This is a genomic window from Rummeliibacillus sp. TYF-LIM-RU47, assembly GCF_008638315.1.
In the GTDB taxonomy this organism is placed as follows: Bacteria; Bacillota; Bacilli; order Bacillales_A; family Planococcaceae; genus Rummeliibacillus; species Rummeliibacillus stabekisii.
In genome coordinates this window covers 1-57,671 of record NZ_VVIR01000003.1, presented here as the reverse complement: position 1 = coordinate 57,671, position 57,671 = coordinate 1, and the positions used below count along the sequence as shown (strand labels likewise).

Annotated in this window: 56 protein-coding genes, 1 rRNA gene, 1 pseudogene and 1 riboswitch (1 of these 59 running past the window's edge); of the genes and pseudogenes, 38 read left to right on the top strand and 20 right to left on the bottom strand. The window is 38.5% G+C overall.

What is annotated here, in order from left to right:
* Positions 1-30 carry the 5' portion of a cysteine synthase A gene (gene cysK, locus F0527_RS12930; protein ID WP_150285172.1) on the bottom strand. It extends 894 nt beyond the left edge of the window, so only the first 30 of its 924 coding nucleotides appear in the window; it begins with the start codon at positions 28-30; the stop codon falls past the left edge of the window.
* Positions 31-542: 512 nt separating this feature from the next.
* The gene (locus F0527_RS12925) at positions 543-1,073 is read right to left on the bottom strand and encodes an AAA family ATPase (protein ID WP_150285171.1); all 531 of its coding nucleotides are present in this window, start codon (positions 1,071-1,073) and stop codon (positions 543-545) included.
* A 262-nt stretch (positions 1,074-1,335) separates the two neighbouring features.
* On the opposite strand from F0527_RS12925, the gene F0527_RS12920 reads away from it, so the two are divergent.
* From F0527_RS12920 to F0527_RS12875, 10 genes are all read left to right on the top strand, one after another.
* Positions 1,336-1,524 carry a hypothetical protein gene (locus tag F0527_RS12920; RefSeq protein WP_066789788.1) on the top strand — a complete coding sequence of 63 codons (189 nt, stop codon included), beginning with the start codon at positions 1,336-1,338 and terminating at the stop codon, positions 1,522-1,524.
* A 220-nt stretch (positions 1,525-1,744) separates the two neighbouring features.
* Positions 1,745-3,493 (top strand): protoglobin domain-containing protein, encoded by a 1,749-nt coding sequence (locus tag F0527_RS12915; protein WP_150285170.1) that lies wholly within the window; start codon positions 1,745-1,747, stop codon positions 3,491-3,493.
* A gap of 185 nt (positions 3,494-3,678) precedes the next feature.
* On the top strand, positions 3,679-4,233 hold the full coding sequence (locus tag F0527_RS12910; protein ID WP_223823605.1) for a VanZ family protein: 555 nt from the start codon (positions 3,679-3,681) through the stop codon (positions 4,231-4,233).
* A 56-nt stretch (positions 4,234-4,289) separates the two neighbouring features.
* Positions 4,290-4,442, top strand: coding sequence for a Fur-regulated basic protein FbpA (locus F0527_RS12905; RefSeq protein ID WP_084246948.1), 153 nt, complete (start codon positions 4,290-4,292; stop codon positions 4,440-4,442).
* Between the two features lie 149 nt (positions 4,443-4,591).
* Positions 4,592-6,418 (top strand): asparagine synthase (glutamine-hydrolyzing), encoded by a 1,827-nt coding sequence (gene asnB, locus F0527_RS12900; RefSeq protein WP_066789777.1) that lies wholly within the window; start codon positions 4,592-4,594, stop codon positions 6,416-6,418.
* A gap of 156 nt (positions 6,419-6,574) precedes the next feature.
* On the top strand, positions 6,575-7,570 hold the full coding sequence (locus F0527_RS12895; RefSeq protein ID WP_190323481.1) for a C39 family peptidase: 996 nt from the start codon (positions 6,575-6,577) through the stop codon (positions 7,568-7,570).
* Between the two features lie 129 nt (positions 7,571-7,699).
* The gene (locus F0527_RS12890) at positions 7,700-8,872 is read left to right on the top strand and encodes a carboxylate--amine ligase (RefSeq protein WP_066791933.1); all 1,173 of its coding nucleotides are present in this window, start codon (positions 7,700-7,702) and stop codon (positions 8,870-8,872) included.
* A 3-nt stretch (positions 8,873-8,875) separates the two neighbouring features.
* Entirely contained in the window at positions 8,876-9,577 is a 702-nt protein-coding gene (gene cuyB, locus F0527_RS12885; protein ID WP_150285169.1) for a cysteate racemase, read from the top strand.
* 86 nt (positions 9,578-9,663) lie between these two features.
* On the top strand, positions 9,664-10,896 hold the full coding sequence (locus tag F0527_RS12880) for a DEAD/DEAH box helicase (RefSeq protein ID WP_150285168.1): 1,233 nt from the start codon (positions 9,664-9,666) through the stop codon (positions 10,894-10,896).
* A 1-nt stretch (position 10,897) separates the two neighbouring features.
* Positions 10,898-12,127, top strand: a complete 1,230-nt coding sequence (locus F0527_RS12875) for an aminopeptidase (RefSeq protein ID WP_066789769.1) — start codon at positions 10,898-10,900, stop codon at positions 12,125-12,127.
* 271 nt (positions 12,128-12,398) lie between these two features.
* Here F0527_RS12875 and F0527_RS12870 read toward each other — a convergent pair whose 3' ends face one another.
* The gene (locus F0527_RS12870; RefSeq protein ID WP_066789768.1) at positions 12,399-12,776 is read right to left on the bottom strand and encodes a magnetosome magnetite crystal formation protein family; all 378 of its coding nucleotides are present in this window, start codon (positions 12,774-12,776) and stop codon (positions 12,399-12,401) included.
* 126 nt (positions 12,777-12,902) lie between these two features.
* A riboswitch (TPP riboswitch) is annotated at positions 12,903-13,009 on the top strand.
* Positions 13,010-13,133: 124 nt separating this feature from the next.
* Between F0527_RS12870 and thiT the strand changes: the two genes are divergently transcribed.
* Complete coding sequence (gene thiT, locus F0527_RS12865) at positions 13,134-13,697, top strand: energy-coupled thiamine transporter ThiT (protein ID WP_150285167.1); 564 nt, start codon at positions 13,134-13,136, stop codon at positions 13,695-13,697.
* A gap of 86 nt (positions 13,698-13,783) precedes the next feature.
* On the opposite strand, the gene F0527_RS12860 is transcribed toward thiT, so the two are convergent.
* Positions 13,784-14,494, bottom strand: a complete 711-nt coding sequence (locus tag F0527_RS12860) for a nucleotidyltransferase domain-containing protein (RefSeq protein WP_150285166.1) — start codon at positions 14,492-14,494, stop codon at positions 13,784-13,786.
* Positions 14,495-14,732: 238 nt separating this feature from the next.
* Between F0527_RS12860 and F0527_RS12855 the strand changes: the two genes are divergently transcribed.
* Together F0527_RS12855 and map are read left to right on the top strand one after the other, a co-directional pair.
* Positions 14,733-15,245: a DUF2179 domain-containing protein gene (locus F0527_RS12855; protein ID WP_147197348.1), complete on the top strand. Its 513-nt coding sequence runs from the start codon at positions 14,733-14,735 to the stop codon at positions 15,243-15,245.
* A gap of 183 nt (positions 15,246-15,428) precedes the next feature.
* Positions 15,429-16,181 (top strand): type I methionyl aminopeptidase, encoded by a 753-nt coding sequence (gene map / locus F0527_RS12850; RefSeq protein WP_066789765.1) that lies wholly within the window; start codon positions 15,429-15,431, stop codon positions 16,179-16,181.
* 22 nt (positions 16,182-16,203) lie between these two features.
* Here map and F0527_RS12845 read toward each other — a convergent pair whose 3' ends face one another.
* On the bottom strand, positions 16,204-16,929 hold the full coding sequence (locus F0527_RS12845) for a tryptophan-rich sensory protein (protein WP_223823604.1): 726 nt from the start codon (positions 16,927-16,929) through the stop codon (positions 16,204-16,206).
* Between the two features lie 314 nt (positions 16,930-17,243).
* Between F0527_RS12845 and F0527_RS12840 the strand changes: the two genes are divergently transcribed.
* Entirely contained in the window at positions 17,244-17,789 is a 546-nt protein-coding gene (locus F0527_RS12840) for a GNAT family N-acetyltransferase (RefSeq protein ID WP_147197218.1), read from the top strand.
* A 158-nt stretch (positions 17,790-17,947) separates the two neighbouring features.
* Here the strand turns inward: F0527_RS12840 and mreBH are convergent, their stop codons facing one another.
* The 3 genes from mreBH to F0527_RS12830 all read right to left on the bottom strand — a co-directional run bounded on the left by mreBH (position 17,948) and on the right by F0527_RS12830 (position 20,860).
* Complete coding sequence (gene mreBH, locus F0527_RS12835; protein ID WP_066789759.1) at positions 17,948-18,946, bottom strand: rod-share determining protein MreBH; 999 nt, start codon at positions 18,944-18,946, stop codon at positions 17,948-17,950.
* A 248-nt stretch (positions 18,947-19,194) separates the two neighbouring features.
* The gene (locus F0527_RS17120) at positions 19,195-19,335 is read right to left on the bottom strand and encodes a hypothetical protein (RefSeq protein WP_158512599.1); all 141 of its coding nucleotides are present in this window, start codon (positions 19,333-19,335) and stop codon (positions 19,195-19,197) included.
* 292 nt (positions 19,336-19,627) lie between these two features.
* Positions 19,628-20,860: an aminopeptidase gene (locus F0527_RS12830; protein ID WP_150285165.1), complete on the bottom strand. Its 1,233-nt coding sequence runs from the start codon at positions 20,858-20,860 to the stop codon at positions 19,628-19,630.
* A gap of 300 nt (positions 20,861-21,160) precedes the next feature.
* Here F0527_RS12830 and motA point away from each other — a divergent pair, with 300 nt between their 5' ends.
* Both motA and motB read left to right on the top strand, forming a co-directional pair.
* Entirely contained in the window at positions 21,161-21,964 is an 804-nt protein-coding gene (gene motA, locus F0527_RS12825; protein ID WP_066789754.1) for a flagellar motor stator protein MotA, read from the top strand.
* Positions 21,948-22,754 carry a flagellar motor protein MotB gene (motB, locus tag F0527_RS12820; protein WP_150285164.1) on the top strand — a complete coding sequence of 269 codons (807 nt, stop codon included), beginning with the start codon at positions 21,948-21,950 and terminating at the stop codon, positions 22,752-22,754. The genes motA and motB overlap by 17 nt, the downstream gene beginning before the upstream one ends.
* 106 nt (positions 22,755-22,860) lie before the next feature.
* On the opposite strand, the gene F0527_RS12815 is transcribed toward motB, so the two are convergent.
* Together F0527_RS12815 and F0527_RS12810 are read right to left on the bottom strand one after the other, a co-directional pair.
* The gene (locus F0527_RS12815; RefSeq protein ID WP_066789749.1) at positions 22,861-23,082 is read right to left on the bottom strand and encodes a DUF1128 domain-containing protein; all 222 of its coding nucleotides are present in this window, start codon (positions 23,080-23,082) and stop codon (positions 22,861-22,863) included.
* Positions 23,083-23,197: 115 nt separating this feature from the next.
* Entirely contained in the window at positions 23,198-24,595 is a 1,398-nt protein-coding gene (locus tag F0527_RS12810) for an alanine/glycine:cation symporter family protein (protein ID WP_147197210.1), read from the bottom strand.
* A 172-nt stretch (positions 24,596-24,767) separates the two neighbouring features.
* Here F0527_RS12810 and F0527_RS12805 point away from each other — a divergent pair, with 172 nt between their 5' ends.
* Both F0527_RS12805 and F0527_RS12800 read left to right on the top strand, forming a co-directional pair.
* Entirely contained in the window at positions 24,768-25,148 is a 381-nt protein-coding gene (locus tag F0527_RS12805; RefSeq protein WP_190323479.1) for a YtxH domain-containing protein, read from the top strand.
* Between the two features lie 26 nt (positions 25,149-25,174).
* Positions 25,175-26,188, top strand: a complete 1,014-nt coding sequence (locus tag F0527_RS12800) for a YihY/virulence factor BrkB family protein (RefSeq protein ID WP_150285163.1) — start codon at positions 25,175-25,177, stop codon at positions 26,186-26,188.
* A 202-nt stretch (positions 26,189-26,390) separates the two neighbouring features.
* Here F0527_RS12800 and F0527_RS12795 read toward each other — a convergent pair whose 3' ends face one another.
* The 3 genes from F0527_RS12795 to F0527_RS12785 form a co-directional block, all read right to left on the bottom strand.
* Positions 26,391-28,298 carry a heavy metal translocating P-type ATPase gene (locus F0527_RS12795; protein ID WP_150285162.1) on the bottom strand — a complete coding sequence of 636 codons (1,908 nt, stop codon included), beginning with the start codon at positions 28,296-28,298 and terminating at the stop codon, positions 26,391-26,393.
* A gap of 552 nt (positions 28,299-28,850) precedes the next feature.
* Positions 28,851-30,389, bottom strand: coding sequence for a fumarate hydratase (locus F0527_RS12790; RefSeq protein WP_150285161.1), 1,539 nt, complete (start codon positions 30,387-30,389; stop codon positions 28,851-28,853).
* Positions 30,390-30,507: 118 nt separating this feature from the next.
* Positions 30,508-30,696, bottom strand: coding sequence for an SE1561 family protein (locus F0527_RS12785; protein WP_150285160.1), 189 nt, complete (start codon positions 30,694-30,696; stop codon positions 30,508-30,510).
* Between the two features lie 167 nt (positions 30,697-30,863).
* Between F0527_RS12785 and F0527_RS17115 the strand changes: the two genes are divergently transcribed.
* Both F0527_RS17115 and F0527_RS12780 read left to right on the top strand, forming a co-directional pair.
* The gene (locus F0527_RS17115) at positions 30,864-31,016 is read left to right on the top strand and encodes a hypothetical protein (RefSeq protein WP_184117574.1); all 153 of its coding nucleotides are present in this window, start codon (positions 30,864-30,866) and stop codon (positions 31,014-31,016) included.
* 704 nt (positions 31,017-31,720) lie between these two features.
* Positions 31,721-32,878 carry an MFS transporter gene (locus F0527_RS12780; protein ID WP_150285282.1) on the top strand — a complete coding sequence of 386 codons (1,158 nt, stop codon included), beginning with the start codon at positions 31,721-31,723 and terminating at the stop codon, positions 32,876-32,878.
* 246 nt (positions 32,879-33,124) lie between these two features.
* Here F0527_RS12780 and F0527_RS12775 read toward each other — a convergent pair whose 3' ends face one another.
* Positions 33,125-33,883: an SDR family oxidoreductase gene (locus tag F0527_RS12775; protein WP_150285159.1), complete on the bottom strand. Its 759-nt coding sequence runs from the start codon at positions 33,881-33,883 to the stop codon at positions 33,125-33,127.
* A 146-nt stretch (positions 33,884-34,029) separates the two neighbouring features.
* Here F0527_RS12775 and F0527_RS12770 point away from each other — a divergent pair, with 146 nt between their 5' ends.
* Positions 34,030-34,593, top strand: coding sequence for a TetR-like C-terminal domain-containing protein (locus F0527_RS12770; protein ID WP_150285158.1), 564 nt, complete (start codon positions 34,030-34,032; stop codon positions 34,591-34,593).
* A gap of 238 nt (positions 34,594-34,831) precedes the next feature.
* On the opposite strand, the pseudogene F0527_RS12765 reads toward F0527_RS12770, so the two are convergent.
* From F0527_RS12765 to F0527_RS12755, 3 genes and pseudogenes are all read right to left on the bottom strand, one after another.
* A pseudogene (locus tag F0527_RS12765) lies at positions 34,832-36,256 on the bottom strand (MDR family MFS transporter).
* A gap of 444 nt (positions 36,257-36,700) precedes the next feature.
* Complete coding sequence (gene rlmD / locus F0527_RS12760; protein ID WP_370454688.1) at positions 36,701-38,056, bottom strand: 23S rRNA (uracil(1939)-C(5))-methyltransferase RlmD; 1,356 nt, start codon at positions 38,054-38,056, stop codon at positions 36,701-36,703.
* A gap of 85 nt (positions 38,057-38,141) precedes the next feature.
* A complete protein-coding gene (locus F0527_RS12755; RefSeq protein ID WP_147197193.1) occupies positions 38,142-38,960 on the bottom strand; it encodes a polysaccharide deacetylase family protein in 819 nt (272 codons plus the stop codon).
* A 116-nt stretch (positions 38,961-39,076) separates the two neighbouring features.
* Here F0527_RS12755 and recX point away from each other — a divergent pair, with 116 nt between their 5' ends.
* The 3 genes from recX to F0527_RS12740 are packed head-to-tail and all read left to right on the top strand — an operon-like array spanning position 39,077 to position 40,461.
* Entirely contained in the window at positions 39,077-39,895 is an 819-nt protein-coding gene (recX, locus tag F0527_RS12750) for a recombination regulator RecX (RefSeq protein WP_150285156.1), read from the top strand.
* Complete coding sequence (locus tag F0527_RS12745) at positions 39,879-40,202, top strand: YfhH family protein (RefSeq protein ID WP_223823603.1); 324 nt, start codon at positions 39,879-39,881, stop codon at positions 40,200-40,202. Before recX ends, F0527_RS12745 begins: the two co-directional genes overlap by 17 nt.
* Positions 40,203-40,206: 4 nt before the next feature.
* Entirely contained in the window at positions 40,207-40,461 is a 255-nt protein-coding gene (locus F0527_RS12740) for a YfhJ family protein (protein ID WP_150285155.1), read from the top strand.
* A gap of 101 nt (positions 40,462-40,562) precedes the next feature.
* On the opposite strand, the gene F0527_RS12735 is transcribed toward F0527_RS12740, so the two are convergent.
* Positions 40,563-41,555 carry a metal-dependent hydrolase gene (locus F0527_RS12735; RefSeq protein ID WP_150285154.1) on the bottom strand — a complete coding sequence of 331 codons (993 nt, stop codon included), beginning with the start codon at positions 41,553-41,555 and terminating at the stop codon, positions 40,563-40,565.
* A 124-nt stretch (positions 41,556-41,679) separates the two neighbouring features.
* On the opposite strand from F0527_RS12735, the gene mutY reads away from it, so the two are divergent.
* The 9 genes from mutY (at position 41,680) to F0527_RS12690 (ending at position 52,293) form a co-directional block, all read left to right on the top strand.
* Positions 41,680-42,756 carry an A/G-specific adenine glycosylase gene (mutY, locus tag F0527_RS12730; RefSeq protein ID WP_150285153.1) on the top strand — a complete coding sequence of 359 codons (1,077 nt, stop codon included), beginning with the start codon at positions 41,680-41,682 and terminating at the stop codon, positions 42,754-42,756.
* Positions 42,757-42,886: 130 nt separating this feature from the next.
* Complete coding sequence (locus F0527_RS12725; RefSeq protein WP_066789721.1) at positions 42,887-43,117, top strand: gamma-type small acid-soluble spore protein; 231 nt, start codon at positions 42,887-42,889, stop codon at positions 43,115-43,117.
* Between the two features lie 124 nt (positions 43,118-43,241).
* Positions 43,242-43,787 (top strand): nucleoside tri-diphosphate phosphatase, encoded by a 546-nt coding sequence (gene ntdP, locus F0527_RS12720; RefSeq protein ID WP_066789719.1) that lies wholly within the window; start codon positions 43,242-43,244, stop codon positions 43,785-43,787.
* A gap of 93 nt (positions 43,788-43,880) precedes the next feature.
* Positions 43,881-45,629, top strand: coding sequence for an ABC transporter ATP-binding protein (locus F0527_RS12715; protein WP_150285152.1), 1,749 nt, complete (start codon positions 43,881-43,883; stop codon positions 45,627-45,629).
* 1,027 nt (positions 45,630-46,656) lie between these two features.
* Positions 46,657-47,676: an ABC transporter ATP-binding protein gene (locus tag F0527_RS12710; RefSeq protein ID WP_150285151.1), complete on the top strand. Its 1,020-nt coding sequence runs from the start codon at positions 46,657-46,659 to the stop codon at positions 47,674-47,676.
* Positions 47,648-48,637 (top strand): ABC transporter ATP-binding protein, encoded by a 990-nt coding sequence (locus tag F0527_RS12705; RefSeq protein ID WP_150285150.1) that lies wholly within the window; start codon positions 47,648-47,650, stop codon positions 48,635-48,637. Before F0527_RS12710 ends, F0527_RS12705 begins: the two co-directional genes overlap by 29 nt.
* A 23-nt stretch (positions 48,638-48,660) precedes the next feature.
* Positions 48,661-50,274, top strand: a complete 1,614-nt coding sequence (locus tag F0527_RS12700; RefSeq protein WP_150285149.1) for an ABC transporter substrate-binding protein — start codon at positions 48,661-48,663, stop codon at positions 50,272-50,274.
* A gap of 101 nt (positions 50,275-50,375) precedes the next feature.
* The gene (locus tag F0527_RS12695) at positions 50,376-51,380 is read left to right on the top strand and encodes an ABC transporter permease (RefSeq protein ID WP_150285148.1); all 1,005 of its coding nucleotides are present in this window, start codon (positions 50,376-50,378) and stop codon (positions 51,378-51,380) included.
* Between the two features lie 16 nt (positions 51,381-51,396).
* Positions 51,397-52,293 carry an ABC transporter permease gene (locus tag F0527_RS12690; RefSeq protein WP_066789699.1) on the top strand — a complete coding sequence of 299 codons (897 nt, stop codon included), beginning with the start codon at positions 51,397-51,399 and terminating at the stop codon, positions 52,291-52,293.
* A 48-nt stretch (positions 52,294-52,341) separates the two neighbouring features.
* Here F0527_RS12690 and F0527_RS12685 read toward each other — a convergent pair whose 3' ends face one another.
* Positions 52,342-53,436, bottom strand: a complete 1,095-nt coding sequence (locus F0527_RS12685) for an FUSC family protein (protein ID WP_066789697.1) — start codon at positions 53,434-53,436, stop codon at positions 52,342-52,344.
* A gap of 307 nt (positions 53,437-53,743) precedes the next feature.
* Between F0527_RS12685 and bcp the strand changes: the two genes are divergently transcribed.
* The 3 genes from bcp to perR all read left to right on the top strand — a co-directional run bounded on the left by bcp (position 53,744) and on the right by perR (position 55,739).
* Positions 53,744-54,217 (top strand): thioredoxin-dependent thiol peroxidase, encoded by a 474-nt coding sequence (bcp, locus tag F0527_RS12680; RefSeq protein WP_150285147.1) that lies wholly within the window; start codon positions 53,744-53,746, stop codon positions 54,215-54,217.
* A gap of 3 nt (positions 54,218-54,220) precedes the next feature.
* Complete coding sequence (locus F0527_RS12675; RefSeq protein ID WP_150285146.1) at positions 54,221-55,162, top strand: D-2-hydroxyacid dehydrogenase; 942 nt, start codon at positions 54,221-54,223, stop codon at positions 55,160-55,162.
* A 133-nt stretch (positions 55,163-55,295) separates the two neighbouring features.
* Positions 55,296-55,739 (top strand): peroxide-responsive transcriptional repressor PerR, encoded by a 444-nt coding sequence (perR, locus tag F0527_RS12670; RefSeq protein ID WP_184117575.1) that lies wholly within the window; start codon positions 55,296-55,298, stop codon positions 55,737-55,739.
* Between the two features lie 159 nt (positions 55,740-55,898).
* On the opposite strand, the gene F0527_RS12665 is transcribed toward perR, so the two are convergent.
* On the bottom strand, positions 55,899-56,279 hold the full coding sequence (locus F0527_RS12665) for a YgzB family protein (RefSeq protein WP_066789689.1): 381 nt from the start codon (positions 56,277-56,279) through the stop codon (positions 55,899-55,901).
* A 127-nt stretch (positions 56,280-56,406) separates the two neighbouring features.
* On the opposite strand from F0527_RS12665, the gene F0527_RS12660 reads away from it, so the two are divergent.
* Together F0527_RS12660 and F0527_RS12655 are read left to right on the top strand one after the other, a co-directional pair.
* Positions 56,407-57,282 carry a nucleotidyltransferase-like protein gene (locus F0527_RS12660; protein WP_066789686.1) on the top strand — a complete coding sequence of 292 codons (876 nt, stop codon included), beginning with the start codon at positions 56,407-56,409 and terminating at the stop codon, positions 57,280-57,282.
* A 311-nt stretch (positions 57,283-57,593) separates the two neighbouring features.
* Positions 57,594-57,671: ribosomal RNA gene (locus tag F0527_RS12655) — 16S ribosomal RNA — on the top strand; the annotation flags it as partial.

Sequence of the window (57,671 nt, the reverse complement as noted above, 5' to 3'; positions counted from 1 at the left end):
TAAGTCGAGAATAGAATGATAGTAGTTCATTCTAAAGCCACCTTTCAATACTATTTTCAATCCTTCTGAATCCATTTCAAAAACCTTTACAATAGTGTATTAACGAAATGTGAAATTTTTAATCATTCATAATGTCAATTCATCTCACAGGACACAAGGCCATCCATTTATTGAAATTGATTCTGTATCTACACCTGTATTTTAATTATTCTTATAAGATTACTATGATATATAGTAATACAGAGAATTTTCATTTTCAATGATATTAAATTATTGAAGTATTCTCTAAACAAAAAGAAAAGGCTTGTTTTGAAAAAAGAATGTTCGAACAAACCTTTAATCTATTCAATTGGATTAAGATTGTTGAAGATCGTTTTTCGAATAAAGCCATTAAGTCTAGGAATGATAAATAGAATGTAGGTATACAGGTTAATAAATTGTCTGTATATACAGGATTATGAGGATTCTCACACTTTCATTTGGAACATTATTTGTATGTATAATGTATAAACATATTACTAGTAAATTAGAAATAATTTAGTTTAATAAAGGTTTAACTTTTCTTTTATTTCTTGAATGATTTCAATGATACTATTCTTTTCAGTATCTATATACTCTCCAAAATCATATTGTTTGTAGGCTTCTAAACATTTATCGGTTTGTTGAAAACACCAGTTTCCTTCTTCCTCTCCACGGAGCCTTAACCTTTCGTAAATTGTCTCTTTACTTGCACTCAAGCAAAAGTGATGGGTTTGATCATCAAAACTTTTAAATCCGTTGTAAATGAAATGAAAGTATTCTATTTTCCTAATCGTCATTGGCACGATTAGATTGATCTTATATTTTGTAATTAACCTTTTTGCCACATCAACAGTTAACTCTTTCCATAATTCTAAATCTTGAAAGTCTCCTGTAGTGGATTCTGTTCTTTTTATATCAATAGGAATAACATTTCTTAACATATAACCTATCTCTTCAGGGTCATATATCATACTATGTTCAATTTCATTTTGAAGCGTATTTGCAATAGTGGTCTTACCCACACCAAATGCTCCGTTTATCATAATAATCATTACACCTTCTCCTCACTTTTTATTGTTAATGAAATTATAATTACTTATAAAAATGAATGCTAACCTTAGTTAAGGCAGGCCTGCTTTTTTGCGTTTTAATTGCTGTTTTTGGGTACTTATTCTATAAATAAGTCCTGGGAAAAATAAATTTGTCCAATTTGTGAATGAATTGTTGACATTTTGTGTCCGACTGGCGTATTATATAGACATAAAGTTGTCACAATTGAACGTTTAAATTAAAAAATTAAAGGGGGATGCGAAAATGAATTTTAATGATCTTATCCTAATAGCCGTATATTGCATGAGCATTCCGTTGGTTTGCGCAGTATTCTTCGATGCGTTTTACGCAGAGAAAAAGAGACGTAGCTTTTCATTGAAAAGAGTCTCTGGCTGGTATGCTTTATTCTTTGTTTTATCTTTTGTTCCAACAGTTATGTTTTTTGCATCATAAATATGATTTTAAGTAGGGAGCCATTAAAAATGGCTCCCTTTTTTAATGATTGTTACCTAAAACACTATGAAAATAGTGTAAAAAAAATAGATATAAAGTTGTATTAAAGTGGATGGAACTCCATTATAATAAGGGAAATACGTTCCCTATAGACATAATTTCTTGTGGCTTTTGAATAAATATATAGGGTGTGTTGCTGAAAACGAAGGAGGATCATCTTATGTTTCCAAAGTTAAAAAAACACTATCAATATTTCTCTTCCACACCTGGTACCGATCTTGTCGCCAATGAAAGATTTCAGCGCAAACTTGATTTTTTGGGACTTTCCTCTATTAGGAGAGAAGCGGTAAAAGACTTATGCGACCTGTATATTGAACATCACGAAAAGATCTTGACGAGCTTCTATGAACATTTAATGGCTATTCCGGAATTTAAAGAAATAATCGATACGTATTCACATGTTGATCGTCTAAAAATAACCTTTGACCGGCACTTCCGTAGCCTTTTCCAGGACGACTTGGATTTACAATATGTTTTTGATCGCCGTAAAATCGCGCATACACATGCGAAAATTGGTGTATTGCCAGATTGGATGATTTCAGCATATACCTATATCAATCAAATGATTATTCCACTGATTATTAAAAAGTATAGCCGAGACATTGAAAAGGCAATGGATGTCCTTTTAGCTTATGAAACGTTGGTAAGTATAGACCAGCAAATCATTGTTGAGACCTATATAGAAATACAAGCAAACTCTATTGTAGATGGATTAGGCGAGATTATTTCCTATAATACTAGGCTTGATCAGATTAAGGATTTGAGGGATTTTCAAGAAATTCAAATGCAAGACGTCATGGTTGTAAATGAAGCGATGGAACAATTAGAAGCGGGTATAGAAGAAGCATCTTCATCTATCCAACACATCACCTATGACACGCAAACAGCATTGAAGGAATTGAATAAAGGTATTAGCTCGTTACAATCAGTACAAGAGTTGCTGGCAGTAACAGATGAAGATCAAGGAAGCGTTAATGAACATGTCTCAGATTTGGTTAGTACAGTCAATAATGTCTCTCAGCTGGTAAAATTTATTCAAGACCTAGCGGAACAGACAAACCTACTTGCATTAAATGCATCGATTGAAGCCGCAAGAGCAGGAGAGGCTGGTAAAGGTTTTGCCATTGTAGCAGAGGAAGTAAGAAAACTGGCAGATCATACAAAGACCTCTGTTAAGTCTGTGCATGAAGACATTCAAAAGCTCTTAATTACTACAAAAAAGATTAATGAATTAACAACTAAATCAGCAGAAGATTTACATATTGGCTCCCTTGAAGCAACAGGCATTACAAAGACATTAGCTGCTTTGAATGAAAACCTACAAGATCAAGGTGAAAATATCGAAGATGTCGCTTCAGCCTCTAAGCAGCAAGCTACCGCTGCTAATGAAATCGTAGACAGGATACGCAATATTGCTGAGCATGCTGTCAAAAGCAAAGAATTATCCCATACAACGGGAGAAATTATTTATACACTTAGCAAAATGATTATAGATTACCGTACAAATACCATTTCAAAGAATTTTATTATCAGTCAGGAAGATGTGATATCATTGGCTATTACTGATCATCTGCTCTGGCGTTGGCGCATCTACAATCTACTTAGCGGTTTTGAACAATTGAGCGCCGAGGATATTGGAACGCACAAAGAATCACGGCTTGGAGAATGGTATGATGGAATGGGCAGAGAATTGCTTGGAGATGAACCTGCATTTAAGGAATTAAAAGTACCACATGAACAGGTACATGAAATCGCAAAATTGGCCATAAATGCTTATAACGCTGATAAGAATCAACTTGCAGAAAAATATTTAGCTGAATTGGAAGCTTGCTCACAAACTGTGATTGAAAAATTAGAAACACTTAAAGAGGTAATTCTTTCAAGAAAAGCCCCATATCTAACAAAATAAAATAGTAGGAAGTTAGTGCTGTAACGTAGGGAAGTAGTTCTATCTTTCTTAAAAATCCAACTTTATTAGAGATATTTATGGTGAGCACGCAACCTAATGTTATATAATTTGTCCTGTTAGATAGAGAGAAATGAGTGAAGAAGTTGTCTTATATACTTCAATACACACTTGATATGCTAATTGTTATGATGATTGCTGTACCCTTTGTTATTTTCATTCGTTTACGGATGAAAAGAAAACAAAAGGCCTCTCAACGTAATCCGCTTCGTGAAGCAGGAGTAATTATTTTTGGGATTTATTTAGTGGGCTTGTTTTATGAAACCATAATCCCTAAAAATGGCGTTAGCTTTAGCTATGCGGAAAAGCGAATCACGGATACCGATTCTTTAGGAATCAACCTCCATTTGTTTCGTGTATTCACAGATGTATATAACGCCATACATTATTTAGGTTTATGGCAACCGTTTTTTATTAACTTTCTCGGGAATATCGCTATTTTTATGCCCATTGGATTTCTTCTTCCAATGTTATGGCGGAAAATGGAAAAATTCTTCTATTTATTGATCGTCGGATTTTGTTTATCCCTTTTTATTGAAACGATGCAACTTCCCCAGTACCGAAGCACAGATGTTGATGATTTATGGCTTAATACGTTAGGCGCTCTATTGGGTTTTCTGGTTTATCACCAACTAGTAAAAAGAATGCCTTGGCTGAAAGAAAAATTCAAAAGAAGAGTTTAAATAAACTTCAAGATGGGGAAAGTTTAAATGGCATTAATGTTAAGAGGAGATACAGCATGAACAAGCAATCAACAATCGAAGAAGAACAAAAAAAAGATGATCTAATAGATAACCTAATGAAGCTTGGTGTATTCAAGCTGCAAGATCTGCAACTTTACCAAGTTTCATTGGAAGTATTGAAGAAAGAATATAAAAAACGGACAAATTAACGGATTGCTACTCAGTGGCAATCTTTTTCGGTATGTAAGGGTACATATAAATGGAAAAATAGAGTATAATCAAGAGATGTCGAAAGTTGTCAATGACATTGGCTAAAACATGAATTAAAGTGAATTGATATAGATAGGAGATATTTAATATGTGTGGATTTACAGGATTTATCGGTGAGGTTTCAAACCCTGGCCTTGTACTAGAAAATATGATGAACCAAATTATACACCGCGGCCCGGACTCGGCGGGAGACTTTACAGATGGACTAGCAGCTCTTGGGTTCCGTCGTCTTAGTATTATCGATGTAGAGCACGGTAGCCAACCGCTTTATAATGAAGACCAATCATTAGTATTAATTTTTAATGGTGAAATCTATAACTTCCAAGAAATTAGAGAAGATCTTCTTGCTTGTGGCCATACGTTTAAAACGGATACAGATAGTGAAGTATTGATCCATGGATATGAAGAATACGGCCCTAAACTTGTCCAAAAGCTACGTGGTATGTTTGCTTTTGTGATCTGGGATCGCAATAAAAAGCGCTTATTCGCTGCACGTGATATGTTCGGTATTAAACCTTTCTATTATGCACATATGAATGGAACGCTATTATTTGGCTCTGAAATTAAGAGTTTCTTGCCACATCCGCATTTTGAGAAAACATTGAATGAAAAAGCATTAAAACCTTATTTAACATTCCAATTCCCTGTATTGAACGAAACTTTCTTTAAAGGTGTATTCAAATTGCCAGCAGCTCATTATTTGACTTTTGAAGATGGCAAATTAGAAGTGACACGTTATTGGGAGCCAAAATTCCATCCGGAAGAACGCCCTCTTGATGAGATTGTCGATGAGATCGATGACACTGTCCGCGACTCTATTAAAGCACATGAATTTTCAGATCCAAATGTTCAAGTGGGTTCATTCTTATCATCTGGTGTTGACTCAAGCTATGTAGCTTCTGTTTTAAAACCGGATAAAACTTTCTCAGTTGGTTTCAGCGCACAAAACTTCTCTGAAATTGACAATGCAAAAGAATTATCAACTGAATTAGGTATCGAAAATATTAATGAAGTACTTGATCCTGAAGTTTGCTTCAATAAATTAGATGAAATTCAATATATGATGGATGAACCACATTCTAATCCGTCTATCGTTCCACTTTATTTCTTAGCAGAATTAGCACGTAAACACGTGACAGTTGTATTGTCTGGGGAAGGTGCAGATGAATTATTCGGTGGTTATGCAGAGTATGATGAAACACCTTCTATGCGAAAATATAAAAAAATACCTCAATTAATTCGTCGTCCAATCGCAGAAGTAGCTAAAGTTTTGCCTGAACTTAGAGGCAAACACTTCTTAATGCGCGGTGGTCTACCAGTAGAACAAACATTTATTGGACAAGCGCATATCTTTGAAGAAAAAGAAGCGACTGAGATATTGGCAGATCGTTACAATCATGCACCTACTGTAGAAGACTTAGTAATGCCTGTTTACAAAAAAGCTGCAGGTGAAGATGATTTAACGAAAAAACAATTGCTAGATTTGAATTTATGGTTAGTAGACGACATTTTATTGAAAGCAGATAAAATGAGTATGGCGCATTCTATTGAATTGCGTGTACCATTCCTTGACCGTGAAGTTATGAAAGTAGCATCTAAGGTGCCATCACGCTACCGTGTCAATGAACAAGATACAAAATTTGCTTTCCGTAAAGCTTCAGAACGTGCATTACCATCAGAATGGGCAAACCGCAAAAAAATCGGGTTCCCTGTTCCTATCAGACTTTGGCTGCAAGAAGACAAATACTTCAACAAAATTAAAGAGGCTTTTGAATCGCCAGTTGCAGCACAATTCTTTGATCAACAAGCAATCGTTCAATTATTAACAGACCATTACGAAGGAAAAGCGAAAAACCAACGTAAAGTATGGACAATCTATATGTTCCTAGTATGGTACAACAAATATTTTGGCTAATATTCCCTTTCCCTATAAATTGCAATCTAATCAGTGTACCTGATTGAGTGTTCCAGTTGGGCATACAGGCAACAATTCACCGACCCTTATCATTAGCTTAAATGGTAGGGGTCGGTCCCTGATGCCTGTTATCCGGGATATAAAAGGATGTTATGCATGTTAAAGAGAAGTATAATGCCTCGGCATGTGCTCCTCTTTTGCTTTATATTGCTTTTTTCCGTTTATCTGAGCGGTTGCAGCAGTGTATTTCCAGCAAAAGAGGGAGAGCAGGATGAGGGCATAAAAGTGTTAACCGTCGCCTTTGGGAGCAGAGAACCCATACCCAATACAAAGGTAATCGTTCGTGACTTAGATACAGACAAATTAATTACCACTGCAATTGGGAACAGTGAAGGCGAATTGACGTTACATTTGGAGAGGAATCGCAGGTATTTGTTCATCCCCTCACATGAAGATTTTAAGAACGAAGAAACAGCGAATGTCTCGAAAGTGATTAAGATTAAAGATGATACAACTTATGTGGTACTGGAAACCTACAATCAAGAAGATAAAGCAATGGACGTGCCTGTTGTTCTACAAAAACCTGAGCTTCCCCACGGATGTGAAATAACTGCAATGACCGCAGCATTCAATTATTATGGTTTAAACTTGTCTAAAATTAAGATGGCTCGCAAGTACTTGCCTACACAGCCATTAATTAATCGTGACGGCAAACGAATAGGCCCAGACCCGGCAAAAGCATATGCTGGTGATCCAGCTAATGTGAATACAGGTACCTATGCGTTTGCTAAAGTAATTGAAAAAGCAGCGAAGAAAGTATCGAAGGATTATCATGCAGATATTCAGGTACAAAACCTCACAGGCGCAAGCAAGCAGAAGATTATTAGTACTGTCAAACAGGGTATCCCTGTCATGATGTGGGTAACACTCGATTTAACAAAGCCACAAACAAAGGAAGGCTGGTATATCGAGGGGACCATGAAAAAAATGTCCATGTATCGTAATCTGCATGTTGTGGTGCTTACAGGTTATGATGATGGAAAAGTCATTGTAATGGACCCATTGCACGGTTATGTATCACATTCCGCGTCCAAGTTTTTTGCAAGTTATAAAGACTTAGGCAAGCAAGCAATAGCTCTTAAGAAACACTAAAGCAAATCTATTCGTATATTCGTGATATAAATGAAAATATGGTACACTAATGGCATTAAAATAAGAAATTAAGTGAGATGATCAGCGTTGGCAAAACAACCATTTTTACCTATATTAATCGGCTCAGATATGAACGCCTATGGCATGGCTCGCTCATTCTATGAAGCGTACGGCATTAAGCCCATTGTGGTCGGCCGAGCACATTTAACAGCAACACAAAATAGCCGTATACTCCATTTCAGACAAGTTCCAAATCTAAAAGAGAACTTCCTAGAAGAGATGAAGAAAATTGCAAAAGAATATAGAGACCAAAAATTGCTTCTTATGGGATGCGGCGATGACTATGTCAAACTTATTATTAAAAATAAACCGGCCCTAGAGGAGCATTTTACCGTTCCATATATTGATGAAGCGTTGATGGATCGTATTTTATTAAAAGAAAACTTTTATAAAATATGCGATCAATATCAATTTAGTTATCCAAAAACAGATACATGCACATATGAAACGCATGAAAACTTTGAAGTGAAATTCAACTACCCCATTATTATCAAGGCTTCAAACTCAGTCGCATATTGGGCTTGCGAATTCCCGGGTAAGAAGAAAGTATTCTTAGCACAGGATGAAGCGGAAAAAGATGCGATTTTAAAAGCGATATACAGTTCGTCGTATAAAGATCATTTAATCATCCAAGAATACATTCCAGGTGATGATTCCTATATGCGTGTATTAAATGCTTATGTTGCAACAGACGGCAAAGTAAAATTAATGTGTTTAGGAAATCCAATTTTAGAAGAGCATACACCAGAAGGAATCGGAAGCTATGCAGCAATCATTTCGACATATGATAAAGAGCTTCTTGACCAAGTGCGTTATTTCTTAGAGGATATCGGCTTTACTGGTATTGCCAACTTTGATATGAAGTATGATGAGCGTGACGGCAAATATAAATTATTTGAAATCAATTTACGTAACGGACGAAGCAGCTACTATGTGACTGCTGCTGGCTACAACTTAATGCAATATGTAGCAGATGACCGAATGCTGCATCTTGAACAAGAGTGCACATATGCGCAAAATGAGCATCTTTGGACCATTATTCCGAATGGCGTACTGTTCAAATATGCAGAAAATAAAGAGCTTAAAGCAAAAGCGCGTAAGCTAATCCAAGAGGGCAAATCAACCAACTCGCTGTTCTACAAAGAGGACATGAACTGGAAACGTTGGATCAAACTAACGCTGAACAGTCTGAATTACTATCGCAAGTACAAAAAATACTTTAACAAAAAAGGTTTGTCATAAGAAATGGACAAGTTAGTACTGGGGATTATTGGCGGGGTTGGGCCGCTTGCAACGATGCTACTCGGAGAAACCATTGTAAGAAGAACAAAGGCGTTTAGCGACCAAGAGCATATGCACTTTATTATCGATAATGATACGCGTATTCCAGACCGGACAGCATTTATCCTTGATCAGACACAGGCTAGCCCGCTTCCTTTTATGGCGGAAGATGCACAAAAACTAGTGAATGCCGGAGCGGAACGAATTGTTATTCCTTGCAACACAGCACACTACTTTTACGATGAATTGCAAAAGGAAACAAAGGTACCGATTTTGCATATGATCCGGGAGACAGCTAAAAAGGCAAAGCAGCTTCAAGCAAAACGTGTGGGGATTCTTGCTACAACAGGAACACTTTCATCAAACTTATATCAAGAAGCTTTAGTTCAAGAAGGTCTTGAACCGGTTGTTCCAGATGGAAAATTGCAAAAGCGCTTGATGTCTATTATCTACGATCATGTGAAGGCAGGCAAAATGATATCAAAATCAGTTTGGCAGCCAATCGAGGATGAGATGAAGAAAGCAGCTTGTGATTATATCATTCTAGGATGTACAGAGCTGTCAGTTGTAAACCGTTCTTTAGCGCTTGATAATCGATATATCGATGCGCTTGTCGTGCTTGCAGAGCGTGCAATCGAAAGCTGCGGCTATGAGTTAGCCGATTAGTATAAAACTTTTCTTAGGAATTTAAAGGGCCCGTCTACAGAGGCGGGCGTTACATACATTAGAAAAAGAAAGAAGGTGCAGGCATTATGGCATTTTTAGATTTATTAAATGAAGATTTACAGCAAAAATGGAAGTTTCCATCTACAATGCCCATTCAAGAGCAGATGGTAGAAGCATTTTTGGAGGGAAAAGATGTAGTAGCTGAGTCTCCTACAGGAACAGGTAAAACGTTAGCGTATCTGTTGCCGATTTTACAAAAGGTAGATGGTGCTAAAAAGGCAACTCAAGCCCTTATTGTAGCTCCATCGCAAGAGTTGTGCATGCAAATCGTAGAGGTGATCCGTACATGGATTACTGGCACAAATATTACTGTAGTCCCTTTGATTGGCGGTGCAAATCCACAACGCCAAATTGAAAAGTTAAAGAAAAAGCCAACGATAGTTGTAGGAACGCCAGGACGTTTAAATGAACTTATTACAAGTAAAAAACTAAAACTGCATGAAATTAACATGATTGTTTTAGATGAAGGGGACCAACTATTAAGTCGGGATTATCGTGTTATCGTAAAAGGCTTTATAGATGGAGCAGCTCATGGCCGACAAGTAGCTGTGGTGTCTGCAACGGTAACAGAAGAAATTGAGCTTGTGGCGAATAGAATGCTTCATGATCCGGTACGAATCAAAATAGCAGCAGCAGAGGTTCCAGCAAGCGGTAAGGTCGAACATTCCTTCATAAAAATAGAGGAACGAGATAAGACAGAACTATTGCGAAAGCTGTCAAACCTTTCAGGGTTGCGTGGACTAGCTTTTATCAATAACTTAGACCAAGTGATGATGAAAGAATCAAAGCTAGGTTTTCGCAATGCGCCGATTGTAGCCTTGCATTCTGAGATGAAAAAAGAGGAAAGAAAATCAGCGATTGAACGTTTCCGCAAGGGTGATGCGCGCGTCCTTCTCGCTACAGATATTGCGGCAAGGGGCTTAGATATAGAGGGGCTAACACATGTTATTCATGTCAACGTGCCATTCACAAAAGAGCAATATATCCACCGTTCAGGCAGAACAGGAAGAGCTGGCAATAGCGGGGAAGTACTTACATTACTTGCACATCATGAAGAACAAGCATATCTAAAACGCATGAGAGAATTAGAAATTGAGCCAGTTGAGAAAAATTGGTCAAATGGCCAATTAAAAGAGGGAAAGGCAGAAGCCAAACCTAACAAAGGGAATAAACGCTATTCAACGAATGGTACAAATGCAAACAGAAAAAACAAGGGCGATGGGAAGAAACCTTATCACGCAAAGAAAAGAGGGAAATAATATGACGTTTGAAGAGAAGCTAGAACAATTTGCTGAGCTTGCAGTAAGAGTGGGCGCAAATATACAAAAGGGTCAAACCATGTTAATCAATACAACAACAGAGACAGTTGAATTTACAAGATTAGTGGCAAAAAAAGCGTATGAAGCAGGGGCTGCACGCGTAACGGTTAATTTTTCAGATGATGTGATTGACCGCGCTTTTTACGACAATGCACCAGCTGATGAATTTGCTAAATTTCCACGCTGGATCAGTGAACAACGAGATGAGTTGATTGAGCGTGGGGGTGCTCTTTTGTGGATTGATGCACAAGATCCGGATAACCTTACAGGGGTGCCAGTTGAAAAACTATCCGCACAGCAAAAAGCATCAGGCAAAGCACTTGAAAACTATCGCGATGCAGTGATGAACGACAAGATTGCGTGGTCTATTATTGCTGTACCATCGAAGAAATGGGCTGCAAAAGTATTCTCTGATTTAAAAGAAGAAGAGCAGCTGCCAGCATTATGGGAAGCGATCTTCAAAACGGTTCATATTGGTGAAGGAAATGCTGTAGACAACTGGGAACAACATTTGAAAAACCTAGATGCGAGAGCAGATCTTTTAAACGCAAAACGTTATCAAAAGCTGCATTATAAAGCGCCTGGCACTGATTTAACAATTGAATTGCCAGATAAGCATATTTGGTGCACAGGTGCGAGCCATACACCTGCTGGTTCCTCGTTTGTAGCAAATATGCCAACAGAAGAAGTGTACACAATGCCATCAAAATACGGGGTGAACGGCTTTGTATCGAATACAAAACCGCTTGTTTTCCAAGGTAATGTTATCGATCAATTTAAGCTGACATTCGAAGGTGGAAAGATTGTAAAAGCTGAAGCAGAGGTTGGTCATGATTTGCTGCAAGAATTAGTCAAAGCGGATGAAGGTTCTAAGTACCTTGGCGAAGTTGCTCTTGTACCACATGAGTCGCCTATCTCTGCATCAAATATTCTGTACTATAATACGCTTTTCGATGAAAATGCCTCTAACCACCTGGCGATTGGTGAAGCTTATCCGACATGCTATGAAGGTGGAAGCAGCCTGACAAAAGAGGAGCTCGAAGAAAAAGGTATTAATACATCAATTACTCATGAAGACTTCATGATTGGTAGCGGAGAAATGGATATCGACGGCGTTCTAGCAGATGGCACAGTTGAGCCTATTTTCCGCAATGGCAGCTGGGCATTTTAAGTAGTCATGCTTAGGTGTTGCTATACCTTTTAATCTCAACATAAAGTTCATATAAAAAAACGCCGTATTCCACAGGGAATACGGCGTTTTTAGTGATTATTTTTTCATTGCTTTTTTATCATGTCTTGCATCAATCACTTTTAAGATGATTGGATAAACAACTGGTGCGATTTTGATTACAGTTTTTATTACTTTTCGTAATTGCATATAGTAGCACTCCATTCATTGATGAGCTTGTGTATATTTAACTAATAGCCATATTATCAGTATTTTAAACTTTGAGTACTTTAATTCCTTGTACAATATTCCAAATGAACACGCCTAGCGAAAGGATAGCTTCTACAACAATAAAGATGAGCCATGCTCCCATAATCCACATACCATCATTGGACGATGCATCTGGGCTCCCTGTTTCAAATGAATAACTGTAAAAACCGGCTCCAGCCACCACAGCCATAAATATAATGACGCCAATAATGGTAGGGACCAGAAGAAGAAGGTGAGAGAGTAAAGCGCGCTTAGCGTGCCTTTTCACTTCTTGTTCCTTTACAGCAAAATACACGATGACGGGCAAGATAAATCCAGCAAAAAATATACTAAAATAACACAAAGAAGAGATTACACGGTTATTATTGTTTTCCAATTCCAATTTTGACACCTCCATATATCTATACATACGCACAGGGCTCACTGAAAGATTCAGAAAGATGAAAATTACCATGGCAATTTAAAATCAAATCAAGTACAATAAATGTGTTCAATTAAATACTGATGTATCGACCACGAGGGGAGCCGCAAATGGGCGGCTGAGAGTGAATCCGAAATTCTAACCCTTTGAACCTGTAAGTTAATGCTTGCGTAGGAATGTGGATAGAGACCGACTTATTTCGATGTTAGGGCTATCCTAATGTCGGTTTTTATTTGGGTGGAAATCTTCTGGAATACTTGTTTACGGGAATACGCTTTAGGCAAGAGTGGGCTGCATCGAAATACGGGAGGAAGTATATTGAATAAAAAACGTTTATTAATGATGATTGAAATCGCCATATTTGCAGCGATCGGATTTGTACTGGATAAGCTGTCCTTTAGTCTATGGCCACAGGGCGGTTCTATTAGCCTTGTAATGGTTCCGATTGTACTGATGGCATTTCGTTGGGGGACAATGGCTGGACTCGTTACAGGGCTATTAATTGGCGGATTGCAAGTGTTAATAGGGGGCGCCTATGTGTTAACGCCTTTGCAAGGCTTCATCGATTATTTCTTTGCATTTACTGCTGTAGGCTTAGCTGGTGTGATGCGAGGAATGATGATTGCTGCCAACCGACGTGGCCAAACAGGCAAAATGATCGTTGCTATAACAATCGGAACATTTATTGGCGGATTATTAAAATATGCAGCACATACTTTGGCAGGAGTCGTGTTCTTTGCTGAATATGCAGGGAAGCAAAATGTATATTGGTACTCTATTGTGTACAACGGCTCTTATATGATTCCTGCTATTATTTTAACGATTATTGTCGTTGCGCTGCTCTTTAAATCTGCGCCACGAATAGCTAATCCGAATAATTAACTGCTAATTAAATTAAGAATTCGACATGGTATTAGCAATACAAGAACAAACGCTCAGATACATTCTGAGCGTTTTTTTTTATTAGGTTATTTTCCTAAAGAAAATCCTTCAAATAATCTTCCACCAAATGGTTGCAGGACTTGATCAGTCAGGCATACAATCTTACCAATATCATTTGATTTATAATATGCGTCGAATGCTTCAACAAATTCGTTTGCAAGTTTTTGGTCATGATGAACTAATGAACGAAAAACCCATTTTGATGTCCCAATCCATTTGCCATTACTTCGAAGGATGAACTCACTAACTAATTCGCTGAGTGTGCTCGCAATAAAAATGCCTTCAGCTCTATTTTGACAACCGATTAAATCGTCTAACACATCCGTAACAAAATATCGCTTTATATCTATTGTTTCTTTTGTCCAATCTTCTGGCCCTTGTTCTATTAAGTCTTTGGCTTCCTTTCTAATAGCCGATAATACTCCTGTATCTTTTATAATTTTGCCCTCACTTACCATCCTTGGCATTGTAGGCCTTCCTTCTTTACAGTCACTTACAAAAAAGAAACGATAAGACTTCAAATTATGAACAAACAGTTCAATATTCCATCCAAATTCAATAAGGGATTCTCGATAAGAAAATCGAAAACTTTTGTCAAATATGATGATGTCTAAATCAGAAGTTTCAGTTGCCTGACCTCGAACAACACTCCCAGCTAAGATAGCTCCCTGACAATCATGAAAATGTTTTTCAACAAACTGTAAGGCTGCTTCTATTGGATCAAGTCTATTTTTCATATAATTTCCACCCTTCTTCTTTTAAGGTATCTTCTTCGGCAGAAGCTAAAAGTTTATAAGATTTGATTACCTGAAAATTCTATAACAATTTTATCGTATTTATTCCAATCTTCTTTAATATAGTCTGCTAATATGCGAATCGTAACGGAGCTCAATTCGTTTTTTTAGTTTCATGACTGGGTATGGATTGTAATAAATCTACATACTAATAATTGATTGCGGGGTGAATCTGTTGGAGATGCTTTTATTAATTATTATTATCAATATAGTGTATATGACACTGGTAACATTGCGGATGATTCTTGTGATAAAAGGATATCGAATTGTAGCATCACTGATGTCTGTGGCTGAGGTCTTTATCTATTTGATGGGGTTGAAGATTGTGCTGGATAACTTAGACCGTCCGCTCAATATATTAGCTTATTGCGTAGGGTGGGGATTAGGCGTTTATTCTGGTGGTCTCATTGAAAGCAAACTCGCTCTTGGTTATATGATCTTTGACGTGATTGTTGACAGAGAACAGCAGGGGTTGGTTAGCAAATTGAGGGATGAGGGCTTTGGCGTCACAGCCTGGATTGGTAATGGTAAAGATGGTGAACGTCTCTGTTTGAAAGTGATTGCCAAGAGAAAAGAGGAAAGGTATTTCCGAGATTGCATTACGAAAATAGCGCCATCTGCTTTTGTTGTTTCCTATGAACCGAATATTTTGAACGGCGGCTTTTTCTTAAAGCGCAAGCACTTATTTTTATAGAAACGCATATGTTAATTTAGGAAAGTACAATTAATTTACCTCGCATTTTCAAATTCTAAGAAGCTGTTTGGTTAGCAGGTTATGAGGGGGAATGGAGAAACCTCCAATGAGCCGGGTTTCACTTCATCACAGAATTTTGTGGTATAGTTAAATAGCGAGATTAATCAGAAGGGATCGTTTTACATGATTGCAAAAACGCAAGAAGAAATAGATGCTTTGATGAAAGCTGGCCGTGCTATGGCTGAAATTCGTGAGGCTTTAAAAGAAGCGGCTAAGCCAGGCGTAACGACTAAAGAATTGGATGATTTGGCTGGAAAGCTATTTGACGAGAAAGGTGCGGTTTCTGGACCGAAAGCAGAGTATGATTTTCCAGGATACACATGCTTAAGTGTCAATGAACAAGTAGCACACGGCATCCCGAACAATTATAAATTAAAAGCTGGCGACTTGATTAACATTGATGTGTCTGGACATGTGGATGGTTATTATGCAGATACCGGCATTTCGTTCATCGTAGGAGATGTGGATAATGCAGATATCCAAAAAATCTGTGATGTAGCATCAAGTGCATTCGACCGTGCTATGACGAAAGTTAAAGCAGGTTCTAAACTAAACCAAATCGGCAAAGCAGTAGAGCGTGAGGCGCGTGATCACGGCTTAAACGTCATCATGAATCTGACAGGACATGGAATTGGGCGCTCTCTTCATGAAGAGCCACAACATGTTCTTAACTATTTTGATGCTTGGGAACGTACAATGTTGAAAGAAGGTATGGTTTTAGCTGTAGAACCATTTATCTCACAAAAAGCGGAGCATATTGTTGAAGCAGGTGATGGCTGGACATTTGTAACGCCAGACAAATCTCTTGTTGCTCAGCTTGAACATACCATTATTGTCACTAATGGAGAGCCTATTATTACAACAAAGTTAGATTAAAAAACAAAGCCCATCTGATTATTCAGAGGGCTTTGTTTTTTTTTATTAGTAAAATTCCAACAAGCAGGACGCCGCTTAAAAATAAAGCAGCAGTCGAAACGAGCAATTCATCAAAGCCGTTCTTAAATGCTATACCGATAAATGTCCAAATATATACGAGAGGAAAAACATAGTCGTCATGGTGATATCGCAAATGAAGTGCTGCTGCTGTGCCAACAGTAAGTGCGATAACTGTCCATAAAGGATCGCTTAAACTTAAGAAATTCCAGTGATTATGTGTAAATAGAAATGCAATATTCATAAATGCAATGATACTTTCCCAAGCTAGGAATAAAGAAATAGGAATTCGCCCACTCCAAGTATTTTGCCAATTAGGATATGTAAAATATAGCCCAATTAACGACAAAACCATCAACAATATGGCAATAATAGACCATGTGAAATATTCATAATGCCACAAGTAAAGCCATAAAATATTAAATAGAGCACTGAAAGAAAATAAGGCTGTTTGCACTCCCGTTATGTTCTGCTGTGCCTGCCGTTTTTTCCATTGCAGGTAAACCCACAAACCTAAAATAATATAAATAAAGATTTTAATTACAGAAACATATCCAGCAGGGCTAAAAAGGACGGTATAGCGGTTGGAGATTTCACTTGTTGTATAACCGTTCAATGGCATCAAATTTGCCATAATGCTAAAAACGGTCATTGCGATAAAGCTAAGCGAAATGATGAGTAGCCTGCCCATTAAAATCTCCCCCTTTAACATAAACTGTAGAATAACAATATGCCCAAAACTAATATTTTTACAAATGATAGAAGTGAGCTGTAATAATAACAAAAAACCACTATCTTTAAGTATACATTCGTTTTGCTTTAACAACAAATATCATTTTCGTGAAATTTCCAGTAAAATAAAAAAGAGAGCATTCGGAAATTTTAGGAAAGGATACATATTTAGAGAAAATGCGCAGTATTTCTTATTATGGGGTACATAACTCATATAAGTTGCGAAAAAGATTCTAACACAATAGAGATTTTTAAAAGAGGGTGAGAAGTAACATGATCGTTATAGAAGGGCAACGATGTTTTCTACGGGTATTAATGGAGTCAGATGTCACGCCATTTACGAATATGGTTGCGCGCAATATGCGTTATTGGTCAGTACATGAACCACTACATCCGCCTGAATATTATACTGAAAAGGTTCAATTAAAAAAAATACAAGAATCAATTCAGCAAATGCGTCTAAACCGTGAGTATAGCTTTGGCATATTTGATATACAAACAAAGGAAATGGTAGGGCATATTTCTTTGTATTCGATAAAGCGTATGCCATTTTCAAGCGCATTTGTGGGTTATTCAATGGATGAATCCCATACAGGCAGAGGAATTGTGACGGAAGCTCTTTCGCTTGTTGTCAAATTTGCCTTTAATGATTTATGCCTGCATCGCTTAGAAGCTTATGTTTCTCCTAAAAATATAGCTTCAGTCCGTGTACTTGAAAAAGCAAAATTTAACCGAGAAGGATTACTCCGGAGTCTTCTATATATTAATGGGAAATGGGAAGATCATTATTTATATTCTTATTTAGAGGAAGATTATTGAAAGGGCAAGGCCCGATGGAGGAAATGGTCGAATAATGCCCGCAAATTACTGAGGGGATTGTAAGAAAATGTCGTGCTATTTCCCGGGGAATAAGTCGAATGATAAGAGAAAACACATGGCAGCTTCGATAATAAGCATGCCATGTGTTTTTGTGTAAATTATTTCTTAAGAAAATGAATGGTATCAATCGATCTACCTGTGCCGACAGCAACAGATTCAAGCGGTTCTGGCGCAAGATGAACAGGTACATCCAATTCATTTGAAAGCCATTCTGTCATACCTTTTAACAGTGATACACCGCCAGTCAATATCACACCTTGATCTACAATATCACCCGATAGTTCTGGAGGGCAGCATTCAAGGGTCCTACTAATTAATTCTAATATCGCTAAAAGGTTCTCTTTTAAACAATTTTGTATATCATAAGAATTCACAGAGATAATCTTAGGTAAACCAGTAACGATATCGCGTCCTCTGATTTCCATGGTTTCGACAGGATGGTCAATCAGCGCGTAACCAATTTCCTGTTTTACTTTTTCAGCAGTAGGCTCGCCAATCAGGACGTTGAATTCCTTGCGTGCATATTGAATAATTTCTTCATTCATATGGTCGCCGCCAAGTTTCAATGTGTTAGAGGTTACAATTCCGCCGAATGATATAATACCGACTTCTGTTGTACCGCCACCAATATCTACAATAACGCTCGCAATCGGATCGCTTACAGGAAGATCAGCACCTATAGCAGCTGCCACAGATTCTTCAATTAAAAATACTTCCTTAGCGCCACATTGTCTTACCGCATCTTGAATCGCCAGTCTTTCAACGGATGTTGCTCCTGCGGGAGTACAAACCACAACGTTTGGTTTGCGTAGAGAAGAGCCCATTACTTTTGCAGCCTTTTCCATCATTGACTTGATTAAAGCAGTAGTCATATCAAAGTCAGCGATCACACCGTCTTTTAGAGGACGAACTGCCTGAATAGCTATCGGCGTTTTGCCGACCATTTCTTTTGCTTCAGTTCCTGTCGCTATCACTTGGTTTGTGTTCACATTATAAGCGACGACAGAAGGTTCATTTATGATAATTCCTTTATTTTTTGTATATATTAATGTATTGGCAGTGCCCAAATCGATTCCAATAGTTGTTGGCGAAAACATGCGTACAATTCCTCCTCGAATAACCTTAGGTTCTATAAGTATATGATATTTTTAGAGGGTTCAGCATGTTATATTATGGTATGTAACAATCATTACAGAGGTAGATGGATAGAAGGTTGATAAATAAACCCACTAAATGGTAGTTTAGGGGAATAAAAGATACAAATAAAAGTGAAATTGTGATGAAAATGTTAATAGATTGTGAAATAAAAAGAGCAGCCTGCTAGATTACAGGCTGCTCCTTTTTATTAGAACTTAGTTTCTGGTTTTGGATCGATAATATGAGAAGTTGAAGAATTAAGCCCATCACGCAAAAAGTGAACAAGAATAGCGCCAGTGCCCATAATTGCGAAGAATACGCCTAATACAGTAACCATAAAAGTTGCCATTATCATAGCCCTCCATGTATTAAATAATTTTATTCCGCATTAGCGGAAAGTAAACCCCGATATGAAAGTAAGTGCAAACGGGAAGTTTAGGTGGGGTTTATTGCCCGTACTGCCCGATTGGTAAAACTAACAATTAGTAGGAAATAACCTACTAATTGTAGTTTCACTTTATATAAACAGTATACATGATTTTTTCTTGAATTATAAGGTTAAAACAGGTTTCTATAAGATTAATAGAACACTATTATTATACCACTTTTACGTGAAAATAAATTGGTTATTTATGGGGAGCTTAGAATGCCCAGTTTCCATTGCGGAAAACAGCTTCCGAATGTCCATCTTCTGTAATGCCTTCAATATCCATATCTTTGGAGCCAACCATAAAATCAACATGCATAATGCTTTGGTTTATACCGTGTTTTTCGAGTTCTGCAGCAGTCATTGTTGTGCCATTTTCAATACAGAATGCATATGCGCTACCGATTGCCAGATGATTAGAAGCATTTTCGTCGAATAGCGTATTATAGAAAAGTAAGCCAGAGTTGGAGATTGGCGAATCATGCGGGACAAGAGCTACTTCACCTAGATAATGTGAACCCTCATCTGTTTCAACTAGATTTTTTAAGACATCTTCGCCTTCTTCTGCTTTTACATCCACAATTCTTCCATTTTCAAATGTTAAGGTAAAGTGATCGATGATTGTGCCTGCGTAGCTAAGTGGCTTTGTGCATGTGATGTAGCCATTAACACCATCTTTATGAGGCGCAGTGAACACTTCCTCTGTCGGAATATTAGCCATGAAAGGTTTTCCATTTTGATTTTTGCTTCCGCCACCACTCCACACATGTCCCTTCGGCAATTCGATCGTTAAATCTGTACCCGGGGCAGTGTAGTGTAGTTTTTGATATTTTTTACCGTTTAGATGTTTTACTTTTTCATGTAATACTTCATCATGAGCTTCCCAAGCTTCAAGCGGATTGTCTAAGTCAGCGCGGACTGTTTTAAAGATAGCCTCCCATAGGGCTGGTACTTGTTTATCTTCCGCTAGATCAGGAAAGACCTTTGCTGCCCATTCTTTAGAAGGTGTACCTATAATGTTCCAACTGATTTTATTAGATTGGGAAGCTTGGCGGAAGTGCTGCAATGCTTGACCCGCTGCCTTTTGTTGAAGTGCGATTTTTTTAGGGTCAACACCTTTTAAAAGATCAGGGCTTTGTGATTTGATAGTCATAAATGCTGCACCATGGTCTGCTAACCAGTTTTTCTCTTCTGCTTGCCAAGGGGCAAAGAAACCAAAAGCATCTTCTGATGCCATGTCATAATGCATGCGTGTAAGCAAATCATCTGAATAGTGGACAAAGACTTCTTTTGCTTCTGCTTCGTAAGCCTTCTTCACAACTAATCGAACAAACTCAGCTTGGTCAATTGATGCTTGGATAAACAGATATTGGCTCGGTTGAAGGTTCACCCCCACCTTTACTGCCAATTCGGCATAACTATCTAACTTCTCTTGAAACGTTTTCATGAAAGATCTCCTCCAAAATTGTTCATTTACAAATTAGTGGGATAGAAAGCATCCCTAGATACTTCTATGCCAATATAGTTTGAAGATGAACTTTAAATTCTATGATAATTTTATCAATTTAAAATAGTTTTGCAAATACTCGCATCATAATTGTAGCGAACATTATTTGTCTACAAATATTTTATAATTCACGAAGTTTTTGGATTTTAGGCAAATATTCTAGTTTGTTCACGGTAGAATATTAACATTAGAGAGAAGTAACCGAAATAATAACAAGAATGACACTTTGGAGGTACAGAAATGGATTTATCATCAATTGTTGGTCTTATTATGGGGGTCGTTGCCCTAATCGTTGGGATGTACTTTAAAGGTGTAACACCCGATGCCTTAATGAATCCAGCAGCTATATTCATAATTATTTTAGGGACAATGGCAACCGTAACAATTGCCTTCCCAATGAGTGAATTAAAAAGATTGCCAAAACTTTTTAAAATATTGTTTACCGAACAAAAGTTAGGTAAAGACACGGACATTATTAAATTATTTGCAGAATGGGCAGACCTGGCAAGAAGAGAAGGCTTGCTTGCGCTGGAAGGAAAAGTGGCAGAAATCGATGATCCTTTCCTTAAGAACGGTCTGTCGCTCGCAATTGATGGACAAAATGCTGATTATATCCGCGATGTCTTATCAGAAGAAGTAGAGGCTATGGAAGAACGCCATAGTGCTGGAGCTGGGATGTTCACACAAGCAGGTACATACGCTCCTACTTTAGGGGTTTTAGGGGCGGTTGTCGGTTTGGTTGCCGCACTAAAAGATATGAATGATATTGAAAAACTAGGCCATGCGATCTCGGCTGCGTTTATTGCAACATTACTCGGGATTTTTACAGGGTATGTTCTTTGGCATCCATTCGCCAACAAGCTTAAACGAAAATCGAGCAATGAAGTACGTCAAAAAATGCTAATGATTGAAGGGATTCTTTCCGTATTAGAGGGAGAGGCGCCGCGTGTCATTGAACAAAAGCTTGCTTCTTACTTAACAAAAGAAGACCGCAAAAAAATATTGGGCGAAAGCGGGGCGAGCGGCCTTGGCGAAGAGAGCTAAAAAGCATAAAAAAGAGCATGAGGAAATTCCAGAAGCATGGCTGCTTCCTTATTCAGATTTATTAACTTTATTACTGGCATTGTTTATCGTACTTTTTGCTTCGAGTACAGTAGATAATCAAAAGCTGCATGAGCTTTCTTCTGTATTTAATGCAGTATTTGATGGGGGAAAGGGCGTTATGGACTATCCTTCTGATACAATGCCGAACGATCCGAAGAGCGATGAGACGAGCAAAAATTCAGCATACCTGGAAGACCAAAAATCTTTATCCAAGATTAAAGGTAATGTTGATGATTTTATAGCGGTCAATGAACTAGAAAAACAATTTGAAACCAAGTTAACTGACGAAGGACTTCTGGTGACGATACGAGACAGCGTATTATTTGATCCAGGGAAAGCGGTAGTTAAAAGCGAGTATGAGAAAACAGCGAGGGAATTATCTAAGCTTCTTGTATTTGATCCAAAACGGAGTGTTGTAATTACAGGTTATACGGATAATGTGCCGATGCATACGGCCGAGTTTTCATCGAACTGGGAACTCAGTGTAATGCGTGCTGTAAACTTTTTGAAGCTAATCGTAGATCAAAACCCTAAATTAGATTCTTCTTTCTTTAGTGCAAAAGGATATGGAGAAAATAATCCAATCGCGTCTAATAATTCTGATGAGGGGCGTTCTAAAAACCGACGGGTTGAAGTTCTCATCCAACCTTTAGTGAAAAAAGATGGCTCTTCAACAAATCCTACAATCAATAAAGGTGCTTCCGTTAATGAATCGAAAACTGGAGAATAGAAAAATGGCTTAAGCTGATTCAAAAGTAAAATAATAAAAAGAAACCGAACCAATGTGAAATTAAATTTAATTTCACATATAGTTCGGTTTTTTCATTAGCCTATTTTTAGTCACGCAATGAGCCAAGTTCTGCTACAATTGCTTGCATTTCGCTAGGGCTAAAAGCATCGCGCTTCATCACCATATCATATAAGTAAACCAAATCTTCATAATGGTTGGTGCTGAAATGTTCGGGCTTCATCGCATCTGCATTGACCATGCGAAGCTTTTCTTTTATGGCCTCAATCATGAAAGTTACATTTTCTGTTGTCGGTTCTGTAAGATTCAAAGGGATTCCTCCTGCTTTTGATAGATGTATACTATAGTATCATTCCACTTATAGCCTATGATTGTCAATTCCTTTTACGATTGGGCCAGCATTTTATACTAGTATGTTGATATCCTCAGCTCGCTTTTTTAGAATCAGGCATATCCATCTGTTTTGCTAGAGCTTTTTCTTCTTTTAGTTTATTTTGAATCCGCTTCGTTTCATAAACTACAATGCCAGAAAGGCCTAATAAGCCGATCAGGTTAGGAATAGCCATTAATCCGTTTGCGATATCTGAGAATGTCCAAATAAGGTCCAATGCAACGGTAGAGCCGACGAATACGAAAGCAACAAATATCACGCGGTAAATATATATAGCTGTTTGACCCTTGAAGAGATATTGTAAACATTTTTCTCCATAATAAGCCCAACCTAAAATTGTAGATGAGGCAAAGAAAATAAGACCAATCGCTACAACATAAGGACCCCAGCCACCCAAGAAGTGACTGAATGCTGCTGTTGTCAGTTCATTTGCTTGCAAACCTTTATTTGTATAAACACCAGACATGACAATTGTGATCCCTGTAATTGAACAAATAAGGAATGTATCTAAAAACACTTGCGTCATTGAAACCAAAGCTTGTCGTCCCGGCAGATCCGTTTTAGCAGCAGCAGCTGCGATTGGTGCAGAACCAAGACCTGCTTCATTCGAGAATACCCCACGTGCAACACCATAACGGATAGCTGCACCAACAGCTCCGCCAAGAGCAGCTTCGCCTGTAAAGGCCATTTTAATAATTGTAAGGAAAGCAGCAGGTATTTCGGTAATATTCATAATCATAATAATAAGGCCTGCTGCAAGATAAAAGACCGCCATAATAGGTACAAAAATAGCTGTTACATTTCCGATAGATTTAATGCCGCCCAAAATGACAAGCGCGACAAAGGCAGTTAGAATGAGGCCAGTGACCCAAGTAGGTACACTAAATGTAGCATTAACAACGCCTGCAACTGAATTAGATTGTGTTCCATTCCCAATGCCAAAAGAAGCTAGTACGCCAAAACAGGCAAACAAAACAGCCAGCCATTTTTGTTTTAGGCCGTGTTCCAAATAATACATCGGACCGCCAGCCATTTGCCCTTTCGCATCTTTTACACGATAGCGAACAGCTAGTATAGCCTCACTATACTTAGTCGCCATGCCGAAGAAAGCCGACACCCACATCCAAAAGACAGCCCCTGGTCCACCTAAAATAACGGCTGTTGCTACACCAACAATGTTTCCGGTTCCAACTGTAGCAGCAAGAGCTGTTGTAAGTGCTTGGAACTGGGAGATATCACCATCTGCCGTTTTGTCATGTTTTTTCGAGAATACTAATCTCAAAGCTTGTGGAAGAAGTCTGATTTGCAAAAAGCTGATTCGAAGTGTGAGAAAAATGCCTGTGCCAACAATTAAGACAATAAGCGGTATTCCCCAAAGCATTGATGAAAAATCCCCTAAGACCTCGTTCAGCTTTGCTAAAAAATTGGTCATTCCATTACCCCCTTTTTGAATTTAAATTTCTATAGTTAAGAAATTCCATAAAACAACAATTAAAAATCCCTTTAAATAGGTAAGGAGTTTTTTAACGAGCAAACTGTTTTACATATAAATCAGTAGGGTATAATAGGCATATAACATTGTAAAAGTATGGAGGAGGATTATTATGTCAAATAAATTAGTTACAGGATTAGCATTAGGAGCAGTAGCAGGTGCAGCACTTAGTATGGCAGACCGCAATACGCGTCAAACAACAAAAAAAGTACTAAAACGCTATTGGGTAGACATGCAATATTTTGCAAATAACCGAGATGAATTAATGAATAGCATCCAAGCAAGAACAGGAAAAGTTAAATCTCTATACAACACATTTATGAAAGACAAAGACTTCTATATGAAAAAAGTAGAAGAAATCCAAGAACTTACACCGAAAGTTAAAAACATCGTGATGGAAACGAAAGATACATTTACATCTAATATCAAAGATGTAAAACAACAATTACCTTCAACCAATGCCGAATCAAATGAATCTGTTATTCATCTATAAGTTGAAGAAGATAAAGGGGCGGGATTATGGAGAAGGGACACGAATTTGGTCTTTCAGCAGATTCCGAGACAACCAAAACACGTAAAGGCGACGCTGCTGAATACATCGATAAAGATACATTTGTACAATTAGAAAACGAAGAAAACCTGGATAAAAAAGAAAAGAAGAAGAAAAAGAAAGAGCGTCACTTTGATATTACAACAAATAAGGGTTTTATCATGGGGCTTATCGAGAAAGTGAAGAAAGAAGACATCGGGGGATTTGGAGCGCAATTAGCCTATTTCTTTTTACTCTCCCTATTCCCGATGCTGCTTTTTATCGTGACATTGCTGCCGTATCTTCATTTATCCGTTAGCCAAGTATATACACTTTTAGAAGAAGTTATGCCTGACCAAATCTATTCTCTTACGTCTGATACACTTTCTGAAGTTTTAAAGAATCGTCATGGCGGCTTATTGTCGGTCGGTATTCTAGGTACGTTATGGTCAGCATCTAATGGTGTAAATGCGCTAAATAAATCATTGAATCGCTCTTATGACCAAGAAGAGACGCGGCCATTTCTTAAAGTAAGGCTTTACTCGTTAATATTCACGATTCTATTAATCGGGTTAGTTGTAGTGGCACTTGTATTGCCTGTATTCGGTGAGCAAATTGGTAAACTATTATTCTCTGCATTTGGATTAGAGAATGGTTTCCTCGCCGTTTGGAACAAGTTCCGCTATATTTTGCCTCCCGTTGTTATATTTATCGTCCTCACGCTTATGTATTGGTTGATGCCAAACATGAAGTTGGATTTAAAAAGCGTATGGGTTGGCGCCTTGTTCTCTACATTGGCTTGGTTAATCGTTTCATATGGTTTTTCTTTCTATATCAACAACTTCTCAAATTATTCCGCTACTTACGGAAGTATCGGTGGTATTATCATTCTCATGCTTTGGCTATACATCACTGGCATTATCCTGATGGTTGGCGGGCAAGTGAATGCCCTTGTACAAAAGAGAAGAGAAATACAGGAATCAAAAAGTCATAGAACAGCTTAATGAAAAAGCGGCAGGTCATTCTAAATTGAATGATCTGCCGCTTTTTAAATTTTTTATTTTAACATGCTTCTACGGGCAGTAAGACGTCTATTTCTAAACCTAGAGTGTAACGAAGAAGTTTAAATGGGGGATAACTGCCCATAAAATCCTGATTGGATCACTCCCCATCAGTAGGGAAGAGAAAAACCCTACTGAGTCAAGTTTACTTTATTTTCTTTAGTAGGCGTAAGCCGTTTAAGATAACCAGGATGGTGCTACCCTCATGTCCGACAACTCCAAGAGGCAGATCGACTGCCTGCATGAAATTCGAGATAATTAATAGGGCAATAACAGCGATGGAGAAGAACATATTTTGTTTTACAATTCTTTGCATTTTTCGTGAAAGCTTCACTGCATAAGCAATCTTGGTCAAGTCATTCTTCATAAGGACCACATCGGCTGTTTCTAGCGCTACATCTGTACCTTCGCCCATAGCGATACCAGATGTAGCAGTTGCTAGGGCGGGGGCATCATTAATGCCATCTCCCACCATGGCAACATGGTGATAGGAGCCCATCAATTCTTTGATATGATTTACTTTTGTCTCAGGCAAGCACTCGGCAATATATGAATCTACTGCCGCTTCCTTTGCAATAGCTTTTGCCGTTACTTCATTATCACCTGTTAGCATGACAGTCTGGATTCCCATACTTTTTAAAAGAGAGATGGCATGCTTTGCTTCCGGGCGAACGGTATCCTTCATGGCAGCAAGTGCTAGGATTCTAGTATCATCTGAAAGAAAGATCACAGTTTTACCTTGTTCGGCTAGCTCTAGTGCAATATTATTTTCAAATTCCCGAGCCAATTGTTCTCCAACAAAATCTGCTTTTCCGACTTTATAGGCTTTTCCTGCAACAATTCCTTTCAAGCCGAAGCCAGGCAAATCTTCAATTTGTGCTTGTGGATAGTTTGTAAGCTCATTGGCTACAGCGTATTTTGTAATAGCCTGCGCAAGAGGGTGGTTAGACTTCGCTTCAATTCCGGCAAGAAGCGAAAGTAAAGCCTTCCCATCTTCGCCTTTGGCTGCAACGAAGTCAGTTACAATAGGTTTACCTTGCGTAAGTGTGCCAGTTTTATCAAAGGCAATTGCTTTTAAAACACTTAAATGTTCAATATGGAGTCCGCCTTTAAATAGAATCCCATTTTTTGCGCCGTTTGAAATGGCGGATAGAGTAGCGGGCATAATGGACGCTACGAGCGCACATGGTGAAGCGACTACAAGTAGAACCATTGCACGGTAGAAGGTAGTTTGAAAACTCCAATCAAGTAAAAAGTGCGGAATAAACATCATCAAAGCTACTGCTAGAAGCACACATTTCACATAGGTACCTTCAAATCGTTCAATGAATTGCTGCGAAGGTGATTTTTCGCTTTGTGCTGATTGAACGAGGTCAATTATTTTTTGAAATAATGACTCCATATTCGATTTTGTCATCTTCATTGTAATAGCACCTGAGAGGTTTACAGTACCAGCAAATACATCTGTCTCAATGCCTTTAGAGACTGGAATGGATTCGCCAGTAATGGCTGCTTCATCGAGAGTCGTCATCCCATCAATGATTACACCATCTGCAGGGACACGTTCACCTGGTTTAACAAGTAAATGGTCGCCGACTTGTAGAGTGGAAATTCCAACTCTTTCAATCTCGCCATTATCTTTTACAAGCCATGCTTCTTCAGGCTGCAAATCCATCAATGCTGAGATTTCTTTATGGCTTTTGTTCATGGCATAGGTTTCTAATGCACCGCTCACTGCGAAGATAAAGATGAGGATGGCGCCTTCTGTCCAATAGCCAATGATTGCTGATCCAATAGCTGCTAATATCATTAGAAATTCTACATTTAACTCTTTGTTTGCAATCGTTTCTTCTACGCCTTCTTTTGCTTTCGCAAAGCCGCCTACAATAAATGCGATCACATAGAAAACGATAGAAGCTGCCGTATGCCCATCTTTTCCTAGTAACCAAGCAATTAATATGAACAAACCTGAGAAAATAGCTGCTATCAGTTCAGCATGTTCTTTTATTTTCTCAATTAGATGAGTATTATTCTCTTTTGTAATTTCCAACATTCATCCCTCCTGATAATGAAAATCAATATCAAAACCTTTATTAAAGGTGATTATTCAACCTTTAGTAATTAATTAATAGTAATTACTTATTTATAATGATTATAACATAAGGGTACAAAGAGAGGAAGAGTATTAATTCAAAAATAAAATGATTAACTAGTTATTTTTTGTATTGCGTTTTACTGAGGTTGGTCCAGAACTAAAGCAGCTTCTTTCAAAGGTAAAAAAGGTGAATCTCATTTAGTATGGTGTGTATAGAGGACGGCGACTCCTCCGGGAATAGCTTGAGCTGAAAGCCCCGCAGAAACGTAGGGACGAGGAGATTGAAGCCAAGCTTGCGGGTGCGCAGTCTTGAACGGAACACAAGAAAGTCTTTATTATAAGAATGAATTTGAAAGAGAATTAATAAATAGAACTAATTTGAAATAACATTTTTGACCGAGTCTCTTACCCAGCTACTACTTTCACAGTGTATGCAAGGGCAGAAGAAGCGGGAAACAAAAAGGGTATTAAGCAATTGTTGCTTAATACCCTTTTTTATACTATTTTATTCTATTTAAAAACGGGCTCTGCATGTGCCGCCAGTTTTTCTAATGAAGATTTTTGGACATCAGCATGCAATGAGTTGCCGTGCGAATCCATTGTTACAACTGCTGTGAAATCTTCTACATTTAAATGCCACATGGCTTCTGGAATCCCAAATTCCATTAAATCAACACCATCGACGGACTTGATACAGTCAGCATAATACTGTGCTGCTCCGCCAATTGCGTTTAAATAAACACCACCGTGTTCTTTAAGCGCCTGTAATGTTTTTGGACCCATGCCGCCTTTACCCATAACAGCACGAATGCCGAATTTTTTCATAATGTCGCCTTGGTATGGTTCTTCGCGAATAGATGTAGTAGGACCAGCTGCTTTTACAACCCAGCGATCGTCTTCATCCTTTGCCATAACAGGGCCACAGTGGTAAATGATCTGACCATTTAAATCAACCGGTGCATCATGTGATATCAAATGATGGTGGATGGCGTCACGGCCTGTGTACATGCGTCCTGTAATTTTAACTACGTCTCCAACTTTAAGTGAACGGATTTGTTCCTCTGTAATTGGTGCGCGCAGCTCAATCACTTCTTTAGATGGTTGATCGTCTTGTGTTGCTGCTGTTTCGTCAAAGGCAATTTTTTCGCCATCTTGATAATGCCAATTTTTGATTTCGCCAGAATTAGCATCAAGATCGATAGCCATACGACGGTATGCCCAACAGTTATATGCAACAGATACAAAGAAGGAAGCAGGGATACGGTGCATCACACCGATTTTACAGCCTAGTAGTGTCGCTTCACCGCCAAATCCCATAGTTCCAATGCCCAATGTATTTGCTTTTTCTAGTATGTAATCTTCCAATTTTGCTAGTTCAGGATTTGGATTTACGTCGTCTACATGGCGGAATAACTGTTCTTTGGCAAGATCATATCCGGAAGAGCGATCGCCTCCAATACCTACTCCGATGAATCCGGCTGCACAGCCTTGTCCTTGTGCTTGATACACTGAGTGTAAAATGCATTTTCGAATGCCTTCTAGGTCGCGGCCAGCACGTCCAAGTCCTTCTAATTCGCATGGAAGGCTATATTGAATATTTTTGTTCTCACAGCCGCCACCTTTTAGAATTAACTTCATCTCAATATAATCTTTTTCCCATTGCTCAAATTTAATAACGGGCACGCCTTCGCCTAAATTATCGCCGCTGTTTTTACCTGTTAGGGAGTCAACTGCATTTGGGCGTAGCTTCGCATCTTTTGTAGCGCGGATAATCGCATTTTTGATGCATTCTTTAATTTCAAGCTGATTAACGCCAACCGGTGTTTTAATTTTAAATGTAGGTAGACCGGTATCCTGGCAGATAGGTGATACTTGATCATCCGCCATAAAAATGTTGTTGGCAATTGTATCTAAGCTCATAGCAGCGCGAGTTCCTGCATTTTCTGCATCTTTCGCTTTTTTAATTGCACGTCTGACATCCTTCGGCAAATTTGTCGATGTTTCAGTTACTAAATCATAGATGCTTTGTTCGAGCACTTCGAGATTCATAGCTTTCAGCTCCCTATAAAATGTTGTCAAGCATGCTTATTATAACCTGCTTAAAATATGAAAAAAAGAGCACAATTATGCGCTCTTTGATTTTTATCCATTCGGGAGTATTTATTTGTTAAATTTCAGGACGGTCTTTAAATTGTTCCATCTTATCTTCTAAATCGTCCATCATTCCAATAAGGCGATCGATATCCTGTAAATCGGCAGTTTCTGGATCAATAGCATCCAATACTTCCATAAAGATTTGAAGGCGTTCTTTTAAGTAAGTTACTTGTTGCCCTTTGTCTGTGATTGACTTGCTCATTGTACCACCTCATTTCGTCCTATCCATCGTATACGAAATGAGATAATAATTCAAATCAAAAACAGAATTAGGAATAAAGTATGATTTAAGTATTTTGTCGATTATGAAAATTTACAAAATTAAAGTTATATGTTATTCTATTTTTAATTTAAAAGAAAGGAGGCCCGATGAGGAATCAGTTTTCCTTCTCAATACTTCTGGAGGGAACATTGGAAGAAGAGCTGGTTGAAATCATCGAGAGATTGGAGGGATTAATGAAAGAAACATATAGCGTTCTTACTGAAAATCCTAATTTTGTGAAGGGAGGGCAGTTCCGTTAGCCAAAGCGCCTGATTGTTGGTGTAAATGTAAATCACAATGAGCCTACTTATAACTAAATGCCTTAGGATAAATCTAAAGAAAGGATGTATACTTTTTAGACAGCAGTGAAAGGCAACGAAGATTATTGAACAAGCGATTCTTCAAGTTTAGCGTGTAGGAAATGTTGTTTACGAGTTTGCGAGATCAAGCTTTATCAATAAAATGAATTAGCTTAAAAAAAGACATGTGAAAAGATGTTGTCATGCAAATGTTGGCTACGGAGTTAAACAGTTCTCAGAATAAGGCTGAAAATTGTTTAAAACCAAGAAAAATATGATATTAACAGATTGAAGGGCCCAGTACACGTATCGTTAAAGTGGACTGGGTCTTTTTGTGTTGTTTTTTAAAAGGAAAAAATAATAGTAAACTAGATTCCCTACTTTCTGTTTAAATGTTACTATTATTTTTAAGCGATGCTAGAGTATTTCAAAGGCACAAAGTACTTATAAGAAAAGTAAGTTGAAAATTCTGTTTCAGGGCATGCTTAATGGATGTAGAAGGTCTCCCGCACGAACCTATCAAGAATGTAAAATCCCAATCAGACTTAACGGAAACAGTAAGTAGATAAGGTGTTTTATTAACCAAAAGCCGGTTTGGGGTAGGGAAATACATAGAATATTATTAACTAGCAAAGGAGTTTAGATTTGTGGAATTAAATGAACGAATGGCCCAAAAGAGATTCTGGATCCTTGTGATCATTGTGTCGATTTCTGGGTTCTCACAAGGCATGCTGATGCCGCTCATCTCTGTTATTTTTGAACAGGACGGTGTATCATCGTCCATAAATGGATTAAATGCAACGGGTCTTTATATCGGAACACTACTTATTGCACCATTTGTCGAGCAGCCGCTTAGAAAATTTGGCTACAAGCCAATTATTATTATAGGCGGTGCACTCGTTTTTAGTAGTTTGTTATTATTTCCTTTTTGGAAGAATGTATGGTTTTGGTTTATCCTACGATTGCTAATCGGCATTGGAGATCATTCTCTCCATTATTCAACCCAAACATGGATTACAAGCTCTGCACCTGCTAATCGCTTAGGTAAAAATATTGCCATATATGGCTTGTCATTTGGGATTGGTTTTGCAGTTGGTCCTTTCTTTGTACCGCTTACGAAGATTTCTGAAGCATTTCCATTCATCTTATCATCGATTCTTTGTTTAATTGCATGGTCATTTATTTTCTTTGTGAAAAACGAAAAACCAGAGCCTATTCAAACAAAAGAAAACGGAAAGATGCTCAAACGATATGCCGTTACTTTAAAGTATGCTTGGGTCGCATTTTTGCCACCGCTTTGCTATGGCTTTTTAGAATCTACATTGAATTCCTTATTTCCTGTCTATGCATTAAGAAAGGAAATAGACGTATCAATGGTTTCTGTTATATTGGCGGCCTTCTCCATCGGAGGCATCCTCACACAATTCCCGCTAGGCACGCTTGGAGACAAAATCGGCCGGCGGAAGGTAGTGTTAATGGCCTTTTTAGGAGGCGGCTTATTCTTTGGGGTAGGCAGTTTCTTGGAATCCAATAGTATACTTGTAGCAGTTTGTTTCTTTTTAGCGGGTACGTTTGTCGGGTCCATCTTCTCTCTTGGTATTTCCTACATGAGTGATTTGACACCGCGAGAACTGTTACCAACTGGGAACTTACTCTGCAGTATTTTCTTTAGCTTCGGTAGTTTGTCCGGTCCACTCTTCGGAGGTATCTATCTGCAATATGTGCATTTTAGCTTCTTACTGCTCATATCTATTATTTTGCTGCTCATTTTTACAGTTAGTGCTGTATTTGGAAAAGAGCAAAAGAAAGAGGAACTGGTATAGGAGAGTTCTTTTATCTGGTGAAAAAGGTGAAGTAGTTTAAATGGTTCATATAAAGTCTGTTTGTTTATACATCTTCGATTCCTCGCGTTTTCAATGTACATGGATTATAAGCATGGATCGATTCTGGGCTATCTACTGATGACTGTTGCTATGTCGTTCAATCTAGCATAATAAAAGGCTCCAACCATCGTGATTCGATGTTGGAGCCTTTTTTCATTTCTGCTTTCGATTTGTACAAACAGCTAATTAGTATGCAATCCAGCCGCCGTCAGCAGCGATAATTTGTCCATTTACAAAGCTTGATTCATCAGAACCTAAGAAAACAGCTAGTTGTGCAATTTCCTCTGGTTTACCTGTCCGTGGCATTGTACCTGAGCCAGTCATTTGACGACCCATACCAAATTGAGACACATTTGTCATAGATGAACCGATGTTTGTTTCCACGCCACCCGGAGCGATTCCGTTGCAGCGGATGCCTGAAAGAGCATACATATAGGCAGTATTTTTTGTAAGCCCCGTAACAGCATGTTTAGAAGCCGTATAGGCAGCGCCTGCACGTGCACCTTGTAATCCGCCTGCTGAAATATTGTTCACAATGACGCCGTGTCCTTGTTCTAAGAAGATGTTTGTTGCGATGCGCATTGCACGCATAACGCCTGTCGTATTAACAGCAAATACGCGATCCCATTTTTCATCTGAGATTTCACCAACTGGTTCCATGCCGTCCATGATGCCTGCGTTGTTAACTAAGATATCTAACTTGCCAAATTCTTTTTTAGTTTCTGCGAATAACTGTTCTAAATCTGCTAATTCAGCAACATTCGTTCTGTTGGCGATGGCTGTACCGCCAGTTGCATTAATTGCCTCAGCCACAGCTTGAGCACCTTCAAAATTGTAGTCAGAAACAACTACTTTAGCACCTTCTTTTGCGTAATGCTCTGCAATTGCCTTACCCATACCAGAAGCCGCACCTGTGACGATCGCTACTTTATCCATTAATCTCATTCTAAACATCCTCCCCTTAATCTTATTTTACAACTGTTCAATAAAATAATAATATTGAATCATAGCAGCTTCAATAAACAAAAAAATTCAAAACGTACAATATTGAACAGAAAACGTAAAAGTGTTTGATAAAGGGGAAATGCTAGATGAATAAAAATGATTTGCGTGTATTAAAAACAAAGCAAAGTATACATTTAGCTTTAATTAAACTGCTTAAAAAGAAACCTTTAACACATATCAAGGTCACTGAGCTTTGCAGAGAAGCAAATATAAATCGAGGGACATTCTATTTTCATTACCAAGAGGTAGGGGGTGTGTTTAAAGAATTTTATGAAGAGATTATGGTAGATTTAAAAGAATCCTACCAAGCACCTTATCTCCATACGAATTTTCTTGACGTAGCAAATTTGGATCCTAAAACAGTTCGGATTTTTCATCATATAAAAAAATATGAGGATTTTTATAAGATAGTATTTTCTCAAGATGTCTCCACACATTATTATTTCATGTTATTTGATGAAATACGTTCTATTTGTATAGAAGATCAGAATACGCTTCAACAATATGGAGAATTGAACGATTATTTATATTCTTACTCGGCGAATGCAATTATGGGCTTGATCATAGAGTGGCACCGCCATGACTTTAAAGATTCTGCTGACGACATGAATGTACATCTAATCAATATCCTTAAATTAAGAGAAGCCTGAATGAAAAAACGCAAAAAAGAAAAGGCGTAACATAGGTTAGGCCTTTTTCTTTTTGCCGTCTAATCTAATCATAGCAGCTATTTCAATGTCAGTAGTGTGACGGATTCAACGTGTGCTATCATTTAAGGTTTCTACGTTTCGAAGAGTATCCTGATTTTTACAACACCATTTATTTATAGACTTGATCAACTCGGTCCTTAAAAATAATGGTCGATTTCATACCTTTAGAAATGTAATGTTACACATGAACTCTTTTAATAAATAGACTAACAATTAAACCAATAATCGCCACGATAATCGCAAAGATAAAGGCATCTTGAACTCCTGAAGTGAAAGCAAGTAATTTATTTAGTGGGTTTGTTGCATCTGTTACGTTTTTTAGATACTTTTCAGTTCCAGAAGATAAAATAGAAATCGCTACCGCCGTACCAATTGCACCGGCGACTTGTTGAAGTGTGTTCATGATTGCCGTTCCATCAGGATAAAGCTCACGTGGTAATTCGTTTAAACCGTTTGTTTGAGCTGGCATCATGATCATCGAAACACCAATCATCATGCAGATATGCATAGCAATCAAGAATCCAGAAGATGTATCTAAATCAATCGTTGAAAAGCCAATTAAGGAACCTGTGACTATAATAATGCCAAGGATAACTAACCATTTCGGTCCGAATTTATCAAATAAGCTACCCATAACAGGTGACAATAACCCGTTTACAATTCCACCTGGTAATAGCAGAAGTCCTGCAGCAAACGTACCTAAAGCTAGCGAATTTTGCAAATACAGTGGCAATACAATCATTGAAGAAAGAATAACCATCATACATATTAGTACGAGTATTAACCCAACAACAAACATAGGGTATTTGAATACACGAAGTTTTAACATTGGTTGTTCCATTTTTGTTTGGCGAATGCAAAAGAGCAGTAACCCAATTACACCAACAATAATAGCAGTAATTACAGTTGAATCTCCCCAACCACCATCACCTGCAATACTAAAACCATAAACCACCCCACCAAATCCAATTGTTGATAAAATAATGGATAAGATATCAATTTTAGGCTTCATTGGTATTGAAACATTTTGCATATACACTATTCCAAAAACAAGGGCGATCATTAGAACCGGTAAAGAAAACCAGAAAATATAATGCTATGTAAGTGTTTTTAAAATCAACCCAGAAAGTGTTGGGCCAACAGCGGGAGAAAAGGAAATAACAAGACCCATTAATCCCATGATTTTACCCCTTTTATAGGGTGGAACAATTAATAAAATGGTATTAAACATGAGAGGTAACATTAATGCCGTACCCATTGCTTGAACTACACGCGCCAACATTAAGAAAGCGAATGTTGGGGCAATAGCAGCTATAAATGTTCCGATAATAGATAATGTAATGGAAACAATAAACAATTGCCTTGTTGTAAACCATTGTAATATTAAACCAGAAACAGGAACAAGAATCCCTAAAGTTAATAAATAGCCAGTTGTAAGCCATTGAACGGTAGTCTCATGAATATTAAAGTCTACAATTAAAGTACCTAATGCCATATTTAAAGCTGTTTCGCTAAATAAACCAATAAATCCAGCAATCAAAAAAGAGACGATAATGGGAACTACTTTATATTGCTCCGATTCCTCGTCCTTTGTTTGATTCATTTGAGCATCGATATTCATTTTTTGCCTCCTTTTAGTTTGTGAATGTATTATTAGAATACTATATAAATCTAACTATATGGCAAGTATGATTGAAAGAAATTATGTTAGTTATTCTTCTTTCCAATCCCCAGTTTATTAAGCAAGCACTATAATTGCCACAATATAAAATTCCTAAGCTGCTTATTTCATCGATTGTATTCAAAAGAGGCCTACAGAAACGATTCTGCAGGTCATATTTTTTATTTGGAAGCTTCGAAAAAGGGTTCTTCAAATAAATCGCGAAACACTCTCGTCTTCACGTAATTGCCAGAATATATTTTATTGTTGGTTCAGCCCATCAAATATTTTAATCCCGTGTAAAAATAAGCTCCTAGGCAAAAAAAACCCCCGAACCTTTAGTCCGAGGGCACATACAAAACACCACAATATTGGAGACAAGACAAGCTATTTCAATGTCAGCAATGTCACGGACTCAACATGCGCCGTTTGTGGGAACATATCCAATGGTTGAATATATTCTACGTTGTAGACTTTCATTAATTCCTGCAGATCTTTTGCTAATGTAGATGGGTTGCAGGATGTGTAAACAATTCGCTTTGGCTTTACTTGTAGCAATGTGTTGATAAGGCTTGGCGCTAATCCTGTACGCGGTGGATCGACTGTTAAAACATCTGGTATGAAGCCTTCTTTTTGCCAGATGTCCAGCCATTTTTCTGCTGTGCCTGCCACATATTTTGTATGCGTGAAACCATGCTTTTTCGCATTTTTTTTCGCATCCTCAATGCTTTCAGGGATGATATCCATGCCGCGCACTTCTTTGGCCTGATCTGCAAGCCAAAGACCAATAGTACCAACGCCACAATAAGCATCTACAATCTTTTCCTTGCCTGTAAGCCCTGCTGCTTGTTTGATTTCATTATACAGATGTACTGTTTGGCTTGGGTTTAGTTGGAAGAATGCGCGTGCTGAAAGGTCAAAAGCAAGCTCACCCAGTTCTTCGTGAATTGTATCTTGCCCATAAAGAGTAATCGTTTGATCACCGAATATAAGGGAAGTTTGGTCGTTGTTGATATTTTGAACAATCGACACAATCGATTCGTCTATTCCTTTTAATTTTTCAAGGAGTACTTCTTTATTTGGGAAATTTTTGCGTGCCGTGATAAGGACAAGTTGAATTTCTCCCGTTTGAAGACCTACCCGCACAACTATTGTTCTGACAATGCCTTTATGTGTTTTGCTATTGTACACAGGGATATCGAGTTCTTCAATAATCTTCTTTGCTTTATTCGTGATAGCAGTAGTTCTAGTATCTTGGACAAGGCAATCGTCAATATCGAGTAGCTTATGACTGTTTTCCGTATAAAGTCCAGCAGCTACATGGCTACCGATTTTACGAACTTGAAATTGGCTTTTATTCCGGTAATGCCATGGATCACTCATACCGATTGTTTTTCTGATGTCTACCTGCTTCGCGCTATTTTTCACATACTTATGCAGAGCTTGTACAATGACATCTCGCTTTGCCTTCAGCTGGTCTCCATATTTCATGTGCTGTAATTGGCATCCACCGCATAAATCATACACTGGGCATGGTGGTGTTTGTCTTGCTTTTGACTGTTTATGAATTTTGATGATTTTAGCTTCGGCAAAATTGCGGTTGATTTTAGTTAGTTCGGCATAAATGTCTTCGCCGGGCAAAGCACCTTTAACAAAAACAACATTGCGTTTATAGTAGCCGATACCTTCACCATTAATGCCTAATCGTTTTATCGAAAGCGGGATTCGTTGTCCCAGCTTCATTATCGTCGCTTGTTGATTCAAGAATTACACGTCCTTTTTTCGCTTCATTCCTCATTATAACGAAAATAGACGCAGCAGCAAAGAATCAAGAAGCATCCTTTTTCTTGTCTTTTGAAGAGGAGCCAGTACCAGAGTTCATCAAATTGTTGATGGATTCAAAACGGTAGCCTTTTTTCTTAGCGTCTTTAATAAATCGTGGCAGTGCTTCAGCGTTATCAGGTGAAACGGTATGCATTAATATAATTGCGCCTGGATGCATTTGAGACATCAAGTTATCGTATGAATATTTCCAGCCTTGTGGTTGATCCTTAAGCCAGTCTTTAAATGCGACAGACCAGAAAATATGACGATATCCTGCCTCATTTCCGACCCGCAATAACTCTTCACTAAATACTCCTTCAGGCGGTCTTGCATATACCGTACGCTCTACATCTGTAATTTCAGCGAGCTTTTTATCAAAATTAGCCCATTCGTCTTTCATTTGTTGTTCAGTTAGACGAGCCATATTCGGGTGCTTATCTGAATGGTTGCCGATTTCATGACCTTCTTTTACCATACGTTTAACTAGCGGTGTTGCGCTCGATAAGTAATGGCCTGTTAAGAAGAATGTGCCTTGTATATTTTCTTTTTTCAATGTATCTAAAATGGATGCTGTATAGCCATTTTCATAACCACAGTCAAATGTCAGATACATAATTTTTTCTTCTGGGCTGCCTTTATAGACAGCATCATATTTTTTGAGTAGTGCATCATACTCTGCACCAGCTTCTGTAGGAACTTCATTTGTTGTTTTTTTAAATCCCCAACCATATTCTTTTGCAAATGCATCAAACGGATTTGTTGTGATGCCTGTTGCTAAAATAGTGGCTGCAATGGCAATGCCGGCGAGATGTTGTTTAAACATTTTTCACGCATCCTTTCTTTTTGTGTTAGCTTGTGTGGAATACCGCGAATTATGCAGTTAGGGATAATTGTTTTTAAACGAAGTCTTGTTATACTTATATAATGGAGGTGGACCGAATGTCTCGTGTAATTACAAAAATAAGCGCCCAAAAAAGGAACCAAGAGCGTTATAATATATTTCTTAATGAAGAATATGCATTTAGCGTGGACGAGGGTATTCTTATTCAATATGGTCTGACAAAAGGAAAGGTACTCGATTCATTAACGGTTGAGGAAATTGCATTCGACGATGAAATTCAACGAGCTTTCAATCGATCACTTTCCTATTTGAGTTATCAAATGCGCAGCGAACATGAAGTCCGCCAAAAATTGAAGGGTTTAGAATTTGGAGATGCGGTGATCCAAGAAGCACTGCAAAAGCTAAAAAAGCTTGGCTTCTTAAATGATGAAAGCTACTCCAGGGCTTTAGTCGAAACAAAAAAGAAAACAGCCAAAAAAGGGCCAAGAGCGATTAAGATGGACCTGAAAAAAAGGGGCATCGAAGAAAATCTGCAGCAGAGAGTAATCGATGAATTTTCTGAAGATGAGCAAGCCAAGATTGCTAAACAGCTGGCGGAAAAGGTTGTGCGAAGTGAGCATCGCAAGACACCCGTCCAAATTAAGCAAAAAATACAGGATTTGCTACTGCGCAAAGGCTACTCCTATTCAATTTGCGAAAGAGTAATCGAGCAACTGGATTTATCCAAAGAAGATGAAGAATGGCAAGATATGATAGAACTGCAAGGTGAAAAGGCGTGGAAGAAATACGCCTCAAAATATACAGGATACGAATTGCATATGCGGGTGAAACAAGCTCTATATCAAAAAGGTTTCCCTGCAGATGTGATTGATGATTTTATTGAACAAAAGGAGCAGGACAATGGAGAAGAAATTTAGCGAAATGAACCCTACTGAATTACGGGAAACAATTGCCACACTAAAAGAAAAAGCAAGAAAAGCGGAGCAGCTCGGTATTCTAAATGAGTTTGCTGTGTATGAACGGAAAGCATTAGTGGCACAGTCGTATTTGTTAAACCCAGAAGATTTTAAATCAGATGAGATGTATCGGATTGCAAACGACCCAGGGATGTTCTTTAAGGTCGATTATTTAAAAGGTGTGTATGCATGGGGCTATCGCTTAGGCGGTAATCATTATGAAGAAGCCCTTCCGATTGCTATGCTAACACCTGTAAAGGAGAGCTAAAAAGATGGAACGAATTATCAATGAATTAGTTGCAAAACTGCAAGAGAAAAATCCGAAAATATCAGAGGAGAAAGCGCGTGTTTGGGTGGAACTTCTTTGGTCTGATTTTGAAGCCACCTATGCTAAAGCAGGCTACGACTATCAAGGAGCTGAAATGTCGGAGAAAATCATCTCGCAATGGATAGACAGCTACGGTAGCCAGTTAAATGAATTTGTAGCTCGTAATCCAAAATATGCGCACCTTTTAAATGAAGAATAGATTTTTGGCTAAAATGGACATGTTAAACTATTGCTTAGGTTGTCCGTTTATACAAAAAGAATGACCGTTTCTTTTATAGAAACGGTCATTTTGATGGCCTTTTAACGGATGCCTTCTGATTTTACTACTAATTTTTTCTGTAGTTTGTCTTCGCTGAAAATCCAACCTGTAAAGGATTTGACGATGGTTAGATCTTTTGTCAGATGTGCGATTGCAACAAATGGATAATAATTATTGCTGCGATACCTCAGATCTATGAGACGTACTTCTGTTTTCCCATCACCCAATTGGTTGACCTCCCACCGATAGAGCGGAGAGAAAGAGACAAACGTTTTAAAATTCGGGTCTTCCAATACTTTATGGAAAAGTGGCGTATCCGGCAATGGTTCAATTTTAAATTTGTCGTAAATGGTAATTGAACGCCCATAAGCACGTCCCACATAGTGATGTGTAGCAGAATTGGCTGCTACTCTATATTGGAAGAAACGTGACGTAGGCGATAAAATAATTCTCTTAGCATCAGGTATTGTATTATGGACCGCTTTCTTGACTGATCGTTGAAGAAAGAAACGTACCACATAATAGATAAATACCACACTATACAAAGAAAACATGGTAGGTACTGGATTCGCACCGAACGCCCAAAACATTAAGGCGATCACATGCAAGGCGAAAATAATAGGATCAAACGTATTAATCCAGCCAAGTGCTACCCATCGCTTAGAGAAGGGGCGTAGTGCCTGTGTACCATACGCATTGAAAATATCTACAAACACATGTAAAAAGACTGCAAGGAATGTCCAAAGCCAGAGATGCAAAAAATTAGTATGCGGGAATACTAAAAAAAAGACAGACGAAATTAAAATTGGCCATAATAGAACCGCTGGAATGGAGTGTGTAATTCCTCGGTGATGGCGTATATATATAGCATTGCTACGCAATTTCAAAACAGTATCAATATCAGGGGCTTGGGAACCAATAATTACGCTGGTAATGACGGCCATAGAAGTGGACGAGCTGCCGGCCACAACTGGGTCTACCATAGCCAAGCCACCTAGCGCAATCCCCATTACTAGATGTGTTCCAGAATCCAAAATGATCAACTCCTTATAACATGGGAGTATTGCTTATACTTACTGTTTACCCTTTTAGGCAACAGTTTACACTATAATGCCCACTTTGTATGTGAATTAAAAATGAATTAAAAAGGTGGAAAATATGAATTTTCATTATCAATATAAAAAACAATTCCAAGAAGCATTAGTTCAATGGTTTATTCGAGAAAAAAGAGATTTGCCTTGGAGACATACGCATGATCCGTACAAAATATGGGTGTCAGAAGTTATGCTTCAGCAAACAAGAGTAGATACTGTCATTCCTTATTACAATCGTTTTATCGAAGAATTTCCTACTCCGGAGGATTTAGCGCAAGCACCTGAAGAAAAACTATTAAAGCAATGGGAAGGTCTTGGTTATTATTCGAGAGCTAGAAATCTACAAGCAGGCGTCAGAGAGGTTGTAGAAAAATATAGTAGTACAGTGCCTGACAATCGCCCGGAAATTATCAAATTAAAAGGTGTTGGCCCTTATACCGCGGGTGCCATTCTAAGTATTGCCTATAATAAAGCCGAACATGCAGTCGATGGCAATGTAATGCGCGTGCTCAGCAGAGTTCTTTTGATTAAAGAAGATATCGCTTTACCTAAAACGAAAAAAATATTTGAACAAGCCGTTATGGAATTAATTGATCCAGCGTATCCTTCTGAATTCAACCAAGGGTTAATGGAATTAGGAGCGCTGATTTGTACGCCAACTTCACCCAAATGCCTCCTTTGCCCGGTACGCGAATTTTGCACTGCTTTCCAGGAAGGTCGTCCAGAAGAATTGCCGATTAAAACAAAAAAAACGAAAATGAAAGACCTTTTTTATGATGTGTTTGTTGTGCAAAATGAAAAGAAACAGTTCTTATTAGAAAAAAGACCTGGTAAAGGTCTGCTTGCAAACATGTGGCAATTCCCAATGATAGAAAAGTCAACAACTCCAAAAACAAGTGAAGGATCCCTAGCAGACACCTACAATGTTGAACTTGTAAACCGCGAAAATTTATTGTCCTTCAAGCATATTTTTTCACATTTAACATGGAATATGGAGAGTTACTATTTGAATGTAGAACAGAACGGACAACCGACAGAATCCAGCGTTTGGTTTACAGAGGAAGAAATAAAAGCACTGCCACTGCCTGTACCTATGCAAAAGATTTGGGCTGCATGGAAAGAAACAGAAGCAAAACATTAAAATGCTTAAATTTTACCTTGTACACAGTTTATTCTCCTAGTGAATATTAGTGTGGGTCGCTTGCGGAATTTAATAACCATTGTATAAAAAACATCATACTGCACAACTTATAGTCGTGGAGGTGATTACATTGAGAAAAAAATTCAACGGCGAAACAGATGTTCAAGGTGTGAAAAAATTAAACCAACAAGCTGAAGCTAAAAAGCAACAAGCTTCTGGGCGTCTTGCGGGGCAAAACACTGAGGAGTTTGGTGCTGAGACAGATGTTCAAGCTGTCAAAAAGCAAAACCAACAAGCTGAACGCGCTAAGCAGCAAGCTTCTGGTCTTTATGGACAAAACAATCCAAATCAAAATCAATAGCTTTTAACAAACAAATTGGTGGAGGTTTATCCTTCACCAGTTTTTTTGCTACACGTTTTTGGCGAGGATTGTTATAATGTTACAAAAGAACGCTCATAAGGGGTGTTTGAAAGGTGGTCTTTCAATGGCAATTCCGTCAGAAGGGGAAATCATACAAATACATAGTTATAAACACAACGGCAAGATCCACCGAGTTTGGCAGGAAACGATGGTATTAAAGGCTACTAAAAATATCGTAATCGGTGCGAATGATAAAACATTAGTCATTGAGTCAGATGGGCGTACATGGGTCACCCGGGAACCGTCCATATGTTATTTCCATGCAGAGCATTGGTTTAATATTATTTGTATGTTAAGGGAAGATGGAGTATATTACTATTGTAATATGAGCTCACCATTTGTATTTGACCATAATGCTGTAAAGTATATTGATTATGATTTGGATATCAAAGTATTCTCGGACATGTCATATACACTACTTGATGAGGATGAGTATGAGCAGCATAAAAAGGCAATGGGCTATCCACTAGTGATAGACCATATCCTTAAATCCAATGTTGACAAATTAATCAGCTGGATAGATAAACGTAAAGGGCCATTTGCGCCAGACTTTATTGAAGCGTGGACAAGCCGCTATAAGTTCCAAAAAGAACTGCATAATCCTAAGTAGCTTTAGCTTGTCTTAAACGCAATGCAAAAATTGAAAAGGAGTTGCCCGGCGGATCAGGGCAGCTTTTTTTCGTTTGAAAGGAACGTGATGTGAATGGGCAGTATGAAACGCTATTTGCGCTTCGTTAAACCATATAGAGTGAATATATTTGTCACTTTTATACTCGGAGTTATTAAATTTGCTATACCACTTTTTACTCCAGTGCTTATTAAAATTGTCATAGACGATATTATAGGCGCGAAAGACCTCTCGACTGAAATGAAAACAAAGGAACTGTTTTATTGGCTTGGCGGTACCGCAATTCTTTTCTTCATAATTCGTCCGCCAATTGAGTACTATCGTCAATATTTAGCTCAAAAATTAAGTAATAATATTTTGTACGATATTCGCCAAAAATTATATGTTCACCTGCAAAAGTTGGGTTTAAAATTCTATTCCAATAATCGGGTAGGAGACGTCATTTCTCGAACAATCAATGATGTCGAGCAAACAAAAGAATTTGTCATGACTGGGTTAATGAATGTGTGGATTGACTTATCTACCATTATTATTGCCATCGTTGTCATGATGAAATTGGATGTAAAGTTAACGCTTGTATCTTTAATCGCCTTTCCATTCTACGCGATTAGTGTACGGTATTTCTTTAGCCGTCTGCGTTCACTAACAAGGGAAAGATCAAAGGCATTGGCAGGTGTTCAAAGTTACCTGCATGAGCGTGTTCAAGGCATGAATATTATTAAAAGCTTTACATTAGAAAAACATGAACAAAAGATATTCAGCGGTACAAACGGAGAATTCTTAAACAAAGCATTAGACCAAACAAGATGGAATGCGAAGACCTTTGCAGTAGTTAATACGATTACAGGAATTGCTCCATTAATTGTTATCGGCTTTGCAGGCTATGAAGTAATTAATGGACATCTTTCTGTCGGTACGATGGCTGCTTTTGTTGCTTATATAGATAGCTTGTACAATCCATTGCGTCGATTAGTTAATTCATCCACAACATTAACACAAGCCGTTGCATCAATGGACCGCATGTTTGAGCTTTTTGATCAAACCTATGAAGTAGAAGATGCGAAGGATGCTAAACCATTACCACAGGTAAAGGGTAAAATTGAATTCGACCATGTGTCTTTCCGCTATAATGATGACGGGCAAGATGTACTGAAAAATGTTAACTTTGACATTGTTCCGGGCCAAACGGTAGCGCTTGTCGGTATGAGTGGCGGTGGTAAGTCCACGATCATCAGCTTGATTCCTCGTTTTTATGATGTCCAAAAGGGCGCTGTAAAAATCGATGGGGTGGATATTCGGAAAACGACACTCCTATCATTGCGTTCCCAAATCGGTATTGTTATGCAGGATAATATATTGTTTAGCGATTCTGTGAAAGCGAATATCTTAATGGGTAATCCAGATGCGTCAGACGAGGAAGTCGTTGAAGCGGCCAAAGCCGCCAATGCCCATGAATTTATATTGTCTCTTCCTGAGGGGTATGATACAAAAGTGGGCGAAAGAGGCGTAAAACTATCCGGCGGACAAAAACAACGGATTGCCATCGCGAGAGTGTTCTTAAAGAACCCGCCTATCCTTATTTTGGATGAAGCTACTTCTGCCCTTGACCTAGAAAGTGAAGCATTGATTCAAGAATCTCTTGACAGGCTAGCGCATAATCGTACAACGGTTATCGTGGCGCACCGTCTATCTACGATTACACATGCAGATCAGATTTTAGTCATTGATCATGGAGAGTTGAAAGAACAAGGCACCCATCAAGAACTTCTAGAAAAACAGGATGGAATTTATCATAACTTGTTCCATATCCAAACATTAGAATAACGTTCAATCGGCCTCCATTTTTGATAAGGCCTTAGACTGTAGACAAACTCATGGGTTTAGAGTTTGCCTGCAGTCTTTTTTTATAGAATCACCACTAAAACTGTTGATTTCCGTTACGAGCGAACGCTTTCCGGGAGGCACAACTTCAGCTGCTTCCTTCGCTCCGTCCAGGGTCTTCAGCTCGTGCTGATCTCCCAGGAGTCGCCGCTCTCCTCTCCAATCAACAAGTGTCTTCTACTACTCGATGAGGTGATAGATATGATGAGAAAAATCAAGTCAACGAACGTGAACAGATAGAGATTTTGACCATTGAGCAGACGCAAAGTAAAAGCAAACAAAAGATGATCAGCGGAATATTTGGCTGGACTACCTGGACGTTGCAGAAGACTTGAGATACTACTATGAGATCCAAGCTATCTATGAGAAACGGAAAGAAAAGGTTGAACGTATCGTTTCAGGTGCGAAAGAGAATTGGAATACAAGTACAACCCTGAGGGGCCTTAAAGACTTGTCCATACCTTCAAAGAAGACACCTAGTTGATTGGAGTGCATGGCGGCGACTCCAGGGGGATCAGCGCAGCGCGAAGACCCCGCAGGAGCAACGCGACGAGGAGGCTAAGGGCAAGCCCCCGGAAAGCGTCCGCCAGGAACGGAAATCAACGTTGATTTCTCCTCTGCTGATTTAGAAGCAGAAAACACAGAAGGGGTTAGAGTCATTTCGATTTCCAACCATTCTCTTCACAGTCTGCGGCCTCCATTTTGTGGAGGCCTTTTTGTATACAGTCGAAAATGAGTGTCTAATCTCATATGTATAGGAATCTAGCAGAAGCTCAAAAGTAAAAATACTATTGACAAAATATTATGATTAATAGATAATTCAGAAATATATTGCAATTAATTATGCAATACGACCTAAAACAGTTTAGGGTACCTTTAATCACTCTATTAAGTTTTAGAGCGAGGAAGGAACGAGCTTTTAAGCGCATATATATAAAATAGAAGATAAGACTCTTGAGGGAGTGATGGGATGGAACGGAAGGAGCTATTACAGGTTAAGGGTTTAGAAACAACATTCTTTACAGAGGATGGAGCAATTCCTGCAGTTGATAACATTGATTTTTCGCTAAGGGAAGGTGAAATTCTTGGCATAGTAGGAGAATCAGGCTGCGGCAAAAGCGTAACGTCCCTTTCTATTATGGGGCTTGTACCATCACCGCCAGGAAAGGTCACAAACGGTGAAATTCTCTTAGAAGGCACGGATTTAGCAAAGTTTTCGGATAAAGAAATGCGAAAAATTAGAGGGAAAGAAGTAGCGATGATTTTCCAAGAGCCTATGACATCGTTGAATCCCCTTTTTACAATAGGTAATCAATTAACGGAAGCCATTTTGATTCACAATAAAAAATGGTCCAAGAAAAAAGCAGAAGAACGTGCCATTGAAATGATGAAGTTAGTGGGGCTTCCCCGTTCGGAAGAGCTGTTGAAAGAATATCCCCACCAATTATCAGGAGGAATGCGGCAAAGGGTCATGATTGCAATGGCTTTAGTTTGCGATCCAAAAATCTTGATAGCAGATGAACCTACAACTGCACTGGATGTCACGATACAAGCCCAAATCCTCCAGCTTATGAGGGATTTAAATAAACGGCTTAATACAGCTGTTATGCTAATCACGCATGATTTAGGCGTAGTGGCTGAAACGTGTGAAAGAGTTGTGGTTATGTATAGCGGGCAAATTGTGGAGGAAGGGCCTGTTGATTTGATCTTTAAGGATCCACAGCATCCCTATACAAAAGGATTAATCCAATCTGTACCTGATATGAGGTTTAAGAAAGATCGCTTATATTCCATTCGAGGAAATGTTCCAAAACCCGGAAGCATTAAGCAGGGTTGCCGTTTTGCTGCACGCTGCGAATGGGCGCATGAACGCTGCTTACAGGAGAACCCTCCTCTCTATCAGACAGGTGAGCACCATAAGACAAGATGCTTTTTAGTAAGCGGCAAGGAGGCACACATTGATGACAGAGCCATTGTTGAAAGTAAATAACTTAAAAAAGTATTTTCCTATTCGCAAAGGAATCCTAGGCAAAGAACAAGGAAACGTCAAAGCCGTAGATGATGTGTCGTTTTATGTATATGAGGGAGAAACCTTAGGCATAGTAGGAGAATCCGGCTGCGGGAAATCCACTACAGGGCGAATGATTATGAAACTGCTTGATCCGACAGAGGGCTCCATTGAGTTTGAAGGAAAAGATTTAACAAAACTATCGAATGCTGAGATGAGAAAGGCGCGCCGTGAAATTCAAATGGTCTTCCAGGATCCTTTTGCATCACTTAATCCGCGGCACACTATTGGCAAAATACTAGAAGAGCCTTTGATCGTCCATGGATTAGGCAATGCCAAGGAACGAAAGAAAAAGGTGCTCGAACTCTTAGAAATCGTAGGGTTATCAAGTTATCACGCCAATCGTTATCCGCATCAGTTTAGTGGTGGGCAAAGGCAACGAATCGGCATCGCTCGAGCACTTATGACCAATCCGAAGCTCATTATTGCAGATGAGCCTGTTTCAGCACTAGACGTATCGATTCAAGCACAAGTATTAAATCTTATGCAAGATTTGCAAAAAGATTTAAAGCTTACTTATATATTTATCGCGCATGATTTGGGGGTTGTACGGCATATCAGTGATCGAGTGGGTGTGATGTATTTAGGAAAGATGGTTGAACTCGCTGTAAGCGAAAAGCTTTATGCCAATCCGCTTCACCCATATGCAAAGGGCCTGCTTTCTGCAGTACCTGTACCTGATCCAGATTTCAAGCGAGAGCATGTATTGTTATCGGGCGATATTCCAAGCCCCTCTAATCCACCGAAAGGGTGTACTTTCCATACAAGATGTCCTTTCAAGATGGAGCAATGTACCTCAATTGTTCCAACATTAGTAGAAGTTGAAGAAGGTCATTCTGTAGCCTGCCATCTATATGACGAAGGCTATGTTAATGATAAATAAAAAGGGAAATTGGGGGTTATTCAATGAGAAAAAGGAAATTATTATCTTTCGGCGTATTGTTGATCGTGTTCCTTTCGACCATCCTTGCAGCTTGCGGGTCAAACAGCAAAGAAGGTGGAAGCGGGGATACGGGCAAAAGCGGCAATGAAAAAGAGAAAACATTGATTTTTGGGCGCGGGGGAGATTCCGTATCGCTTGACCCGATTGCAGTAACAGATGGCGAATCCTATAAAGTAACGAAAAATATTTTTGAAACACTGATTGAATTCGGGGAGCAAGATACTACACTACATCCCGGTCTTGCGACAAAATGGGAAGCCTCTAAAGATGGCTTGACTTATACATTGGATTTACAAGAAGGCGTTAAATTTCATGACGGCACTGATTTCAATGCAGAGGCAGTTGTGAAAAACTTTGAACGCTGGATGAACGGGAATGCAGATAAATTCCCTTACTTCATTTCTATGTTTGGCGGCTTTAAAGGCGACAAGGATGCTGTCATCAAAGAAGTAAAAGCTGATGGAGATTATAAAGTAGTATTTACGCTAAATAAACCTCAGGCACCATTCTTGAAAAACTTAGCAATGAGCTCATTCGGTATTGCGAGCCCAACAGCATTTGAAAAAGAAGGTGATAAATTTGGTGATAACCCTGTAGGTACAGGACCATTCAAATTTGTTTCTTGGAAACGCAATGATTCTATTACAATCGAAAAAAATAAAGAGTATTGGAAAGATGGCGAACCTAAATTAGATAAAGTTGTCTTCCGTACGTACCCTGATAACTCAGCTCGTTTGAATGCATTAAATACAGGTGAGATTGATTTGGCAGATGGCATTAATCCATCTGATGCTGCTTCCATCAAGGGCAACAATCAATTGCAAGTTTTTGAACGTCCATCTATGAACGTTGGATACCTTGGATTAACAGTTACTAGACCTCCTTTTGACAATGTAAAAGTGCGTCAAGCTGTTAACTATGCAATCGATAAGAAAGCAATCATCGATGCATTTTTCGAAGGTCAAGCTGAAGTGGCGAAAAACCCAATGCCACCGTCAATTGAAGGCTACAACGATGATGTGAAGGAATATACGTATGATCCTAAAAAAGCGAAAGAATTGTTAAAAGAAGCTGGCTATGATGGCAAACAAATCGAATTATGGGCAATGCCAGTACCACGTCCTTACATGCCGGATGGCCAAAAAGTGGCTGAAGCAATCCAAAAGAATCTGGAAGATGTAGGCATGAAAGCAAAAATCGTAACGTATGAATGGGCTACTTATTTAGATAAAGCATCTAAAGGAGAAGCAGATGCGTTCTTGCTAGGTTGGACCGGCGACAATGGAGACCCGGATAACTTCCTATACACATTGCTAGATGAAAGCAATATCGGAAGCAACAACTATACGTACTTTAAAAATAGCGAAACGCATAAAATAATGCTTGAAGCACAAAAAGAAACAGATCAGGAAAAACGTAATGAATTGTACAAAAAGGCACAAGACATTATTGCAGAACAAGCGCCATGGGTACCGCTTGCACACTCAACACCATTATTAGCGGGCAAAGCTGATCTTGAAGGCTTCAAGCCGCACCCAACGGGATCTGATCTATTATCTCAAGTTGATTTTAAATAATACAAAATGGCATTTTGAAAGAGTAAACTCACCTTCCCTTCTGTTAATGGAAGGTGAGTTTTTATAAATCAGCCATGACAACATGATAAAGAGGTGAGGATATGCTTCGGTATATAGGCAGAAGGCTGCTACAATTAATCCCTGTTTTGCTCGGAATGACATTTATCGTATTTTTAATAATCCGCGCAATTCCTGGTGATCCTGCCCAAGTGATATTAGGCCAACAAGCAACAAAAGAAGCCGTTGCTGCATTGCGAGCAAGCCTAGGATTGGACAACCCATGGTATATACAGTATTTCCACTACTTAGGTGATTTGATAACGGGCAATTTAGGTGAGTCAATGCGTACCAAAACACCAGTAGCCGACGAATTATGGCCATACTTAGCTGCAACGCTGGAATTATCCCTATGCGCTATGATTTTAGCCGTAATCATAGGCGTCAATGCAGGTATTATTTCAGCTTGGTTCCAAAATTCTTGGTTCGATTACGCAGCAATGATCATTGCATTGATTGGTGTGTCTATGCCAATTTTCTGGCTAGGATTAATGGGACAATGGATTTTCGGCATTCAATTAGACTTTTTACCAACTTCAGGACGTGAAGACCCTCGTAACCCGGTCAATCCGATTACATCCTTGTATATTATTGATACCTTGATTCAGGGGCGTTTTGATCAGTTTATAGTGGTCATTCAGCATTTAATTCTGCCAGCTTTTGCTTTAGCGACCATTCCAATGGCGATTATTGCACGGATGACACGCTCAAGCATGCTTGAAGTAATGCGTTCTGATTATGTACGTACGGCTCGTTCAAAAGGACAAAAAATGTTTTTTGTTGTCTACAAACATGCGTTAAAAAATGCCATTATTCCTGTATTGACAGTAATTGGTCTACAAACAGGTCTCTTGCTTGGGGGCGCGATTTTAACGGAGACTATCTTCAGCTGGCCAGGAATCGGAAGGTATATCTATGACGCCATCGGATTCCGTGATTATCCAGTGATACAGTCAGGTATTCTTATTGTAGCGTTTATATTTATAATGATTAATTTAGTTGTGGACATTCTGTATAGCATTATTGATCCGCGAATCAAATACAACTAAGAAGGAGGCGTATTTTATGACTCAAATAGCGCCTAATGCAGCGCCAAATACCAACGAACCAGTCGACCAAACAGTAGGCCCATGGAAAGAAGCATGGCGAAGCTTTAGAAAAAACAAAATAGCAGTCGTTGGTGCCATCATTGTCGTGTTCTTTATTTTACTTGCCTTTATCGGTCCACTGATCGTATCGCAGGGAATAAACGAACAACAATTGAGCCAGCGCCTGCAAGCTCCATCTGCAGATCATTGGTTTGGCACAGATGACTTCGGACGAGATATCTTTTCACGTGTGGTGCATGGTGCAAGGCTTTCACTTATGGTTGGTTTCTTATCAGTTATTGGCTCTGTCATTGTCGGCAGTCTATTAGGCATCATTGCCGGCTATTATGGACGGTTTGTTGATACTGTTATTTCCCGCCTTTTTGATATTATTCTAGCATTTCCTAGTATTCTATTAGCCATTGCAATCGTTTCTATTTTAGGACCATCTTTAAAAAATGCCCTAATCGCTATTGGCATTATCAATATACCGAACTTCGGCCGATTAATTCGCTCAAAGGTATTGAGCGTGAAGCAAGAGGAATATATAACAGCGGCAAAAGCAATTGGGATGAGTGATAAACGACTTCTATTCTCCCATGTATTGCCGAATTCAATGACACCTGTTATTGTTCAGGGTACGCTTGCTATTGCTTCTGCAATTATCGAAGCAGCAGCCCTCGGTTTCCTTGGACTTGGCGCACAAGCCCCTCAGCCGGAATGGGGGAAAATGCTTGCAGATGCAAGGATTTACCTCATCAATGCTCCATGGACTATGATTTTCCCAGGTCTTGCCATTATGCTGACAGTTCTAGGCTTCAATTTAATGGGGGATGGCTTACGCGATGCGCTAGACCCAAAAATGAAAAACTAAAAAAGAAGTGGTTCAGCAGATTATGCTAACCACTTCTTTTTTTGTTGTTTATTCTATACGGTTATCAAGCTCCACTTTCAAAAGCTCATCTGCATGGTGATTTTGATAGGCCATAATAATCGTATCCAACTGCTCAAGGTTTTCTTCGTAATCTAATATGCGGGACAAAATGTGAAGCAGGTGGTAGCTTGAAAATTCTTCATCACCCTCATCGGCATGAGCAAAGACAATGTGCTTCGCAAAGATGTCCATTACTTCATTGCGCTGTAAATACTCTTCTTGTCCCACCCATGTTGTCGGTTCAGACTTTAATTTACCCGAATATTTCAAGAAGAGCTGTTCATGATACGTTAATAAGTAATCCAATCTTTCTTGAATGATAATACGAAATCTCTCAGGAAGATTGGCGATTTCATTTTCATGAAGATGCAATCGATTTAGTACTTCTATACTTTTTAATGTGGTCGCAATCATCTGGCGATAGACCACAAGCTTTCTAGCTTTAATATATTTGCTTTTGCCTATATGTGCACGCTCTTCTTTAAATAAATAGTATAAAGAATTAATGCGCTCATAGCGTTGTTTCAGCCCGCGCAATGATTGTTTCGTAGAAGAGTGCTCAGATGCTTGGCGCACTGCTAACCGAATCCAACGAATGATATCATCTTGTACGATATTAATGGCAGAAAAGAGCCGTGTTTCGTATCGCGGAGGAAGAAAAATTAAATTGACAATAAAAGCGGCAAATACGCCAACCATTACGGTAGCAAATCGAATGAGTGCAAAGGTGATAAAATTTGCGCCTTGGGCCTCCATGATGACAATCATCGTGACCAAGGCAAGGGAGATGCTGCTTTCCAACTTAAGTCTAATCATTAACGCTAAGGTGACGATTGCTGCCAACCCGACGGCTACATACTCATGGCCAAAGATGAAAACAAAAAGGACAGCTATGACTGCACCAATAATATTCCCTTGTATTTGTTCAATAATTGTACGATAAGACCGGTAAAGTGATGGCTGCATCGCAAAGATAGCCGCAATACCTGCAAATATGGGAGTTGGGCAATGCAAGGCTTTGGCCACATACAGTGCAGTGATTATTGCCAATCCAGTTTTTAAAATACGGGCACCTAATTTCATTTGAAGTTAGTTCCCTCTCTTTCTTTACGTTATTAAATAAATAATCCATTCCTGATGTTCAAGTTTTCTTCTTCCCCTAACTCATACCCGCCAAAAGATATTGAAAATCAAAACGTGTCCTTATTAAAGGTTATGCAGATATGAACAGAACCAATCGGGCTTTCGAAATAAGCAGTTGAAAGCAAATTCATACTGCTCCTTAAAGCAGACAATTTATATCATCTTATTGTAGTCAAACTTTCTACAAAATACCATAGAAATTGTTACAATGAGAATAGAAAATATTATTAAAATCGGAGGGAATACAATGAACAATCTAGAAGGCAAGATCGCACCAGCTTTTACCTTGAAAGATGAAAGCGGAAATATGGTCTCACTGGAAGCGTTTAAAGGAGAAAAATCAGTGGTACTTTATTTTTATCCGAAAGACATGACACCGGGATGTACCACAGAGGCATGTGATTTCCGAGACGCACATCAAGATTTCTCGGATTTAGATGTAGTTATACTTGGTGTCAGTCCAGATAACGAAGGAAAACATTCGAAGTTTATTGAAAAACACGGCCTTCCATTTTCCTTGCTTGTAGATGAAGATCACACAGTTGCAGAAAAGTATGGCGTGTGGAAGTTAAAGAAAATGTATGGCAAAGAGTATATGGGCATCGAGCGTTCTACCTTCTTTATTAACAAAGAGGGGATTATTGAGAAAGAATGGCGCAAAGTCCGTGTTAAAAACCATATCGAAGACGTATTAAATACTATAAGCGGCAAAGGGGAATAGATTATGAACATTTATTTTACATTCGATCCACGGCCTGATTTAAAGGAAGACTTAGTAAAGAGCTTTCCAGACCAAGAATTTGTCTTTCAAAACCGAATTGACGATGGCCTGAAAAACGCAGATATAGTAGTAACTTATGGTGAAGACCTGACGGAAAAACATGTTGATGAAGCAGAACACTTACAATGGATTATGGTGTGCTCAGCAGGTTTGGAAAAAATGCCTCTTAAAGAAATTGCAGAGAAGGGGATTGTTGTTTCCAATGTACGCGGCATACATAAAACGCCAATGGCAGAGTCGGTACTTGCTCATCTTTTAAGCTATCATCGATCACTACCTTGGATATACGAAAAACAAAAACAGCGGGAATGGAGCCGTAAGCATAAATCTACGGAAATTCAAGGCACTACAGCACTCATACTTGGTCCAGGTGCGATAGGCGGGGAAATTGGCAGGTTATTACAAGCCTTTGGAGTCAAGACAATCGGGTGCAACCGTTCTGGTCATACAGCAGCCTATATGGATGAAATGGTTGATTTTGCGAACCTAGAATCAGTGCTGCCACAAGTGGATACGGTCATTTCTGTTCTGCCAAGCACGGAAGAAACGCATTATCTGCTTAAAGACAACCATTTTAAAGCAATGAAAGATACCGCTTTATTTATGAATTTTGGACGTGGTGATTTGGTTGAAACGGATGTGTTGAAAAGAGCCTTGGAGCAAAAAGAAATAGCTTATGCAGTCTGTGATGTGTTTGAAGATGAACCATTGCCGGAAGACCATCCTTTCTGGACGATGGATAATATAACTGTTTCGCCCCATATCTCAAGCCAATCATCCCGCTATCTTGAGAGAAGCATGGAGATCTTCAAGCCAAATCTAGAAAAGTGGCTAAAAGGAGAGCAGGACGTTACAAATAAGATTGATCCATTGAAAGGATATTAACGTTTTGAACGCGCTTTGAGAATAGCCGAAATAGGATTCGACAGTTAGAAATATTGACAATTGCATCTCACTTTAAGTAAACTATTTATAACGATTATAAATAAATAATACTTATGAAGTGAGGTGCATGGCGATGTCCGACACACAACTTAAGAGCGCGCTAGACACGTTAAAGACTACCGGCGTAAGGATTACTCCTCAACGTCATGCGATTTTAGAATATTTGATAGAGACGATGTCGCATCCTACTGCCGATGACATTTATAAAGCATTAGAGCATAAATTCCCTAATATGAGTGTAGCAACTGTATATAATAATTTACGTGTATTTCGTGAATCAGGACTTGTTAGAGAATTGACTTATGGTGATAATGCAAGCCGTTTTGATTTTGTGACGACAAAGCATTATCACATTATTTGTGAGTCATGCGGCAAGATTGTGGATTTTCATTATCCTGGCCTTGATGAAGTGGAGCATTTAGCTGCACACGTGACAGGATTCAAAGTGAATTCCCATCGTTTAGAAGTCTACGGCACATGCCCAGACTGCGAAGAAAAAGCAACAAAATTACAATAGAACGATAAGTGGAATGCTGCACCTCAATCGCGTGCGGCTTTTTTTTATTCCTGTAAGGGAAAATCTCGAGTGTCGTTTCACTTTAAAGAGTGCAATATGGTAGACTATTAAAATAAATAGAAGAAAACCCCTGTTCCATTGGAAACAAGGGTTGTCTAATTAAAGCTCAGGTTTATGGCCATGTTTTGACTTGTTGTTATAATCTTGGTCGAACTCTTTACCTTCTAATGACTTGTCTATTGTTAAAGGTTCACTACAGAACATGCACATATCGACGCGGCCCAACATCTTTGTATGTTTATGGCAACTAGGGCATTCAACCATCACGGCTTGGGTAGATAAAAAACCAATCCATGCATAGACGACTGTGCTTCCTATAATACACAGTATACCGAGTGTCATAAAAATGATAACGAGCCAAAGATGTTCTTTAAATATAATGGCGCCATACATAATTATAAAACCGGCAAAGATTAGCATAAGAGCGAACGAACGGATTTTATTGATTTTACTTTTATAAGGTTTTTTATTGGATGTCATTTTACAAGCCTCCTAACGTCAAGGATACTAAAATCCTACATGTAAGGCAATATGATTTGGTAATACAAGGAGGAATATGAATGAATGATGTCGAATTAAACTATAACTTTTCTGAGGAGGATTTTTTATGGAGCAGTTACTTCGTCCAATCTACCAGGAACGCGCAAGTAGGCCAAACACACTCGGTGTTATTATAGTAGGAAAGAAAGAAGACGTAAGCCCGAAGACAGATACATTTGATACGATATTATTGATTATTACAAAAGAAAATAAGGTGCCTGTTTTCACCAAGCATTATACATTTGATGGCAAAAAAGCGGCAATGCATATTATTACAGAAAAGCAGCTGCATAAATGGCTACTAGTCGGTACAAACAAGAAGTTAATAGATTGGATTCTTTTCGGCAAAATTTTGTTTGATCGCAATGAGTATCTAACCAATCTAAAGCAAACGGTAAAGGATTTCCCGTTCTATGGAAGGAATATTAAGATGGGCATTGAGTTTGCTAAACTTGTTCGCCAGTATTTAGAAGGAAAAGTATGTTTTGAAAAAAACAATCATTTAGATGCTTATGATCATATGATAGAGTCATTGCATCATTTTGCTCGGTTAGCTATTTTGGATAAAGGATTATATCCAGAAATAACTGTGTGGTCTCAAGTTAAACTGATTGATGCAGAAATTTATAAACTATATAAAGAGTTGATTGGCAGTGATGAATCAATTGAAAAAAGGCTAGAGCTTTTGTTTTTAGCAAGTGAATTTCTAATTCACTCCCGCACGGCAGATGGAGCACGTCATATTTTAAATGTCATGGCTCAGCAAGATTTTTGGACAATTCAAGAGTTGCATGAACACGAAGAGCTGAAGAATTACTCAGTGGATCTTGAGGTATTTATAGAGTTCTTAATCAGCAAAGGTTTTATTCAGGTAGAAACGGTTGAAACAAAAGGCAATGGTCTATATCATAGACACTATAAGATTGACCCAACAACCATTTAATTGATTTTGGTCGTTTTTAAATTTATTTAGAAAACATGTTGACATTGTTTTGTATGTTATTGTATTATATTAATTGTCATTAAGAGATGACGAGATTACTTCACTAAAACTTGATAAAAACTTTTTCACAAAAGTTGTTGACAAGAAAAAATGAAGATGATAAGATAGATAAGTCGTTAAGGCGACAACAAAATGAACCTTGAAAACTGAACAAGCAAGATGTTAATCATTTAAACTTACTAACAACTGTTAGTTTTAAAGACATCATCGTAAAGATGATGCGCTAGTGAAATTTTGAGCAATCAAACACTTTTATGGAGAGTTTGATCCTGGCTCAGGACGAACGCTGGCGGCGTGCCTAATACATGCAAGTCGAGCGAATGACGAGG

Coding starts and splice junctions, on each gene's coding strand:
- F0527_RS12910 (WP_223823605.1), top strand. CDS start 3,679: ATGATGATTGCTGTACCCTTTGTTATTTTCATTCGTTTACGGATGAAA.
- F0527_RS12775 (WP_150285159.1), bottom strand. CDS start 33,883: ATGAGATTAATGGATAAAGTAGCGATCGTCACAGGTGCGGCTTCTGGT.
- map (WP_066789765.1), top strand. CDS start 15,429: ATGATTGCAAAAACGCAAGAAGAAATAGATGCTTTGATGAAAGCTGGC.
- motA (WP_066789754.1), top strand. CDS start 21,161: ATGGATTTATCATCAATTGTTGGTCTTATTATGGGGGTCGTTGCCCTA.
- mreBH (WP_066789759.1), bottom strand. CDS start 18,946: ATGTTTTCGCCAACAACTATTGGAATCGATTTGGGCACTGCCAATACA.
- F0527_RS12755 (WP_147197193.1), bottom strand. CDS start 38,960: ATGTTTAAACAACATCTCGCCGGCATTGCCATTGCAGCCACTATTTTA.
- F0527_RS17120 (WP_158512599.1), bottom strand. CDS start 19,335: ATGGCAACTTTTATGGTTACTGTATTAGGCGTATTCTTCGCAATTATG.
- recX (WP_150285156.1), top strand. CDS start 39,077: ATGTCTCGTGTAATTACAAAAATAAGCGCCCAAAAAAGGAACCAAGAG.
- F0527_RS12685 (WP_066789697.1), bottom strand. CDS start 53,436: ATGAAATTAGGTGCCCGTATTTTAAAAACTGGATTGGCAATAATCACT.
- F0527_RS12875 (WP_066789769.1), top strand. CDS start 10,898: ATGACGTTTGAAGAGAAGCTAGAACAATTTGCTGAGCTTGCAGTAAGA.
- F0527_RS12880 (WP_150285168.1), top strand. CDS start 9,664: ATGGCATTTTTAGATTTATTAAATGAAGATTTACAGCAAAAATGGAAG.
- F0527_RS12700 (WP_150285149.1), top strand. CDS start 48,661: ATGAGAAAAAGGAAATTATTATCTTTCGGCGTATTGTTGATCGTGTTC.
- F0527_RS12915 (WP_150285170.1), top strand. CDS start 1,745: ATGTTTCCAAAGTTAAAAAAACACTATCAATATTTCTCTTCCACACCT.
- F0527_RS12770 (WP_150285158.1), top strand. CDS start 34,030: ATGAATAAAAATGATTTGCGTGTATTAAAAACAAAGCAAAGTATACAT.
- F0527_RS12675 (WP_150285146.1), top strand. CDS start 54,221: ATGAACATTTATTTTACATTCGATCCACGGCCTGATTTAAAGGAAGAC.
- F0527_RS12690 (WP_066789699.1), top strand. CDS start 51,397: ATGACTCAAATAGCGCCTAATGCAGCGCCAAATACCAACGAACCAGTC.
- cuyB (WP_150285169.1), top strand. CDS start 8,876: ATGGACAAGTTAGTACTGGGGATTATTGGCGGGGTTGGGCCGCTTGCA.
- rlmD (WP_370454688.1), bottom strand. CDS start 38,056: ATGAAGCTGGGACAACGAATCCCGCTTTCGATAAAACGATTAGGCATT.
- F0527_RS12665 (WP_066789689.1), bottom strand. CDS start 56,279: ATGACATCCAATAAAAAACCTTATAAAAGTAAAATCAATAAAATCCGT.
- F0527_RS12740 (WP_150285155.1), top strand. CDS start 40,207: ATGGAACGAATTATCAATGAATTAGTTGCAAAACTGCAAGAGAAAAAT.
- F0527_RS12855 (WP_147197348.1), top strand. CDS start 14,733: ATGCTTTTATTAATTATTATTATCAATATAGTGTATATGACACTGGTA.
- F0527_RS12810 (WP_147197210.1), bottom strand. CDS start 24,595: ATGACCAATTTTTTAGCAAAGCTGAACGAGGTCTTAGGGGATTTTTCA.
- F0527_RS12780 (WP_150285282.1), top strand. CDS start 31,721: ATGGCCCAAAAGAGATTCTGGATCCTTGTGATCATTGTGTCGATTTCT.
- F0527_RS17115 (WP_184117574.1), top strand. CDS start 30,864: ATGAGGAATCAGTTTTCCTTCTCAATACTTCTGGAGGGAACATTGGAA.
- F0527_RS12790 (WP_150285161.1), bottom strand. CDS start 30,389: ATGAATCTCGAAGTGCTCGAACAAAGCATCTATGATTTAGTAACTGAA.
- F0527_RS12710 (WP_150285151.1), top strand. CDS start 46,657: ATGGAACGGAAGGAGCTATTACAGGTTAAGGGTTTAGAAACAACATTC.
- F0527_RS12925 (WP_150285171.1), bottom strand. CDS start 1,073: ATGATTATTATGATAAACGGAGCATTTGGTGTGGGTAAGACCACTATT.
- F0527_RS12830 (WP_150285165.1), bottom strand. CDS start 20,860: ATGAAAACGTTTCAAGAGAAGTTAGATAGTTATGCCGAATTGGCAGTA.
- F0527_RS12795 (WP_150285162.1), bottom strand. CDS start 28,298: ATGTTGGAAATTACAAAAGAGAATAATACTCATCTAATTGAGAAAATA.
- F0527_RS12805 (WP_190323479.1), top strand. CDS start 24,768: ATGTCAAATAAATTAGTTACAGGATTAGCATTAGGAGCAGTAGCAGGT.
- F0527_RS12905 (WP_084246948.1), top strand. CDS start 4,290: ATGAACAAGCAATCAACAATCGAAGAAGAACAAAAAAAAGATGATCTA.
- bcp (WP_150285147.1), top strand. CDS start 53,744: ATGAACAATCTAGAAGGCAAGATCGCACCAGCTTTTACCTTGAAAGAT.
- perR (WP_184117575.1), top strand. CDS start 55,296: ATGTCCGACACACAACTTAAGAGCGCGCTAGACACGTTAAAGACTACC.
- F0527_RS12705 (WP_150285150.1), top strand. CDS start 47,648: ATGACAGAGCCATTGTTGAAAGTAAATAACTTAAAAAAGTATTTTCCT.
- F0527_RS12660 (WP_066789686.1), top strand. CDS start 56,407: ATGGAGCAGTTACTTCGTCCAATCTACCAGGAACGCGCAAGTAGGCCA.
- F0527_RS12845 (WP_223823604.1), bottom strand. CDS start 16,929: ATGGGCAGGCTACTCATCATTTCGCTTAGCTTTATCGCAATGACCGTT.
- asnB (WP_066789777.1), top strand. CDS start 4,592: ATGTGTGGATTTACAGGATTTATCGGTGAGGTTTCAAACCCTGGCCTT.
- F0527_RS12920 (WP_066789788.1), top strand. CDS start 1,336: ATGAATTTTAATGATCTTATCCTAATAGCCGTATATTGCATGAGCATT.
- F0527_RS12695 (WP_150285148.1), top strand. CDS start 50,376: ATGCTTCGGTATATAGGCAGAAGGCTGCTACAATTAATCCCTGTTTTG.
- F0527_RS12745 (WP_223823603.1), top strand. CDS start 39,879: ATGGAGAAGAAATTTAGCGAAATGAACCCTACTGAATTACGGGAAACA.
- F0527_RS12895 (WP_190323481.1), top strand. CDS start 6,575: ATGTTAAAGAGAAGTATAATGCCTCGGCATGTGCTCCTCTTTTGCTTT.
- F0527_RS12840 (WP_147197218.1), top strand. CDS start 17,244: ATGATCGTTATAGAAGGGCAACGATGTTTTCTACGGGTATTAATGGAG.
- mutY (WP_150285153.1), top strand. CDS start 41,680: ATGAATTTTCATTATCAATATAAAAAACAATTCCAAGAAGCATTAGTT.
- F0527_RS12800 (WP_150285163.1), top strand. CDS start 25,175: ATGGAGAAGGGACACGAATTTGGTCTTTCAGCAGATTCCGAGACAACC.
- F0527_RS12785 (WP_150285160.1), bottom strand. CDS start 30,696: ATGAGCAAGTCAATCACAGACAAAGGGCAACAAGTAACTTACTTAAAA.
- F0527_RS12715 (WP_150285152.1), top strand. CDS start 43,881: ATGGGCAGTATGAAACGCTATTTGCGCTTCGTTAAACCATATAGAGTG.
- F0527_RS12890 (WP_066791933.1), top strand. CDS start 7,700: ATGAACGCCTATGGCATGGCTCGCTCATTCTATGAAGCGTACGGCATT.
- ntdP (WP_066789719.1), top strand. CDS start 43,242: ATGGCAATTCCGTCAGAAGGGGAAATCATACAAATACATAGTTATAAA.
- F0527_RS12860 (WP_150285166.1), bottom strand. CDS start 14,494: ATGAAAAATAGACTTGATCCAATAGAAGCAGCCTTACAGTTTGTTGAA.